Origin of the sequence: Azospirillum aestuarii, from assembly GCF_016632405.1 — a bacterium.
GTDB classification, from domain to species: domain Bacteria; phylum Pseudomonadota; class Alphaproteobacteria; order Azospirillales; family Azospirillaceae; genus Azospirillum; species Azospirillum aestuarii.
In genome coordinates, this window is record NZ_JAEPIV010000002.1 from 55,651 (window position 1) to 111,860 (window position 56,210).

Annotated in this window: 53 protein-coding genes and 1 tRNA gene (2 of these 54 only partly in view); 38 read left to right on the forward strand and 16 right to left on the reverse strand. The window is 67.9% G+C overall.

Going from position 1 to position 56,210, the window contains the following annotated elements:
• The 5 genes from JJL56_RS04920 to JJL56_RS04940 all read left to right on the forward strand — a co-directional run.
• A protein-coding gene (locus JJL56_RS04920) for a cysteine desulfurase family protein (RefSeq protein ID WP_200484376.1) crosses the window boundary here: on the forward strand, positions 1-372 show its end. It extends 780 nt beyond the left edge of the window; the window shows 372 of its 1,152 coding nt (coding positions 781-1,152); the start codon falls outside the window, past its left edge; its stop codon occupies positions 370-372.
• Between the two features lie 38 nt (positions 373-410).
• On the forward strand, positions 411-620 hold the full coding sequence (gene nifT, locus JJL56_RS04925) for a putative nitrogen fixation protein NifT (protein WP_035672252.1): 210 nt from the start codon (positions 411-413) through the stop codon (positions 618-620).
• Positions 621-625: 5 nt separating this feature from the next.
• Positions 626-910 (forward strand): hypothetical protein, encoded by a 285-nt coding sequence (locus JJL56_RS04930; protein WP_145622397.1) that lies wholly within the window; start codon positions 626-628, stop codon positions 908-910.
• 14 nt (positions 911-924) lie between these two features.
• Positions 925-2,112 (forward strand): DegT/DnrJ/EryC1/StrS family aminotransferase, encoded by a 1,188-nt coding sequence (locus JJL56_RS04935; protein ID WP_200484378.1) that lies wholly within the window; start codon positions 925-927, stop codon positions 2,110-2,112.
• Between the two features lie 88 nt (positions 2,113-2,200).
• Positions 2,201-3,076: an SIR2 family protein gene (locus JJL56_RS04940; protein ID WP_145622401.1), complete on the forward strand. Its 876-nt coding sequence runs from the start codon at positions 2,201-2,203 to the stop codon at positions 3,074-3,076.
• A gap of 147 nt (positions 3,077-3,223) precedes the next feature.
• Here JJL56_RS04940 and JJL56_RS04945 read toward each other — a convergent pair whose 3' ends face one another.
• From JJL56_RS04945 to JJL56_RS04965, 5 genes are all read right to left on the reverse strand, one after another.
• A complete protein-coding gene (locus JJL56_RS04945) occupies positions 3,224-3,850 on the reverse strand; it encodes an FMN-dependent NADH-azoreductase (protein WP_174444725.1) in 627 nt (208 codons plus the stop codon).
• 149 nt (positions 3,851-3,999) lie between these two features.
• Positions 4,000-4,767 carry a class II glutamine amidotransferase gene (locus tag JJL56_RS04950; RefSeq protein ID WP_119507481.1) on the reverse strand — a complete coding sequence of 256 codons (768 nt, stop codon included), beginning with the start codon at positions 4,765-4,767 and terminating at the stop codon, positions 4,000-4,002.
• A 75-nt stretch (positions 4,768-4,842) separates the two neighbouring features.
• Positions 4,843-5,271: an ArsC/Spx/MgsR family protein gene (locus tag JJL56_RS04955; protein WP_200484379.1), complete on the reverse strand. Its 429-nt coding sequence runs from the start codon at positions 5,269-5,271 to the stop codon at positions 4,843-4,845.
• Between the two features lie 8 nt (positions 5,272-5,279).
• Entirely contained in the window at positions 5,280-6,173 is an 894-nt protein-coding gene (gene draG / locus JJL56_RS04960; RefSeq protein ID WP_145622407.1) for an ADP-ribosyl-[dinitrogen reductase] hydrolase, read from the reverse strand.
• Between the two features lie 27 nt (positions 6,174-6,200).
• Positions 6,201-7,088, reverse strand: coding sequence for an NAD(+)--dinitrogen-reductase ADP-D-ribosyltransferase (locus tag JJL56_RS04965; protein ID WP_200484381.1), 888 nt, complete (start codon positions 7,086-7,088; stop codon positions 6,201-6,203).
• Between the two features lie 256 nt (positions 7,089-7,344).
• Between JJL56_RS04965 and JJL56_RS04970 the strand changes: the two genes are divergently transcribed.
• From JJL56_RS04970 to JJL56_RS04995, 6 genes are all read left to right on the forward strand, one after another.
• Complete coding sequence (locus JJL56_RS04970) at positions 7,345-8,670, forward strand: hypothetical protein (RefSeq protein ID WP_247889201.1); 1,326 nt, start codon at positions 7,345-7,347, stop codon at positions 8,668-8,670.
• A gap of 272 nt (positions 8,671-8,942) precedes the next feature.
• Positions 8,943-9,824 carry a nitrogenase iron protein gene (nifH, locus tag JJL56_RS04975; RefSeq protein WP_109068582.1) on the forward strand — a complete coding sequence of 294 codons (882 nt, stop codon included), beginning with the start codon at positions 8,943-8,945 and terminating at the stop codon, positions 9,822-9,824.
• A gap of 141 nt (positions 9,825-9,965) precedes the next feature.
• Positions 9,966-11,405: a nitrogenase molybdenum-iron protein alpha chain gene (gene nifD, locus JJL56_RS04980; protein WP_014239785.1), complete on the forward strand. Its 1,440-nt coding sequence runs from the start codon at positions 9,966-9,968 to the stop codon at positions 11,403-11,405.
• Positions 11,406-11,435: 30 nt separating this feature from the next.
• Positions 11,436-12,995: a nitrogenase molybdenum-iron protein subunit beta gene (gene nifK / locus JJL56_RS04985; RefSeq protein ID WP_145622414.1), complete on the forward strand. Its 1,560-nt coding sequence runs from the start codon at positions 11,436-11,438 to the stop codon at positions 12,993-12,995.
• Between the two features lie 214 nt (positions 12,996-13,209).
• Complete coding sequence (locus JJL56_RS04990; protein ID WP_145622416.1) at positions 13,210-13,740, forward strand: RrF2 family transcriptional regulator; 531 nt, start codon at positions 13,210-13,212, stop codon at positions 13,738-13,740.
• A gap of 130 nt (positions 13,741-13,870) precedes the next feature.
• Positions 13,871-15,079: an NAD(P)/FAD-dependent oxidoreductase gene (locus JJL56_RS04995; protein ID WP_200484383.1), complete on the forward strand. Its 1,209-nt coding sequence runs from the start codon at positions 13,871-13,873 to the stop codon at positions 15,077-15,079.
• A 118-nt stretch (positions 15,080-15,197) separates the two neighbouring features.
• Here the strand turns inward: JJL56_RS04995 and JJL56_RS05000 are convergent, their stop codons facing one another.
• A complete protein-coding gene (locus tag JJL56_RS05000) occupies positions 15,198-15,368 on the reverse strand; it encodes a hypothetical protein (protein WP_200484385.1) in 171 nt (56 codons plus the stop codon).
• A 149-nt stretch (positions 15,369-15,517) separates the two neighbouring features.
• On the opposite strand from JJL56_RS05000, the gene JJL56_RS05005 reads away from it, so the two are divergent.
• From JJL56_RS05005 to JJL56_RS05040, 8 genes are all read left to right on the forward strand, one after another.
• The gene (locus tag JJL56_RS05005) at positions 15,518-17,005 is read left to right on the forward strand and encodes a methyl-accepting chemotaxis protein (protein ID WP_200484387.1); all 1,488 of its coding nucleotides are present in this window, start codon (positions 15,518-15,520) and stop codon (positions 17,003-17,005) included.
• Positions 17,006-17,209: 204 nt separating this feature from the next.
• Positions 17,210-18,601, forward strand: coding sequence for a nitrogenase iron-molybdenum cofactor biosynthesis protein NifE (nifE, locus tag JJL56_RS05010; RefSeq protein WP_200484389.1), 1,392 nt, complete (start codon positions 17,210-17,212; stop codon positions 18,599-18,601).
• Positions 18,602-18,606: 5 nt separating this feature from the next.
• The gene (gene nifN, locus JJL56_RS05015) at positions 18,607-20,013 is read left to right on the forward strand and encodes a nitrogenase iron-molybdenum cofactor biosynthesis protein NifN (RefSeq protein WP_200484391.1); all 1,407 of its coding nucleotides are present in this window, start codon (positions 18,607-18,609) and stop codon (positions 20,011-20,013) included.
• Positions 20,014-20,060: 47 nt separating this feature from the next.
• The gene (gene nifX / locus JJL56_RS05020) at positions 20,061-20,462 is read left to right on the forward strand and encodes a nitrogen fixation protein NifX (RefSeq protein WP_200484393.1); all 402 of its coding nucleotides are present in this window, start codon (positions 20,061-20,063) and stop codon (positions 20,460-20,462) included.
• Positions 20,463-20,466: 4 nt separating this feature from the next.
• On the forward strand, positions 20,467-20,931 hold the full coding sequence (locus JJL56_RS05025) for a NifX-associated nitrogen fixation protein (protein ID WP_137102565.1): 465 nt from the start codon (positions 20,467-20,469) through the stop codon (positions 20,929-20,931).
• Positions 20,932-20,941: 10 nt separating this feature from the next.
• Complete coding sequence (locus tag JJL56_RS05030) at positions 20,942-21,148, forward strand: CCE_0567 family metalloprotein (protein WP_119507475.1); 207 nt, start codon at positions 20,942-20,944, stop codon at positions 21,146-21,148.
• 238 nt (positions 21,149-21,386) lie between these two features.
• Positions 21,387-21,680 (forward strand): ferredoxin III, nif-specific, encoded by a 294-nt coding sequence (gene fdxB / locus JJL56_RS05035; RefSeq protein ID WP_200484395.1) that lies wholly within the window; start codon positions 21,387-21,389, stop codon positions 21,678-21,680.
• Positions 21,681-21,769: 89 nt separating this feature from the next.
• The gene (locus JJL56_RS05040; protein WP_145622426.1) at positions 21,770-22,360 is read left to right on the forward strand and encodes a nitrogen fixation protein NifQ; all 591 of its coding nucleotides are present in this window, start codon (positions 21,770-21,772) and stop codon (positions 22,358-22,360) included.
• Between the two features lie 42 nt (positions 22,361-22,402).
• On the opposite strand, the gene JJL56_RS05045 is transcribed toward JJL56_RS05040, so the two are convergent.
• Positions 22,403-22,900 carry a hypothetical protein gene (locus JJL56_RS05045; protein ID WP_145622428.1) on the reverse strand — a complete coding sequence of 166 codons (498 nt, stop codon included), beginning with the start codon at positions 22,898-22,900 and terminating at the stop codon, positions 22,403-22,405.
• Positions 22,901-23,180: 280 nt separating this feature from the next.
• Here JJL56_RS05045 and JJL56_RS05050 point away from each other — a divergent pair, with 280 nt between their 5' ends.
• From JJL56_RS05050 to JJL56_RS05105, 12 genes are all read left to right on the forward strand, one after another.
• Entirely contained in the window at positions 23,181-23,561 is a 381-nt protein-coding gene (locus JJL56_RS05050) for a HesB/IscA family protein (protein WP_137102562.1), read from the forward strand.
• Between the two features lie 49 nt (positions 23,562-23,610).
• The gene (nifU, locus tag JJL56_RS05055) at positions 23,611-24,534 is read left to right on the forward strand and encodes a Fe-S cluster assembly protein NifU (protein ID WP_200484397.1); all 924 of its coding nucleotides are present in this window, start codon (positions 23,611-23,613) and stop codon (positions 24,532-24,534) included.
• Positions 24,535-24,537: 3 nt separating this feature from the next.
• The gene (gene nifS, locus JJL56_RS05060; RefSeq protein WP_200484399.1) at positions 24,538-25,743 is read left to right on the forward strand and encodes a cysteine desulfurase NifS; all 1,206 of its coding nucleotides are present in this window, start codon (positions 24,538-24,540) and stop codon (positions 25,741-25,743) included.
• A 252-nt stretch (positions 25,744-25,995) separates the two neighbouring features.
• A complete protein-coding gene (gene nifV, locus JJL56_RS05065; protein ID WP_145622435.1) occupies positions 25,996-27,141 on the forward strand; it encodes a homocitrate synthase in 1,146 nt (381 codons plus the stop codon).
• Positions 27,142-27,154: 13 nt separating this feature from the next.
• Positions 27,155-28,048, forward strand: coding sequence for a serine O-acetyltransferase (cysE, locus tag JJL56_RS05070; RefSeq protein ID WP_200484400.1), 894 nt, complete (start codon positions 27,155-27,157; stop codon positions 28,046-28,048).
• Positions 28,049-28,065: 17 nt separating this feature from the next.
• Positions 28,066-28,389, forward strand: coding sequence for a nitrogenase-stabilizing/protective protein NifW (gene nifW / locus JJL56_RS05075; RefSeq protein ID WP_109068597.1), 324 nt, complete (start codon positions 28,066-28,068; stop codon positions 28,387-28,389).
• Between the two features lie 347 nt (positions 28,390-28,736).
• Positions 28,737-29,588: an electron transfer flavoprotein subunit beta/FixA family protein gene (locus JJL56_RS05080; protein WP_200484402.1), complete on the forward strand. Its 852-nt coding sequence runs from the start codon at positions 28,737-28,739 to the stop codon at positions 29,586-29,588.
• A gap of 39 nt (positions 29,589-29,627) precedes the next feature.
• Complete coding sequence (locus JJL56_RS05085; protein WP_200484404.1) at positions 29,628-30,707, forward strand: electron transfer flavoprotein subunit alpha/FixB family protein; 1,080 nt, start codon at positions 29,628-29,630, stop codon at positions 30,705-30,707.
• Between the two features lie 30 nt (positions 30,708-30,737).
• Positions 30,738-32,039 carry an FAD-dependent oxidoreductase gene (locus JJL56_RS05090; RefSeq protein WP_200484406.1) on the forward strand — a complete coding sequence of 434 codons (1,302 nt, stop codon included), beginning with the start codon at positions 30,738-30,740 and terminating at the stop codon, positions 32,037-32,039.
• Positions 32,036-32,329, forward strand: coding sequence for a ferredoxin family protein (locus tag JJL56_RS05095; RefSeq protein ID WP_014239763.1), 294 nt, complete (start codon positions 32,036-32,038; stop codon positions 32,327-32,329). The genes JJL56_RS05090 and JJL56_RS05095 overlap by 4 nt, the downstream gene beginning before the upstream one ends.
• A 209-nt stretch (positions 32,330-32,538) precedes the next feature.
• Positions 32,539-32,838, forward strand: coding sequence for a hypothetical protein (locus JJL56_RS05100; protein ID WP_145622447.1), 300 nt, complete (start codon positions 32,539-32,541; stop codon positions 32,836-32,838).
• A gap of 231 nt (positions 32,839-33,069) precedes the next feature.
• A complete protein-coding gene (locus JJL56_RS05105; protein WP_200484408.1) occupies positions 33,070-35,061 on the forward strand; it encodes a methyl-accepting chemotaxis protein in 1,992 nt (663 codons plus the stop codon).
• Positions 35,062-35,099: 38 nt separating this feature from the next.
• Here JJL56_RS05105 and JJL56_RS05110 read toward each other — a convergent pair whose 3' ends face one another.
• The 4 genes from JJL56_RS05110 to recD2 all read right to left on the reverse strand — a co-directional run bounded on the left by JJL56_RS05110 (position 35,100) and on the right by recD2 (position 42,410).
• The gene (locus JJL56_RS05110; protein ID WP_200484410.1) at positions 35,100-38,081 is read right to left on the reverse strand and encodes a DUF3369 domain-containing protein; all 2,982 of its coding nucleotides are present in this window, start codon (positions 38,079-38,081) and stop codon (positions 35,100-35,102) included.
• Positions 38,082-38,226: 145 nt separating this feature from the next.
• On the reverse strand, positions 38,227-38,949 hold the full coding sequence (locus JJL56_RS05115; protein ID WP_145622453.1) for a Crp/Fnr family transcriptional regulator: 723 nt from the start codon (positions 38,947-38,949) through the stop codon (positions 38,227-38,229).
• A gap of 299 nt (positions 38,950-39,248) precedes the next feature.
• The gene (locus JJL56_RS05120; RefSeq protein WP_145622454.1) at positions 39,249-39,863 is read right to left on the reverse strand and encodes a cold-shock protein; all 615 of its coding nucleotides are present in this window, start codon (positions 39,861-39,863) and stop codon (positions 39,249-39,251) included.
• 351 nt (positions 39,864-40,214) lie between these two features.
• On the reverse strand, positions 40,215-42,410 hold the full coding sequence (recD2, locus tag JJL56_RS05125; protein ID WP_211111780.1) for an SF1B family DNA helicase RecD2: 2,196 nt from the start codon (positions 42,408-42,410) through the stop codon (positions 40,215-40,217).
• A gap of 240 nt (positions 42,411-42,650) precedes the next feature.
• On the opposite strand from recD2, the gene JJL56_RS05130 reads away from it, so the two are divergent.
• Positions 42,651-44,822: a malate synthase G gene (locus JJL56_RS05130; RefSeq protein ID WP_186452791.1), complete on the forward strand. Its 2,172-nt coding sequence runs from the start codon at positions 42,651-42,653 to the stop codon at positions 44,820-44,822.
• A 476-nt stretch (positions 44,823-45,298) separates the two neighbouring features.
• Positions 45,299-47,266 (forward strand): methyl-accepting chemotaxis protein, encoded by a 1,968-nt coding sequence (locus JJL56_RS05135; protein ID WP_345772546.1) that lies wholly within the window; start codon positions 45,299-45,301, stop codon positions 47,264-47,266.
• Positions 47,267-47,380: 114 nt separating this feature from the next.
• Here JJL56_RS05135 and JJL56_RS05140 read toward each other — a convergent pair.
• A tRNA-Val gene (locus tag JJL56_RS05140) sits at positions 47,381-47,455 on the reverse strand.
• 234 nt (positions 47,456-47,689) lie between these two features.
• On the opposite strand from JJL56_RS05140, the gene JJL56_RS05145 reads away from it, so the two are divergent.
• The 3 genes from JJL56_RS05145 to glk all read left to right on the forward strand — a co-directional run bounded on the left by JJL56_RS05145 (position 47,690) and on the right by glk (position 51,414).
• On the forward strand, positions 47,690-48,568 hold the full coding sequence (locus JJL56_RS05145; protein ID WP_145622458.1) for an N-formylglutamate amidohydrolase: 879 nt from the start codon (positions 47,690-47,692) through the stop codon (positions 48,566-48,568).
• Between the two features lie 463 nt (positions 48,569-49,031).
• Positions 49,032-50,429, forward strand: a complete 1,398-nt coding sequence (gene otsA / locus JJL56_RS05150; protein ID WP_200484412.1) for an alpha,alpha-trehalose-phosphate synthase (UDP-forming) — start codon at positions 49,032-49,034, stop codon at positions 50,427-50,429.
• Between the two features lie 10 nt (positions 50,430-50,439).
• Positions 50,440-51,414, forward strand: coding sequence for a glucokinase (gene glk / locus JJL56_RS05155; RefSeq protein ID WP_200484414.1), 975 nt, complete (start codon positions 50,440-50,442; stop codon positions 51,412-51,414).
• Positions 51,415-51,420: 6 nt separating this feature from the next.
• On the opposite strand, the gene JJL56_RS05160 is transcribed toward glk, so the two are convergent.
• Positions 51,421-52,014, reverse strand: coding sequence for a uracil-DNA glycosylase (locus JJL56_RS05160; protein WP_247890489.1), 594 nt, complete (start codon positions 52,012-52,014; stop codon positions 51,421-51,423).
• A gap of 101 nt (positions 52,015-52,115) precedes the next feature.
• On the opposite strand from JJL56_RS05160, the gene JJL56_RS05165 reads away from it, so the two are divergent.
• The gene (locus tag JJL56_RS05165; protein ID WP_200484418.1) at positions 52,116-52,517 is read left to right on the forward strand and encodes a 4a-hydroxytetrahydrobiopterin dehydratase; all 402 of its coding nucleotides are present in this window, start codon (positions 52,116-52,118) and stop codon (positions 52,515-52,517) included.
• Positions 52,518-52,685: 168 nt separating this feature from the next.
• Positions 52,686-53,870 carry a glycosyltransferase family 4 protein gene (locus JJL56_RS05170; RefSeq protein ID WP_200484420.1) on the forward strand — a complete coding sequence of 395 codons (1,185 nt, stop codon included), beginning with the start codon at positions 52,686-52,688 and terminating at the stop codon, positions 53,868-53,870.
• A gap of 3 nt (positions 53,871-53,873) precedes the next feature.
• Here the strand turns inward: JJL56_RS05170 and JJL56_RS05175 are convergent, their stop codons facing one another.
• The 3 genes in view from JJL56_RS05175 to dgcA are tightly spaced (each overlapping or abutting the next) and all read right to left on the reverse strand, a layout consistent with a single transcriptional unit that may run on beyond the window.
• Positions 53,874-55,076 (reverse strand): aminotransferase class V-fold PLP-dependent enzyme, encoded by a 1,203-nt coding sequence (locus JJL56_RS05175; RefSeq protein WP_200484421.1) that lies wholly within the window; start codon positions 55,074-55,076, stop codon positions 53,874-53,876.
• Entirely contained in the window at positions 55,073-55,471 is a 399-nt protein-coding gene (locus JJL56_RS05180) for a cupin domain-containing protein (protein WP_145622474.1), read from the reverse strand. Before JJL56_RS05180 ends, JJL56_RS05175 begins: the two co-directional genes overlap by 4 nt.
• A protein-coding gene (dgcA, locus tag JJL56_RS05185) for an N-acetyl-D-Glu racemase DgcA (protein WP_145622476.1) crosses the window boundary here: on the reverse strand, positions 55,468-56,210 show its 3' portion. Its footprint extends 256 nt past the window's final position; the window shows 743 of its 999 coding nt (coding positions 257-999); the start codon falls outside the window, past its right edge; the stop codon is at positions 55,468-55,470. The genes JJL56_RS05180 and dgcA overlap by 4 nt, the downstream gene beginning before the upstream one ends.

Here is a 56,210-nt window from a genome sequence, read left to right on the forward strand (position 1 = left end):
GGGGACATGGCGATCCTGCGCGACCGGCTGGAGCGCGGCGTGCTCGCCGGCTGGCCGGGCAGCCGGGTCAACGGCGAGGGGGCGGACCGCCTGTCCAACACCAGCAACATCCGCTTCGCCGACCCGCAGGGCCGCCCGCTGGACGCGGAGGAATTGCTGATGCGGCTCGACCGCGCCGGCATCGCCGTCTCCATGGGGGCGGCCTGTGCTTCCGGCGGCAACGAACCGAGCCACGTCCTGACCGCCATGGGCCTGACCCCGGCGGAGGCGGCGGCCAGCCTGCGCTTCTCCCTCAGCCGCTACAACACGGCGGAGGAGGTGGAATCGGTCCTCAACGAGTTTCCCGCGCTCTACGCGCGGATCGCGGCCTGACCAAACGACAGCCAAACACACGACGACTGGAGAGTGACATGAAGGTGATGGTGCGCAAGGCCGGTGAGCAATACACGATCTACGTCGCCAAGAAGGACCTGGAGGAGCCCATCACCGAGATGGAAAAGCCGGGCCTGTGGGGCGGCTGGGTCAAGGTCGCCAACGGCTGGACGCTGGACCTGCCGGAGATGCCGGCGGACACCCGCCTGCCCATCACCGTCGAGGCCAAGAAGCGCGGCGCGGAGTGACGGCCATGGCCCTGACCCCGGAACGGATCGACGCCATCGCCGCCCTGGCCGGCAGACTCTTCGCGGACGGGACCCGGCTCGACGCCGTGGTCCGCGCCGTGCGCGAGGCGAACCCGGACCTGTCCAACGTCACCGGGGCACACGCCGCGGTGATGGCGGAGGACGCCTTCCGGGAGGAGCCCGGCTTCAACCTCTACCTCGTGGACGGCACCAACCATTGCTGGCTCATCACCAACAAGCCGGAGACGGCGACCGGCGTGGTGATCGCGCAACGGGACGAGGACGACTGAATGAGGATCGCGGAATGACGACGCCCCCGGACGATTCAGCCGAAGACGGCGAACTCGGCGACTACATCCCGCTGATCGACCCGGATATTTCGGAAGCGGAGGTGGCGGTCATCAGCCGCATCCTCACCTCCGGCAGCCTCAGCGACGGACGGATGACGGAGGGGTTCGAGAACGCCTTCGCCGCCTGGCTCGGCCGCGCCCACGCGGTGGCGGTGTCCAGCGGCACCATCGCCACGCTGATGGTCCTGAAGGCCTACGGCATCGGGCCGGGAGACGAGGTTCTGTGCTCCCCCTTCGGCTGGCATCAGGTGCAGCACGCCATCGCGCTGGCCGGCGCGGAGCCGGTCTTCGTCGACATCGACTACTGGCAGCACACCATCAACCCGGCCAAGGCCGAGGCCAGGATCACGCCACGGACCAAGGCCATCCTGGCCGGCAACGTCAACGGCCACCCCGCCCACTGGGACGAGCTGCGCGCGCTCGCCACCGACAAGGGGCTGATCCTGATCGAGGATTCGACCGAAGCCATCGGCTCCTCCTACAAGGGGAAGCTGGTCGGCAGCTTCGGCAACTGCGCGGTCTTCGACTTCTCCGAACCCGGCGTGCTGGTGACGGGTGAAGGCGGGATGATCGTCACCGACGACCGCAACCTCGCTCACCAGCTCCGCTACCTGCGCCGCCGCGAGATGGAGCACCGCAACACGGTGGTCATCACCCGCACCATCCCCTTCCAGGCGGGCATGAGCAACCTGACCGCCGCGCTGGGACTCGTCCAGTTGAAGCGCCTGCCGGAGATCCTGGCGAAGCGCCGGGAGGTGGTCGGCTTCTACGAGGCGGCCATGGCCTCCTTCGAGGGCATCAAACCACCCTACAAGGGGCCGGGCGCCGACGACGTTCATCCGATGGTCTACGCCGTCCATCTCGGCACCCGCTTCACCGCGTCGGGGCGCAAGGCGGTGCTGGAGGACTTGGCGACGCACGACGTCGAGGCGTCGGACTACGGGCAGGCGCTCTACACCCAGCAATATTACCAGGAACGCGGCGCCAGCCGGGCCGACTGCCCGGTCTGCCAGAAAACGGTCGACCGCGTTCTGGCCCTGCCGCTGCACCACAAGGTCACCGCCGACGAGGTGCAGTTCATCGTGGAGACGCTGAAGGACGCCACCGTCAACACGGGGGCGGGCGCGGCGATCTATTTGTGAAACGCGACCCCTTCCCAGCGCATTTCCCCTCCCCCGCCCCGCGGGGGAGGGTCAGGGAGGGGGCAAACGCCAGCCGAACGGGGTTAGCATGACCGACACCGCCGTCATCGACAGCATGGACACCGACACCATCGTGGCGGAGATCGCCGCGGCGCTGAAGGCGCGGGGCGTGGTGCCCTATCTCGGGCCGGGCGCCTTCGCGCTGCTGCCGGAGGCCGACTGCCCGATCCCGCGCACCTCGCTGGAACTGGCGCAGCGGCTGAACGCCAAGGTCGCCGCACCGGGCCGCATCCGCAGCCAGTTGACCGCCGTCGCCCAGTTCATCGAATCGCGGCGCCACCGCAAGACGCTGGACGGCATCCTGAACGAGATCTTCAAGCGCGATGTCCCGGCGACGCCGGTGCACCAGTGGCTGGCCACCCTGCCCGCCCCGCCGATGATCGTCGATGTCTGGTACGACAACACGCTGGAAAGCCTGCTGACCGCCGCTCCGGACCGGAGCTGGGGCCAGATCCAGGGCCTGTCCCATCCGCAGGGCGTCGGCGAATGGGTGAAATACTACGCCCCCGGCGGGGCGGAGGTCGAGGCCGGGGCGGCGTCGGGCTGGGAAACGCTGCTCTACAAGCCATCGGGCAGCGCGGCCCCGGCGGGAAACTACCTGATCTCCGACAGCGACTTCGTCGAGATCCTGACGGAGATCGACATCCAGACGCCGATCCCCGCCGTCGTTCAGGAGCGCCGGGCGGGCCGGAGCTTTCTCTATCTCGGCTGCCGCTTCGACCAGGAAATCCAGCGCACCTTCGCCCGCCAGATCGCCAAGCGCTCGTCCGACCGGCATTGGGCGGTGATCGAAGGCGAGCTGTCGAAGAACGAGGCGCGCTTCCTGGAGCTGCAGAACATCACCCGCCTCGACCTGCCTCTGGACGAGGCCGTCCGGCGGATTGGCGACGCGATGGGGACGTAAAACACTCCTCTCCCCTCTGGGGAGAGGGTGGCCCGAAGGGCCGGGTGAGGGGGTTGCGCTTGTGCCGGACGGTCCGCCACGCGCACCCCCCTCACCCTAACCCTCTCCCCAGAGGGGAGAGGGGACATTCTTGTGTCGCTTGTTCCTTTACGCCGCGACCGGGGTCGCCAGGGCGTCGATTTCCTGCTGAGCGGCGGCCAGCGCCTTGGCGCGGGCGTCCGGACCCATGCCGACGCCCTCGGCGCGGATCACCGTCACGTCGGTGACGCCCAGGAAGCCCAGAACCGTGCGCAGGAAGGCCTCCTGATGATCCAGCGCGCTCATCGCGGCGTTGGTCGAGTAGACGCCGCCGCGCGTCGAGGCGATGTAGACCTTCTTGCCGCCGGCCAGACCGACCGGGCCAGTCTCGGTGTAGCGGAAGGTGCGGCCCGCCTGGGCGATGCGGTCGATCCAGGCCTTGAGCTGGGTCGGGACCGTGAAGTTGTACATCGGGGCGCCGATCACCACGACGTCGGCGGCCAGGAACTCGTCGACCAGCGCGTCGGTCAGGGCCAGCTCTTCCTGCTGGCGGGCGGTCAGGCCCTCCAGGTTGCGGAACTTCACGACCTGCATCAGCTCGCCCGTCAGGTGGTCCGGCGGGGCGACGGTCAGGTCGCGGTGGGAAACCTCGGCGCCCGGAGTCGCCTGACGCAGCGCCCCGACGATGGAGGCGGTGAGCTGGCGCGAAACGGAGGCGTCGCCCAGCGGGCTGGAGTCGATGTGAAGGATCTTCATGGTCACGTCTTCCTGTCCGGGAAGCGGGGCGCCGGTCCGGCACCGTCACCGCTTCTGTGTGTTTCGGGAGTGACCATAAGCCCGCTTACGCCAATCGATTGAGCCCCGATTTCGCCAATCTTCGTTGCACAGATCAGAACAATCCCCGGTCAGCGAACCCGATTGCCGCCCTTGAACACGACCATCTCGCCGCCCTTCATGACGGTCCAGTTCTCGTCGCGGGTCAGGGGCCGGGTGGCAACGACCGTCACCACGTCGTCGGGCGTCGTCTCCTTGGCAAAATCGACGCTCATGTCCTCGTCGATCAGGGTCGCCGGGCCGAAGGGGGCCTTGCGGGTCAGCCAGGCGAGGTTGGTCGCGCAGTGGCACCACAGGTACCGCCCGTCGCTGAGCAGCATGTTGAAGACGCCCAGCGTGCCGAGGTCGGTGGCGAGGTCGCGGATCAGCCGCATCAGGGCGCCGCTGCTCTTGGGCGGTTCCGGATACTGCATGCGGATCTGGTCGAGCAGCCAGCAGAAGGCATGCTCGCTGTCCGTCGTCCCGACCGGCTCGTAGAAGGTCAGCGTCCGTTCCTTGATGCCCTTGAGCTGGCCGTTGTGGGCGAAGGTCCAGACGCGGCCCCACAGCTCCCGCGTGAAGGGGTGGGTGTTCTCCAGCGACACCCGGCCGCGGTTGGCGCGGCGGATGTGGGAGATCACCACGCAGGATTTGATGGAATAGCTGCTGACCAGCCGCGCGATCTCCGACTCGCAGCTCGGCGCCGGGTCGTGGAAGGCGCGGCAGCCCTTCCCCTCGTAGAAGGCGATTCCCCAGCCGTCGCGATGCGGACCGGTCTGCCCGCCGCGGCGCATCAGGCCGCGAAAGCTGAAGCAGATGTCCGTGGGCACGTTGGCGCTCATGCCCAGGAGTTCGCACATGGATCGGCCCCCATCGCTGGATTGTCGGGTGTCAGACAGGATGGGGGCAAACCTACGACAGACCGGGTTGTCCCGTCACCCCTTTGCGGGTGGTGGGCAGGGCGGCATCCCGGCGCGGGCGCAGCCTTCCAGCTTGCCCTCCGGGGCTCCGGCGGCCAGCCCGATCCAGGCGTCCACCCGCTCCGCCTCGAAGCCGCAGTCGCGACGGTCGCCCACCTGTATCAGCGGGCGGCGGATCAGCAGCGGCGTCTTCAGCATCAGCGTCAGGGCCGCGGCCTCGTCCAGCGCCTCCGGATCGACCTCCCCGTTCTTCACCGCCGGGGCGGCGCGGTTGAACCAGTCCGACACCGGGCGGTCTCCGAAGAAGGGGCGAAGGCTGTCCGCCGTCCAGGGCTCGGACAGAAGGTCGCGGGCGTGGACGGTGTGCCCGGCCTCCGCCAGCAGCGCCTTCTGGCGGTTGTTGCCGGCGCAGCCGGGCTTTTCGAAGAAGATCACGTCGGCCATGGTCGAAGTCACCCCTGCTTGAGCGCCGGGGCGCGGGCAAGCAGCCCGTCCACCTGGGCGCAGATTTCGTCATAGACGGCGCGGTCGAGCTTGCGCAGCCAGCGCGGCGGGATGGTCTCCACCCCGTAGGTGGCGCCGGCCAGCATGCCGGCGATGGCGCCGGTGGTGTCGGCGTCGCCGCCCTGGTTGACGGTCTCGACGACACAGGACTCCACGGAGTCGGTCTGGAAATAATAGTGCATGACCGTCTGCATCGTATCGACGATGTAGGCGGTGGCCAGGCCCCGGTAGGGCTGGAATTTGAACTGCCGGTGCTTCTCGATGAGCTTGTTCGATTCGTCACGCACGTCGCGCACGCTGCCGCCCAGCACCAGACGGCGGACCATGTGGCCGAGCGTCAGGGTCGCCGCGTCGGACATGGCGTTGCAATGGGTGATGTGCGCCTGCTCGACCGTCCATTGCTCGAAGGCTGCGTCGTCGCCCAGCGTCGCCAGGGCGACCGGCAGGTTGCGCATCGCCGCTCCGTTGCCGGCGTGATACTCGCTCTCCGGCTCCGACAGGGTGCCGTGCATGATGAAGCGGCGGATGCCGCGCCGTGTCGTGTCCCCGACATCGACGGGAACGCCCTTCAGCCAGATGGCGAACTCCGCCGCCGCGCGGCGGGCGTCCCATTCCGGGGCGGCCAGGATGGCGCGGCCGAGATGAATCGACATCTCGGTGTCGTCGGTCACCTGCCCGGCGGGCAGCTTCAGCCAGCCGCCGCCCTTGATGTGCTTGTGCACGCCGTATTGGTGGGCGATCTCGCCCTTTGTCAGAAACTCGACGGTGGCGCCCAGCGCGTCGCCGCAGGCCAGTCCGAGATAGGCGCCCAGCGCGCGTGAGCGGATGGAATGGTCAGTCATGGGCCGGATCTGTTCCGTGATCGGTTGTCAGAGAAGCGACACCCCCACCCTGTAGTCTCCGCCGACCACCAGATACTCGCCCTCCCCCTTGAAGGGGTAGCGGGGCAGGATGTCGCGGAAGAAGACCACCTTGGTGAGCGGCACCCAGGTTTCGAGGATGTAGTCCCCGAACTGGCCGGCGATGTCGCGCTCGATGGAAAAGGAGCTGAGGTTGTTGAGGCGCAGGACCGCCGTGCGCCTGTCGGGGCGCGCGACGATGTGGTGCTCCTCGAAATCGTTGACGCCGCGGTAGAGCCGGATGTGGCTGGCGCGGGACGGCATCGGCGCGTCCGGCCAGCCGCGGCGCATCCACCACTGGCAATATTCGTACAGCAGGTCGAGTTGCAGGTTGATGTTGTTGTTGTGGAAGCGGGTGGCGACCTTCTCCTCGCCATAGGTCCGCCACGCGTCCGAGGCGAAACGGAGGATCGGTTCCTTGTGATAGGTGGGCAGCAGGCCGAAGCGGCTCTCCACCCAGCCCTTCAGCACCGCCCCCTCGGCGTTGTTGCTGTCGAACAGCCACCCCTTCAGCAGGCGCAGGTAGCTGGCGCGGTAGCGCCGCCGCCCGTCCGTGCCCTCGGCGCCGGAGAAGTCCGGGTTCAGCCCGAAGGTGAAGGCCATGTAGTGCTGGAAGATGTCGGCGGCGATCAGACTGTTCGGGCTCTCGTCGAGCGCTTCGAACAGCACGGCGTGGTCGCTGCGCGTGCCGCCGATGCGCAGGCGCCGCGGCTCGCCGTTGAAGGATTCCGCGCACAGCGCTTCCGCCGTCACGTTCAGCAGGTTGGTGCGATGCGCCTTCAGCGCCAGCGGCGAATCCGGATCGATCAGCCGCCCCCGCGCATCCCGCAACCCACCGCTCGCCGAACCGTCCGCCATGACATTCCCAAATCCACAATTCTTTCATGGATACCGCGAACCGGCTCCTCCGCCAAGGGTCCGCGTCACCGCAGGGCGATACCGCCCATTGCGCAATACATTTCGAATTCAAAAACAATTCGATTAAACGGCCGAAACAACTTTTGGCTTACTCCAAATATCTTAAAAATATCCGTTTGAACGGATGACGCGACGACACCATAGTTCTTCGAACAGGAATCAGTGCACCGCAAGACGAGGCAAGGCCATGTGGCCGATGAAGCGTAAGGAACAGGAGACGCGCAACCGGGCGGTACAGCCGCCGCGCGTTCTTCTTCCTTCCGCCGTCTCGGAAAAGATGCCGATGCGCTCGGGACGGGCGCCGGTTCCGCTGCGCGGCGCCAAGGAGGCCCGCGACGCCGTGACGCTCGCCCGGCTGCTGCGCGGCACCATCACCCCGCTGCGCGGCGACGAGGTGCTGGCCCTGCTGGAGCCCCACCGCCCGCGTCTGGTGCCCAAGCCGGTCAACCCGCTGGCCGCCATGCTCGGCCAGCCGCAGGGCCGCCTGCTGGAGGCGCTGCTGCGCCCCACCGCGCCGATCATCCTGGACGTTCTGCTGCCCCGCCTGCGCGATCATCTGATCGACCGCGTCGTCCACAACAAGGGCACCGCCGAGGATGGACTGCCCGGCGCGCTGGAGGTGGCCACCGCCCTGCGCGCTCTGGTCGCCCTGCTGCGCGGCGCCGGACGCGGTGCCGTGCTGTCGGTTGTGTCGGCCATCGAGGCGGACGCCCGCGCCGACGCAGACCGGCTGGTCCGCGGCGAGGCGTCGGCTGCGGGCACCGAGGACGACCCGGCCGGCGCCACCGCCGGCGCCATGGACAGCCTCGCCCACGCCCTGCTGCGCTTCGAGGCGCGGCGGCTAATGCTGGAGACGCTGGGCGCCACCGTCGCGCTGCGCGACGTCGTTTACCAGTCGCGCCGCCTCACCCGCCATGCGCTGCGCCGGGCGGCGGAGGCCATGGACGGCTTCGGCGCCGACCGCGGCATCAAGGCCCTGCACGCCAGCCTCGCCACACTGGCCTCGGTGGACGGGCTGCTCGTCGTCGCCCTGCGGAACCTGGACGACCAGGAGGAGCACCGCGAGGAGGCCAACGCCTTCGTCGAGCCCGCCGACCGCAAGGCGATGAACGACTGCCTGTCGGCCGCGTGGCGGCTTTCCGACACACTGTTCGATCTTGTCGGAAAGGCCGCCAACGGCGGCGACCTCGACGAGCTGCTGTTCGAGGCTCTGCTGCGCCAGCTCCGCTCCCTGCACCAGTTCTGCACGGATCTCGACCATGCCGGACGTCCGGCGGTGCTCGACACGCTGGAGCGCCGTCTGGCCGAACGCAGCCGCGCGCTGGCCGGCATGGCCGGGGAGCGTCTCGTCGGCATCCTGCTGGCCCGCCCCGCCGACCCGGCCAAGGCGCGCCGCCTGCTCGCCCGCGGCCAATCGCTGGCCCAGCTTCTCTATGACATGGGCCAGGACGGCGACGAGCTGGAGGCGCTGGCGCTGCGCCTCGTCGTCGCCCGCGACGCGCTGAACCACGCCGCCGCCTGACGCCGTCTTCTGACGCTGGCGGACGACATTCGTCCCTCCCTTCCTTTTCATTGCGAGAGACCCGACAAAATGTCGGGCTTTGTCGGGTATGTCACAGGCCCGACAAAGCGGACCGCGCTCGTCCGCAATCTAATTTCTCGTTCATTTTCAATGATTTAAAAATTTTCAGCGAACTGGCACGGGGGATGCAGAGAGAGGGTCGAAGCGGCCGCTGGGCAGGCCGCCCCGGAATTGAAGACACCCTGTAGACCCAAGCAAAGGAGTAACCTCCCATGTCTTTGCGCCAGATTGCGTTCTACGGTAAGGGCGGTATCGGCAAGTCCACCACCTCCCAGAACACCCTGGCCGCGCTGGTCGAGCTGGATCAGAAGATCCTGATCGTCGGCTGCGATCCGAAGGCCGACTCGACCCGCCTGATCCTACACGCCAAGGCGCAGGACACCGTGCTGCACCTCGCCGCCGAAGCCGGCTCGGTCGAGGATCTGGAGCTCGAGGACGTTCTCAAGATCGGCTACAAGGGCATCAAGTGCGTCGAGTCCGGCGGTCCGGAGCCGGGGGTTGGCTGCGCCGGCCGCGGCGTGATCACCTCGATCAACTTCCTGGAAGAGAACGGCGCGTACGACGACGTGGACTACGTGTCCTACGACGTGCTGGGCGACGTGGTGTGCGGCGGTTTCGCCATGCCCATCCGCGAGAACAAGGCCCAGGAAATCTACATCGTCATGTCCGGTGAGATGATGGCGCTTTACGCCGCCAACAACATCGCCAAGGGCATTCTGAAGTACGCCCACAGCGGCGGCGTGCGCCTCGGCGGCCTGATCTGCAACGAGCGTCAGACCGACAAGGAAATCGACCTGGCGGAGGCTCTGGCCGGCCGCCTCGGCACCCAGCTCATCCACTTCGTGCCGCGCGCCAACATCGTGCAGCACGCCGAGCTGCGCCGCATGACCGTCATCGAGTACGCCCCGGACAGCCAGCAGGCCCAGGAGTACCGTCAGCTCGCCGCCAAGGTCCACGCGAACAAGGGCAAGGGCACCATCCCGACCCCGATCACGATGGAAGAGCTGGAAGAGATGCTGATGGACTTCGGCATCATGAAGTCGGAGGAGCAGCAGCTCGCCGAGCTCCAGGCCAAGGAAGCCGCCAAGGCCTGATACCTGGGTCCCTGACGGGGCAAAGGTCTGAACTGGCCCCCTCCCCAGCCCACCCCGCCCTTGTGCGCGGGGTGGGAGAGAGGGGGCTCGGTCCCGCGCTGCAGTAGCGCGGACAATGAGAGCATGCAGGAGACTGGCACCATGAGCCTGTCCGTGAACGAAGGCGTCGACGTCAAGGGTCTCGTCGACAAGGTTCTCGAAGCGTATCCCGAGAAGTCCCGCAAGCGCCGCGCCAAGCACCTGAACGTGCTGGAGGCCGAGGCGAAGGACTGCGGCGTCAAGTCGAACATCAAGTCGATCCCCGGTGTGATGACCATCCGTGGTTGCGCCTACGCCGGTTCCAAGGGCGTGGTGTGGGGTCCGATCAAGGACATGATCCACATCTCCCACGGCCCGGTCGGCTGCGGCTACTACTCCTGGTCCGGCCGCCGCAACTACTATGTCGGCGACACCGGCGTGGACAGCTGGGGCACGATGCACTTCACCTCCGACTTCCAGGAGAAGGACATCGTCTTCGGCGGCGACAAGAAGCTGCACAAGGTGATCGAGGAGATCAACGAGCTGTTCCCGCTCGTCAACGGCATCTCCATCCAGTCCGAGTGCCCGATCGGCCTGATCGGCGACGACATCGAGGCGGTCGCCCGCGCCAAGTCGGAAGAGCTGGGCAAGCCGGTCGTTCCGGTCCGTTGCGAAGGCTTCCGCGGCGTCTCCCAGTCGCTGGGCCACCACATTGCCAATGACGTCATCCGCGACTGGATCTTCGAGAAGACCGAGCCGAAGGAAGGCTTCGTCTCCACCCCGTACGACGTCACCATCATCGGTGACTACAACATCGGTGGCGACGCCTGGGCCAGCCGCATCCTGCTGGAAGAGATCGGCCTGCGCGTGATCGCCCAGTGGTCGGGCGACGGCACGCTCGCCGAGCTGGAGAACACGCCGAAGGCGAAGGTGAACCTCATCCACTGCTACCGCTCGATGAACTACATCGCGCGCCACATGGAAGAGAAGTTCGGTATTCCGTGGATGGAGTACAACTTCTTCGGCCCGTCGCAGATCGCCGAGTCCCTGCGCAAGATCGCCGCTCTCTTCGATGACACCATCAAGGAGAACGCGGAGAAGGTCATCGCCAAGTACCAGCCGATGGTCGACGCCGTCATCGCCAAGTTCAAGCCGCGGCTCGAAGGCAAGAAGGTGATGATCTACGTCGGCGGCCTGCGTCCGCGCCACGTGGTCGACGCCTACCATGACCTGGGCATGGAGATCGTCGGCACGGGTTACGAGTTCGCCCACAACGACGACTATCAGCGCACCCAGCACTACGTGAAGGAAGGCACGCTGATCTATGACGACGTCACCGCCTTCGAACTGGAGAAGTTCGTCGAGGTGATGCGTCCGGACCTCGTCGCCTCGGGCATCAAGGAAAAGTACGTCTTCCAGAAGATGGGCCTGCCCTTCCGCCAGATGCACTCCTGGGATTACTCGGGTCCGTATCACGGCTACGACGGCTTCGCGATCTTCGCCCGCGACATGGATCTGGCCATCAACAACCCCGTCTGGGGCATCATGAAGGCTCCGTTCTAAAGCGGCCTCTGGAAGATAGGAGTAATGAGCATGTCCCACCCCGTTTCCCAGAGCGCCGACAAGGTCATCGACCACTTCACGCTCTTCCGTCAGCCCGAATACAAGGAGCTGTTCGAGCGCAAGAAGACGGAGTTCGAGTACGGCCACTCCGACGAAGAGGTCGCCCGGGTTTCCGCGTGGACCAAGACGGAAGAGTACAAGGAAAAGAACTTCGCCCGTGAGGCGGTCGTCATCAACCCGACGAAGGCCTGCCAGCCGATCGGCGCGATGTTCGCGGCCCAGGGCTTCGAGGGCACCCTGCCCTTCGTCCATGGTTCGCAGGGCTGCGTCGCCTACTACCGCACGCACCTCACCCGCCACTTCAAGGAGCCGAACTCCGCGGTCTCCTCGTCGATGACGGAAGACGCGGCGGTGTTCGGCGGCCTGAACAACATGATCGACGGCCTGGCCAACGCCTACGCGCTGTACAAGCCGAAGATGATCGCCGTGATGACCACCTGCATGGCGGAAGTCATCGGCGACGACCTGTCCGGCTTCATCAGCAACGCGAAGAACAAGGAAAGCGTCCCGGCGGATTTCCCGGTTCCCTTCGCCCACACCCCGGCCTTCGTCGGCAGCCACATCGTCGGCTACGACAACATGATCAAGGGCGTCCTGACCCACTTCTGGGGCACGTCGGAGAACTTCGACACCCCGAAGAACGAGACGATCAACCTGATCCCGGGCTTCGACGGCTTCGCGGTCGGCAACAACCGCGAGCTGAAGCGCATCGCCGGCCTGTTCGGCATCCAGCTGACCATCCTGTCGGACGTGTCGGACAACTTCGACACCCCGGCCGACGGCGAATACCGCATGTATGACGGCGGCACCCCGCTGGAGGCCACGAAGGAGGCCGTCCACGCCAAGGCCACCATCTCCATGCAGGAATACTGCACCCCGCAGTCCCTGCAGTTCATCAAGGAGAAGGGCCAGCAGGTCGCCAAGTACAACTACCCGATGGGCGTCACCGGCACCGACGAGCTTCTGATGAAGCTGGCCGAGTTGTCCGGCAAGCCGGTCCCGGCGGAGCTGAAGCTGGAGCGTGGCCGTCTCGTCGACGCCATCGCCGACAGCCACACCCACCTGCACGGCAAGCGCTTCGCCGTGTACGGCGACCCGGACTTCTGCCTGGGCATGTCGAAGTTCCTGATGGAGCTGGGCGCCGAGCCGGTGCACATCCTGTCCACCTCCGGCTCGAAGAAGTGGGAGAAGCAGGTTCAGAAGGTGCTCGACGGCTCGCCGTTCGGCAAGTCCGGCAAGGCCTACGGCGGCAAGGACCTCTGGCACCTGCGCTCGCTGCTGTTCACCGACAAGGTCGACTACATCATCGGCAACAGCTACGGCAAGTATCTGGAGCGCGATACCAAGATCCCGCTCATCCGCCTGACCTACCCGATCTTCGACCGCCACCACCATCACCGTTACCCGACCTGGGGCTACCAGGGCGCTCTGAACGTGCTGGTGCGCATCCTGGATCGCATCTTCGAGGATATGGACGCCAACACGAACATTGTCGGCGAGACCGACTACTCGTTCGATCTGGTGCGCTGACCTCCCCCGGCCGGCGCGGGGCCTCCATCCCCCCGCCCGGCCGGCTTCCCCGGAGAGCCGGAGTCCACCGCGAGGTGGGCTCCGGCTTTCTCCGTTTCCGGCCCGCGTCCACCGCCCCTAAACGCTGACAAACTTTATCCGCGTTTTCCGGCTTGCGTTCGTGAACGCGGACTGATACGGTCTGTGTTGTCGAGACCGTTGGACGGGCCACGCCATGGCACATCTCACCGCAAGCGTCGAATACGGCATCCACTGTCTTCTCTGGCTCGTTGCCGCCGGCGACACGCCGCTGAGCAGCCGGGATCTGGCGGAGTTGCAGGGAATCTCCCCCTCCTTCCTCGCCAAGATTTTCCCGAAGCTGGAGAAGGCGGGCATCGTCACGGCCAGCGAAGGGGTGCGCGGCGGCTACCGCCTCGCCAAGGCGCCGTCGGAGATCAGCTTCCTCGCCATCGTCGACGCCATCGAGGGCGAGAAACCGCTGTTCGACTGCCAGGAAATCCGCGGCCGCTGCGCGGTCTTCGACGACAGACCGCCGGATTGGGCGACCTCCGGCGTCTGCGCCATCCACGCCGTGATGCTGCGGGCCGAGAAGGCGATGCGCGACACGCTGGCCAAGGAAACGCTGGCCAGCGTTGGCGAGACCTTCGGACGCAAGGCCCCGCCGGAGTTCCAAGGCGACGTCCAGACCTGGATCGATGCGCGCCTCGGCGCCCGCGCCGCGTCACGGACACGGCAGACACCATAATCGGCCCGACCACGTCTCACCCGATGTCCTGAGCTTTTCCCGGACCTCCGCCGGACGGACGGGATGGCTGCCGCGCACCCGCGCGCCAGAACGCTCCCCCCTGTCCGGCTTTCAATAAGGACACACAGTCATGACCCAGCAGATCGTCATCGCCGGATCCGGTTTCGCCGGATTGTGGGCCGCCCTGTCCGCCGCCCGTGCGGTGGCGCTGGCCGGCCGGGACGGCGACGTCGCGGTCACCGTCGTCTCACCGGCACCGCAGCTCCACATCCGCCCCCGCCTCTACGAAGCGGTGCTGGAGGGCATGGCGCCGGACCTCGCGGCGCTGTTCGAGGCCGTGGGCGTCCGCCACGTCCCCGGCGTCGTGGAGGCGATCCACGCCGACCGCCGAGCGGTGGAGATCACCGGCAACGACGGCGCCCGCGTCACCCTGCCCTATGACCGCTTCGTCCTGGCCGCCGGCAGCCGCCTGTTCACCCCGGCGATCCCCGGCCTCGCCGAGCACGCCTTCAACGTCGATCAGCTCGACAGCGCCCGCGCCCTCGACGCCCATCTGAAAGCCCTGGCCGCCCAGCCGGAAACGGCGGCGCGCAACACCGTCGTGGTCGCCGGCGGGGGCTTCACCGGCATCGAGACGGCGGCGGAGATGCCGGACCGGCTGCGCGCCATCCTGGGTCCGGACGCCAAGGTCCGCGTCGTCGTGGTCGAGCAGGCCCCCGCCATCGGCCCCGACCTCGGCCCCGTGCCGCGCCCCGTCATCGAACAGGCGCTGGCCGAATGCGGCGTGGAGATCGTCGCCGGCACGGCCGTCGCCGCCATCGACGCCGACGGCGTGACCACCACCACCGGCGAGCGCATCGCCGCCGCCACCGTCGTCTGGACGGCGGGCGCCCGCGCAAACCCTCTCGCCGCGCAGATCAGCGGCGAGCACGACCGGTTCGGGCGCGTCCCGGCCGATCCGTTCCTGCGGGCGGTCGGCAGCGAGGGAATCTTCGTCACCGGGGACGTGGCGCGGGCCGCCACCGACGATCTCGGCAACGTCGCCGCGATGTCCTGCCAGCACGCACTCAGCCTGGGCCGCGTCGCCGGCCACAACGCCGCGGCGGAACTGGTCGGTCTGCCCATTCACCCCTACAGCCAGCCCAAATACGTGACCTGCCTCGATCTCGGTCCGTGGGGGGCGCTGTTCACCGAAGGCTGGGACCGGCAGGTCCGGCTGACCCGCGAGGAGGGCAAGGCGGTGAAGCGCGAGATCAACACCAAGTGGATCTACCCGCCCCAGCCGGACCGCGACGCCGTCTTCGCCATCGCCAATCCCGACTATGTGATCGTTCCCTGACGGTGGCCCGGCAGAGCCGCGCTCCTTGCCACCGCAGGGACGCGGCTCCGCACGCGCATTACTTCCGGTGGTACCGATGGACGGGCGAAGCCGGCCATTTCCGTAGCCACCCACCCCATCACAGCCCGCCATGGAAGAACATCAACAGGAACAAGCCATCCTTACCTTCATGCAATGCCACGATATGCCTTTGGTTGAATGGCGCAAGAGTTAAGACCTTCAAGCCAAGAGCGCTTACCACCGGAAAAATACCCACAACATCAACAAAAAATTGCGATTGATCGCCCATTGGGGAAAGGCACATATTAACGAATACAGTCACCGTCGAAGCGATACGGCACTCCAGGGGACCACATAAACATCAATTAATTGTTTTTTATGCAAATTGCCGATAACCTCAAATGATCATTCCCTATTCGCGCCATAAGGACAATCGACATGCCCTTTAAAACCTTTCTAAGGCCGGCAGACACGGAAGCGACGGAAATAACCAACGCATTAGACAAATCTAATGGCATAATTACCTTTGACACATCTGGCAACATATTGTCGGCAAACGACCAATTTCTCCGATGTATGGGATACAGCCTCGAGGAGATCAAAGGGAAGCATCACCGGATATTCGTCGACCCGAATCTCCACGACAGCCTGGATTACAAGGATTTCTGGGAGCGTCTGCGCCGGGGAGAGTTCCAGTCCTCCCTGTTCAAGCGCATCGGCAAGGGCGGGCGCGAGGTCTGGATCGAGGCCTCCTACAACCCGATCAAGAACCGCCAGGGTGTCACTCACAAGGTGGTGAAAGTCTGCACGGACGTCACCGAGCGCCACCTGGAGCACATCGATCTGCGGGGCAAGGCGGAGGCCATTTCGAAGTCCCAGGCGGTGATCGAATTCACCCCCGACGGCACGGTCATCACCGCCAACGAGAATTTCCTGTCCCTGCTCGGCTACACGCTGCGCGAAATCGAAGGGCGCCACCACAGCACCTTCGTCGATCCGGCGGAGCACGGCGGCGCGGACTACCAGGCCTTCTGGGAAAGCCTGCGGCAGGGCCGCTTCCAGGCCGCCCAGTACAAGCGGATCGGCAAGGGCGGCCGCGTGGTGTGGATTCAGGCCTCCTACAACCCGGTCTTCGACAGCAGCAACCGGCTGAGCAAGATCGTCAAGTTCGCCACCGACATCACCCGCCAAGTGGAACTTCTGGACCAGCTGAAGGCGCTGATCGACAACAACTTCACCGAGATCGACACGGCGCTCTCCGCCGCCGGCCGGCAGGCCGAGGACGCCGCCCAGCGCTCGGGTGCGACCCAGGGCACGGTTCAGACCGTCGCCGCCAGCGCGGAGGAACTCGCCGCGTCGGCCCGGGAGATCGCCGACAGCATGATCCGCTCCCGTCAGGCGGCAAGCACGGCGATGGACGAGACGGGGAACGCCGACCGGGCGGCGGCACGCCTGACGGAGGTCGCCAAGGCGATGGGCGGCATCGTCGACCTGATCAGCTCCATCGCCAGCCAGATCAACCTGCTGGCGCTGAACGCCACCATCGAGGCGGCGCGGGCGGGCGAGGCCGGGCGCGGATTCGCGGTCGTCGCCAATGAGGTCAAGAATCTCGCCAACCAGTCGGCCAACGCGACCGCCCAGATCTCCAAGGAGATCGAAGGCATGCAGGCCGTCTCGTCCGACGTCGTCTCCTCGCTGGGCAACATCCGTCAGGCCACCAGCAACCTGATGGAGTTCGTCACCGTCTCCGCCGGGGCGGTGGAGGAGCAGAGCGCGGTGACCGGCGACATGTCCACCAACATGCAGAACGCGTCGGCCTCGGTCAGCGCCGTCGACCACAACATCGGCGCCATCAACTCCGCGATCACCCAGATCGCGGCGGCGGTATCGGAAACCAAGGAAGCCGCCAAGGTGCTGGCCCGTTGACGGGCGCGCGGCACGCTGCCCAGCCATCACCCCACGCTGTGCGATACCCGACAAAGTCCGCCATTGTCGGGTATCGCACACGGGACCGCTCGACCCAACTTATTGAATGTAAACAATTCATTGTCTGGCACACCTCCTGCATATGACCGACCTACAGGCGACTGACCCACAGGCGCCGATGTCGGCCAATGGCGGGAGAAGGGCATGCTCCAGGAAAAGCTCCAGGACGTCTTCAACGAGCCGGGTTGCTCCACCAACCAAGCCAAGTCGGAGAAGGAGCGGAAGAAGGGGTGCTCCAAGGCGCTGAAGCCGGGGGCTGCCGCCGGGGGCTGTGCCTATGACGGCGCGATGATCGCGCTCCAGCCGATCGCCGACGCCGCCCACCTCGTGCACGGGCCGATCGCCTGCCTCGGCAACTCCTGGGACAACCGCGGCACCAAATCGTCGGGATCGCAGCTCTACCGCACCGGCTTCACCACGGACATGTCGGAACTCGACATCATCCACGGCGGCGAGAAGAAGCTCTACCGGGCGATCAAGGAGATCGTGCAGCAGTACGATCCGCCGGCGGTCTTCGTCTACCAGACCTGCGTCCCCGCCATGATTGGCGACGACATCGAGGCGGTCTGCAAGTTCGCCGCGAAAAAGCTGGGCAAGCCGGTGATCCCAGTGATGGCGCCGGGCTTCGTCGGGTCGAAGAACCTGGGCAACAAGCTGGCCGGCGAGACTCTGCTCGACCACGTCATCGGCACGGTGGAGCCGGAGGTCACGACCCCGACCGACATCTGCATCATCGGCGAATACAATCTGGCCGGCGAGCTGTGGCTGGTGAAGCCGCTGCTCGACGAGATCGGCATCCGCATCCTGTCCTGCATCTCCGGCGACGGGCGCTACAACGAGGTGGCGCAGGCCCACCGGGCGCGGCTGACCATGGTGGTCTGCTCGCAGGCGCTGGTGAATGTCGGGCGCAAGATGCAGGAGCGCTGGGGCATCCCCTATTTCGAAGGCTCCTTCTACGGCGTGTCGGACATGTCGGACACGCTGCGCACCATGGCCCGCATGCTGGTGGAGCGCGGCGCCGACAAGGCGATCATCGACCGCACCGAGGGCGTCATCGCCCGCGAGGAAAGCCGCGTCTGGCGGCGTCTGGAGCCTTACCGGCCGCGCTTCGACGGCAAGCGCGTCCTGCTGTTCACCGGCGGCGTGAAGAGCTGGTCGATGGTGACCGCGCTGGAGGGCGCCGGGCTGACCATCGTCGGCACTTCCACGAAGAAGTCCACCAAGGAGGACAAGGAGCGCATCAAGAAGATGAAGGGGGAGGAGTTCCACCAGTGGGACGACCTGAAGCCCCGCGACATCTACAAGATGCTGCGCGACAGCGAGGCCGACATCATGATGTCCGGCGGCCGGTCGCAGTTCATCGCGCTGAAGGCCAAGGTGCCGTGGCTCGATTTGAACCAGGAGCGCCACACCCCCTACGCGGGCTATGACGGCATCGTCAACCTGTGTGAGGAAATCGACAAGACCCTGTCCAACCCGATCTGGCGGCAGGTGCGTCTGGCCGCCCCCTGGGACGCCAAGCCGGTGGAGGCCTGACCGCCATGGGCACCATCCAGCGCTTTCCCCACTCCGCCAAGGCGGCCTCCACCAACCCGCTGAAGATGAGCCAGCCGCTGGGCGCGGCGCTCGCCTTCCTCGGCGTGGACCGCTGCATGCCGCTGTTCCACGGCAGCCAGGGCTGCACGGCCTTCGGGCTGGTCCTGCTGGTCCGCCATTTCCGCGAGGCCATCCCGCTCCAGACCACGGCGATGGATCAGGTCTCGACCATCCTCGGCGGCTACGAGAATCTCGAACAGGCCGTCCGCACCATCCACGAGCGCAACGCGCCCGCCCTGATCGGCGTCGCCACCACCGGCGTGACCGAGACCAAGGGCGAGGACATGGCCGGGCAATATTCCCTGTTCCGCCAGCGCAACCCCGCCCTCTCCGGCCTGAAACTGGTCTTCGCCAACACCCCGGACTTCTCCGGCGGCTTCGAGGACGGCTTCTCCGCCGCGGTGACCGGCATCGTCGAGGAGGTGGTCCAGCCGTCGGAAACGACCGTGAAGGGCCAGATCAACGTGCTGGCCGGCTGCCACCTGTCGCCCGGCGACGTGGAGGAGCTGCGCGACATCATCGAGAGCTTCGGCCTGTCGCCGATCTTTCTGCCCGACCTGTCGCTGTCCATGTCGGGCCGCCAGCCGGACGACTTCACGGCGACCTCGCTGGGCGGCGTGACGGTGGAACAGATCGCGTCCATGGGCGCGTCGGAGGCCACGCTGGTGGTGGGCGAGCACATGCGCGTCGCCGCCGCCGCTCTGGAACTGAAGACCGACGTGCGCAGCATTTTCTTCGACCGGCTGACCGGGCTGGAGGCGTCGGACCGCCTCGTCCGCACCCTGTCGGAGTTGTCGGGCCGCCCGGTACCGACGAAGCTGCGGCGCCAGCGCGAGACGCTGGTCGACGGCATGCTGGACGGGCATTTCTTCTACAGCCGCAAGCGGATCGCCGTGGCGCTGGAGCCGGACCTGCTCTACGCCGTGACCAGCTTCCTGGCGGACATGGGGGCGGAGGTGATTGCCGCCGTCTCCCCCACCCAGACCGCCGTCCTGGAGAAGCTGAAGGCCGCGACCGTCATGGTCGGCGACCATTCCGACGTGGAGACGCTGGCCCGCGACGCCGACCTGATCGTGTCGAACTCGCACGGACGGCAGGGGGCGGCGCGCATCGGTGTGCCGCTGCACCGCATGGGACTCCCCATGTTCGACCGGCTGGGCGCCGGGCTGAAGGTCCATGTCGGCTACCGCGGCACGCGCGAGCTTCTGTTCGAGATCGGCAACCTGTTCCTGTCCCGCGAGATGGACCACGACGGGCACGGCCACGGCCATGCGCACGGTCATCCTCATGGGGACGGGCATGAACACGGCCAGCACTGCGGGAGCGGATCATGCGGATGCAGCGCCGGCTGAGTGTGGTGGGCCAGGCCGAGGAGGGCCGGCCCCGCAAAGGAGGTTCCATGAAGGTCGCTTTCTGCACCCAGGACATGCAGCACGTCGATGCGCATTTCGGGTGGGCCAAGAACATCGTGGTCTATGAGGTGGACAGGGCCGGCTACACGATGGTCGAGACCTGCCAGTTCGGCGGCTCGATGTTCGAGGACGGCAACGAGGACAAGCTGATCCCGAAGCTCGACGCGCTGGCCGACTGCGCCATCGTCTACCTGTCGGCCATCGGCGCCTCCGCCGCCGCCCGCGTGGTGGCGAAGAAGATCCACCCCGTGAAGGTGGAGGCCACGGACACCATCACCGCCCTGCTCGACCGTCTGGTCGAAACCATCAACGGCAACCCGCCGCCCTGGCTGCGCAAGGCGTTGAACGCCGGCCAGCCGCAGGAGCTGGCCTTCGACGAAGAGGATTGAGAGCATGACCGACACCACCGTGGCCGCCGGGAGCGATCTCGCCGAGGCATTCCTGAAGACTCTGGTCATGCTGTTCCGCGCCGAAGACAGCTACGGCGCCTGGGAAGGCAAGAGCGACGAGACGATCCTCGCCCCCTTCATCCTCGACAAGGAGGCCCGTGCCGCCATCCCGATCATGGGCGACCCGGACCCCGACACGCTGTGGCGGCTGGAGCTGTTCTACAAGGCCGTCGGCATCACGGTCGAGAAGCAGACCGGGCACATCGCCTCCCCCATCATGAAGATGAGCCACGAGGGTTTCGGCCGCATGGTGCTGACCACGGGCCGGCTGGTCGTCGTGTCGAAGCACCTGCGCGACGTCCACCGCTTCGGCTTCCCGTCGCTGGAGAAGCTGGCCGCCGACGGCGCGAAGGTCGTGGAAGAGGCGGTGACGCTGATCCGCAAATATCCCGACGTCGCCGATCTGTGAGGGTTTCGCCATGTCCGACATCGACGCCCTGAAGGACGAGGTCAAGAAGCTCAACGCTCGCGCGACCCAGAAGAAGATGGACCTGCACGACCTGTCGGAGGAACTGCCGCAGAACTGGCAGTCGATTCTCCAGGTCGCCCAGGAGACCTACGACGCCTACAAGACCCTGACCGAGAAGCGCGCCGAGTTGAAGGCGCTGGAGACGGCGTCCGCCTGAGCGCCAGTTCGGAAACCGTGCCCCCACCCTAACCCTCCCCCGCTCTCGGCGGACCGAAGGTCCGCCTGCCGCGTCAGCGCAAACCTATGGTTTGCGCGAGAGCTTCGCAGGGGAGGGGACTGCCGCCGCTTCGCAGAAGGCACCCTCCCCCGCCCAGCGGGGGAGGGTCGGGGTGGGGGCAAGACCTGCGCCCACACCTCCACCAAACAACACACCAAGCCCGATTGAGGAGCAGACGATGGCTGAGTTCGTGACCGGCACCACCCGCGGCGGCGCCGCCTGGACGCCGAAGTTCGTGGAAAAGATCGACCAGAAGATGTGCATCGGCTGCGGCCGCTGCTTCAAGGTCTGCGGCCGCGACGTGCTGGAGCTGATCGGCATCACCGAGGACGGCGACATCGTCGACGCCTTCGACGACGAGGCCGAGAAGAAGGTCATGAGCGTCAAGAACGCCGGCAACTGCATCGGCTGCGAGAGCTGCGGCAAGGTCTGTTCCAAGAACTGCATCACCCACTTGCCCCAGGCGGCCTGACGGCCGCCCACCTTCCTTGAGACGGCCTGACGGCCGCCCACATTGCCTGCGGCGGCCTGACGGCCGCCAGACCCCGGAGGACGGACGCCATGGGCATCCTCGACACCGCCCCGCCGGGAGCGGGCGACACCACACACCTGTACCGCTGGCTGACCGACCGTCAGGGACGCTGCAACGTCTTCGACGCGCATTTGTTCGCCTGCATCCTGGCCCGCCGCTGGCCGACGGGTCCAGGCGCGCTGGGTCTCGACGACAGGGCGCTCGGCCAGCTTCTCGACCGCTACTTTCCCGATGCCTTCGCGGCCGGCCTTCCGGTTCCCGACAGCTCGCCCACCCCCCTGCCCCCGCTGCTTCGCGGCGAGGTGGACGACATCAGCGCACTCCTGCTCGCCCACCGCTCGCTGGGCATTGAGGAGGAGGAATGGCTCGCCGCGATCGTCGCGCGGGCGATGCTGGACGAGGGCGAGTTGTGGCGCGACCTGGGGCTGGCCGGCCCGAGCCATCTCGCGGCGCTGATGGAGCGCCATTTCGAATCCCTGGCGCTTCTGAACGCCACCGGCACACGGTGGAAGGTCTTCCTCTACCGCTTCCTCTGCGCGCGGGACGGGCTGATCCCCTGCGGAGCCCCGGTCTGCCGCGATTGCGGCGCGGAGGCCGTCTGCTTCGGGTCGGGTGACTGACCGGATCGATCCGTCAGTCACCCGACCCGCCCTTCTCCGCCGTCACTCGTCTCCCACACCCTTCGCCAGCGCGGCGATGACGCCGTAGCCGACCCGGTCCTGCGGGTCGATCTCCGCCAGCTTGGCGAGGATCGCCGTCGCCTCCGCCACCCGCCCGCTGCGCAGGGTGATGAAGGCCAGCGCCTTCAGGGTGAACAGGGTGAAGCGCGGCGCGCCCTCCCTCGCCCAATCCGTGCTGTCCGCGCGCAGGCTCCGCCAGTCGCCGGCATAGCCGCCCTCGCGCGCCGCCGCGTCCAGCCCGATCGTCGCCACCCGCTCCGCATCCGCGAAGCGCTTGCGGTTGAAGTAGAATTTGTAGAGCGCGTAGAAGACCGGCAGAACGCGCGGCCCCATCCGGTGCGCCTCCCACAGCAGGGCTTCGCAGGCCGCGGCGTCGGGGCGGGCCTTGACCGCCTCCTGCAGCTTCTCGTCGATGTGCTCCGGCACCTCGCCGAAGGCCATGCGCCCGTTGGACATCCGCAGTTCGACCGGCCGCTCCATCACACATCCCCTTCCATTGCTCTTCGACACTGTGCGCCCAACCGACAATCCTGTATGGGCCGCAAGCGGGGTTCGCAAAAGCCCATAAACAAATTGTGCGTCCTTTCGTCGCAGGATGTCATAAACCCGACAGGGGTCCGACCTGACAATTGTCGGGAAGGCATCAGCCCGCCGGCCTGACAATCATTTTAAATCAATATCTTAGTAGTTGGCATGCCGCTTGCTATTCCATGACCAAGATCGGTCGGCATGCCCGACGGAGCATTTGGAGGCGGCAGACATGGTGACCCTGACGGATGCGGCGGTGAACACCCTGGAGCGCGTGCTGGCGAAGTCCGGCGGCGCCGCGGCCGGCCTGCGCATCGCGGTGGCCGACGGCGGCTGCGCCGGCATGAAGTACCAGATGGGGCTGGAGGCCACGGCGGGCGACGAAGACGCCGTGCTGACCTTCGGCCCGGTGACGATCTTCGTCGATCCGACCAGCCAGCCCTTCCTGACCGGCGTGGTGGTCGATTTCGTCGAAGGGGTCGAGGGCGCTGGCTTCAAGTTCGACAACCCGAACGCGACGGGCAGCTGCGGCTGCGGCAAGTCCTTCTCGGCGGGACCGGGGGGAAGCTGCTCCTCCGCGCCGTCGGCGGGCGGCTGCGGCACCGCTCACTAACCCCGAACACACTCCCCCCACCCGATAACGTCGGGAAAGGCAAGGCGCCATGTGGAACTACACCGACAAGGTCAAGGAACACTTCTTCAACCCGAAGAACGCCGGCGCGCTGGATGAGGCGAACGCCGTGGGCGAGGTCGGGTCGATCACCTGCGGCGACGCCCTGAAGCTGATGATGAAGGTCAACCCCGACAGCCAGGTCATCGAGGACGCGAAGTTCCAGACCTTCGGCTGCGGCTCGGCCATCGCGTCCTCGTCGGCGCTGACGGAGATGATCATCGGCAAGACGGTGGACGAGGCGCTGGCCGTCACCAACCGCGACATCGCCGAGTATCTGGGCGGCCTGCCGCCGGAGAAGATGCACTGTTCGGTCATGGGCGCCGAGGCGCTCCGCGCCGCCATCGCCAACTTCAAGGGTGAGGAGTGGGTGGACGACCACGAGGAAGGCGAACTGGTCTGCAAGTGCTTCGGCATCGACGCGGCGATGATCGAGCGCGCGGTGACCGTCAACAGCCTGACCACGCTGGAGGAGGTCACCCACTACACCAAGGCCGGCGGCTCCTGCCAGACTTGCCACGAGAAGATCGAGGAGGTGCTGGAGGCCGTGCTCGCCAAGACCGGCGCGCTGGCCCCGCCCAAGTCCCATGCCCCCGGCACGGTCGGGCTGGACGCCATCAAGCCGCTGGCCCCGAAGGCCGAGGCCCCGGCGGCTCCGGCGAAGCTCACGAACGTGCAGCGCATGCAGAAGATCATGGTCGCCATCGAGGAGCTGCGCCCGCAGATCCAGCGCGACGGCGGCGATGTGGAGCTGGTGGACATCGACGGCAAGGACATCTACGTCCGGCTGACCGGCGCCTGCTCCGGCTGTTCGCAGTCCGCCGGCACCATGATGGGCGTGCAGGCCAAGCTGGTCGAGGCGCTGGGCGAATTCGTCCGCGTCAAGCCCGCCTCCCTTCTGCCGGTGGGGGCCTGAGCCATGACCGCACAGGGAATCTACCTCGACAACAACGCCACCACCCGCGTCGATCCGGAAGTGCTGGCGGAGATGCTGCCGCTGTTCACCGAGCAGTTCGGCAACCCCTCCTCCATGCACGGCTTCGGCGCCGCGGTGGGCGGCAAGATCGAATGGGCACGCAAGCAGGTGCAGGCGCTCCTCGGCGCCGCCCATGACAGCGAGATCGTCTTCACCTCCGGCGGCACGGAGAGCGACAACACCGCCATCCTGTCGGTGCTGGAGGCCTATCCGAAGAAGAGGAGCATCGTCACCAGCGTGGTCGAGCATCCCGCCGTGCTGGCGCTGTGCGACTATCTGGAGAAGAAGCGCGGCTACACCGTCCACCGCATCGGCGTGGACAACCGGGGCAACCTGGACCTGGACGCCTACAAGGCGGCCCTGTCGCCGGACGTCGCCATCGTCTCGATCATGTGGGCGAACAACGAGACCGGGACGATCTTCCCGATCGAGGAGCTGGCCCAGCTCGCCAAGGCGGTCGGCGCGGTGTTCCACACCGACGCCGTGCAGGCGGTCGGCAAGATCCCGATGACGCTCGCCAACAGCGCGGTGGACATGCTGTCGCTGTCCGGCCACAAGCTGCACGCGCCCAAAGGCATCGGCGCGCTCTACGTCAAGCGCGGCCTGCGCTTCCGCCCGATGCTGCGCGGCGGCCACCAGGAGCGCTCGCGCCGCGCCGGCACCGAGAACGCGCCGGGCATCGTCGGGCTGGGGGCGGCGGCACAGCTGGCCCTGCTGCACATGACCGACGAGAACACGCGGGTGAAGGCACTGCGCGACAAGCTGGAGCAGGCCATCCTGGCCGCCGTCCCGAACTGCTTCGTCACCGGCAACCCGGCCAACCGCCTGCCCAACACCTGCAACGTCGCCTTCGAGTACATCGAGGGCGAGGCGATCCTCCTGCTTCTGAACGAGGCCGGCATCGCCGCCTCGTCGGGGTCGGCCTGCACCTCCGGGTCGCTGGAGCCGAGCCACGTGATGCGGGCCATGGGCGTGCCCTACACCGCCGCCCACGGCGCCACCCGCTTCTCCCTGTCGCGCGAGACGACCGAGGAGGAGATCGACCGGGTGATCGCGGTGGTCCCCGGCATCATCGCGAAGCTGCGCTCGCTGTCGCCCTACTGGTCGCAGGCGGGCGCCCCGAAGGAGTTCGCACCGGTTTATTCGTAACACCGAGATCGCAGGCCGGGCCGGGCCCGCGCTCCGGCAACCCGCCCGACGACACCCGCCGGGACGCGGTTCCCCGGCCCGGTCTGCGACACAACACCCTGTATCCGTTGCCCCCACCCTAACCCTCCCCCGCTTCGCAGGGGAGGGAATCGAGGTCCTCTCCCGCCCAGCGGGGGAGGGAGGGGACCCCGCAGTGGGGAGGGTGGGGGCAAGACCCACCGCTGATTAAGCTCAGATTGAGGATGTGACCGAATGCCGAAGGCCGGTTCCACCATCATCAACGACACGACGCTGCGCGACGGGGAGCAGACGGCGGGGGTCGCCTTCACGCTCGATGAGAAGATAGCCATCGCCCGCGCGCTCGACGAGGCCGGCGTGCCGGAGCTGGAGATCGGCATCCCCGCCATGGGTCCGGAGGAACGCGAGGGCATCCGCGCCGTGGCCGCGCTGGGACTGAAGGCCCGGCTGATGGTCTGGTGCCGCATGCACGACACCGACCTGAAGGCGGCGCTGGACTGCAAGGTCGGCTTCGTCAACCTGTCGATGCCCGTCTCCGACATCCACATCACCAAAAAGCTGAAGCGCAGCCGCGCCTGGGCCTTGTCGGAAATCGAACGCAAGGTCAAGACGGCCCGCGACCACGGGCTGGAGGTCAGCCTGGGCGGCGAGGACTCCTCGCGCGCCGACATGGATTTCCTGATCGCCGCCGCGACCGTGGCGCAGGAGGCCGGCGCCCGCCGCTTCCGCTTCGCCGACACGCTGGGCGTGCTCGACCCCTTCCAGACGCGCGCCTGCATCGAACGGCTGCGCCGGGCCACCGACCTGGAGATCGAGATCCATTCCCACGACGATCTCGGCCTCGCCAACGCCAACTCGCTGGCCGCCGTGCTGGGCGGGGCGACCCACGTCAACACCACCGTCAACGGCCTGGGCGAGCGCGCCGGCAACGCCCCGCTGGAGGAGGTGGTGGTGTCGCTGAAGGTGCTCTACGGGCAGGACTGCGGGGTGGACACCCGCGCGCTGGGGGCGATCTCCGACCTCGTGGAGCGCGCCTCCAACCGGCCGGTTGCGGTCAACAAGTCGATCGTCGGCGACGCGGTCTTCACGCACGAGGCCGGCATCCATGTCGACGGGCTGCTGCGCGACCGCGCCACCTACCAGAATTTCGACCCCGCCGAGGTGGGCCGCGAACACCGCATCGTGCTGGGCAAGCACTCCGGCACGGCGGGGGTGAAGATGGCCTACGGCCAGCTCGGCATCGCCTGCGACGACGCCACCGCCCAGGCGGTGCTGCCACGGGTCCGCGCCCTCGCCACCCGCGCCAAGCGCGCCCCGACGGCGGAGGAGCTGCGCGCCTTCCACGACGACGCCACGCGCTGGAGCGTCGTCACTTCGTGATCCGGAGGACCCCATGGCCGCGATCGACGCCCACCCGGACCTCGCCATGACGGAGACCAGCCTCTGGCGTCTGCTGCGCGAGGACGTCGCCTGCGTCTTCGACCGCGACCCGGCGGCGCGCAACGTCTTCGACGTGCTGACCTGCTACCCCGGCATCCACGCGCTGGTGGTCCACCGGCTGTCCAACGCCGCGTGGCGGCGGGGACTGCGCTGGCCGGCGCGCTTCCTGTCCTATCTGGCCCGCGCGCTGACCAACATCGACATCCACCCCGGCGCCACCATCGGCCGCCGCTTCTTCATCGACCACGGGGCCGGCGTCGTCATCGGCGAAACGGCGGAGGTCGGCGACGACGTGACGCTCTACCACGGCGTAACCCTGGGCGGCACCTCCTGGACCAAGGGCAAGCGCCACCCGACGCTCGGCGACGGCGTGCTGGTCGGGTCCGGGGCCAAGATCCTGGGGCCGATCACCGTCGGCGCCCACTGCCGCGTCGGCGCCAACTCCGTGGTGACCAAGGACGTGCCGGAGGGCATGACGGTGGTCGGCATCCCCGGCCGAATCGTCCGTCCCGACACCCAGCGCCGGCTGGCCGCCCACGGCATCGACCTCGACCATCACCTGATGCCCGACCCGGTCGGCAAGGCCATCGCCTGCCTGATCGACTACATCAACCGCATCGAGGCCCGGCTGGAGGCCCACGCGGCGGAGGAGGCCACGCGCCCCGCCCCGCTCCATCCCGCCCCACCGCTGAGCGCCATCCGGCTGGACGACCTGCCGCTCGACGGCATCGTCTGCCGGAGCTGCGGCAACCTGTGCGACCAGGACGCCTGCAGCGACCGCAACCACGATCAACACGACACCGGCCACCACGACACCGGCGCGCGCGCCGATCATTACGTCATCTGAAGGGAAAGGACCCCGCCATGAGCTTCAAGGACGATCTGGAGGATCTGGAGACCGCGGAGGACTTCCTGCGCTTCCTCGGCGTCACCTACGAACAGCGCGTGGTCAACGTGAACCGCCTGCACATCCTGCAGCGCTTCCATGACTATCTGTCCGCCGACACCGGCATGGAGGGGCTGGACGACGAGGGCATGGCCGCCCGCTACGGCGCCCATCTGGAGCGCGCCTACCAGGACTTCGTGGTGTCCAACGCGATCGCCGAGAAGACCTTCAAGGTCCACCAGGATGAGGCCAAGCGGATGGCCGACCGCTTCGTCCCGCTGGACTCCCTGCTGCCGACCTGACCCGTTCCATCCGTCGATCCCAGGACGGCCCGCGGACCCGCCCCCGGCGAGCGTCCGCGGGCCGTTGCGCTTTCCGGCCGTCCTCCGCGCCCTGTGCCGGCGGTTGTCGGGTTTGTCCGGTAGGCGACAGAGGCCGGACCGGGTCGGGGAGTCGGTCGGGGCGCGACGGAAGCCCCCTGTTGAGAAGCCGACACGTCCGTTCTTTGTCGTTTTTGCGACAATCTCTCAACTGCCACAAAATCAATACATTCCAACAACTTACCGCACCGCGCAAATCTGGCACGCCGCTTGCTGATAGGGGCACAGCCACGCCGCGCGACAGGCGGCGGAATGTCAAGGAGACCGGGATGCACATCGTTGTCTGTATCAAACAGGTGCCCGACAGCGCCCAGATCCGCATCCACCCCGTGACGAACACGATCATGCGTCAGGGCGTCCCGGCCATCATCAACCCCTTCGACCTCTTCTCGCTGGAGGAGGCGCTGCGGATCAAGGACAAGGTCGGCGCCCGCGTCACCGTCCTGACCATGGGGCCGCCGATGGCCGAAACCTCGCTGCGCAAGGCGCTGTCGCTGGGCGCCGACGACGCGGTGCTGCTGACCGACCGCAAGTTCGCGGGGTCGGACACGCTGGCGACCTCCTACGCCCTGACCTCCGCCATCAAGAAGCTGTCGGAGGAGCAGACGGTCGATCTCGTCTTCTGCGGCAAGCAGACGGTGGACGGCGACACCGCGCAGGTCGGTCCGGGCATCGCCACGCGGCTGGGCTTCCAGCAGCTCACCTACATCACGAAGATCGAATCGATCGACCAGGGCGCCAGGGAGATCGTCGTGCACCGCCGCTCCGAAGGCGGCGTGCAGGTGCTGAAGACCGCCCTGCCCTGCATGATCACGATGCTGGAAGGCACGAACACCATCCGCTTCGGCAAGATGGACGACATGTTCCGCGCCGCCCGCTACGGCCTGAAGACCTGGAACAAGGACACCACCGGCGCCGAAGAGACGAAGGTCGGGCTGAAGGGCTCGCCCACCGTCGTGTCGAAGGTCTTCGTGCCGAAGCCGCGCGCCCAGAAGGCCACGATGGTCGAGGCCGAGGCCCCCAGCGCGGAAGCCCAGGCCGCCGCCGCCGTGGAAGCCATCTTCGGCGCCCAGCCGAAACTCGCCGACGAGCTGCTCGCCCGTGCCGCCGCCGGGCTGTGACGCGCCGTTCCTGACGAATCCTCCGCCGGAGACATCCCGATGAGCGAACCAAGCAAGCCGCAGGGACGCAAGTTCCAACTTCCCGAGCACCTGAAGGAATACAAGGGCATCTGGGTGATCGTGGAGCAGGAGCGCGGCTCCGTCCACTCCGTGTCGTGGGAGCTGGTGGGCGAGGCCCGCAAGCTCGCCGACAAGCTGGGGGTCAAGGTGGGGGCCGTGGTGCTGGGCGCCGACAGCCCGGAGCTGAACGCCATCTGCGGCGACGCCTTCACCTACGGCGCCGACGTCGTCTACAAGGTGACCGACCCGGTCCTGGCCGACTACCGCACCGATCCCTACACGCGGGTGATGACCGACGTGGTCAACACCTACAAGCCGGAGATCGTGCTGCTGGGCGCCACCACGCTGGGCCGCGACCTGGCCGGCGCCATCGCCACCACGCTCGCCACCGGCCTGACCGCCGACTGCACCGAGTTGGACATCTACATGGACAACCGGTCGCTGGCGGCCACCCGCCCGACCTTCGGCGGCACGCTGCTCTGCACCATCCAGACGCTGGCCTACCGCCCGCAGATGGCCACGGTGCGGCCGCGCGTGATGTCGATGCCGGACCGCGACGACAGCCGCACCGGCCGCGTGGTCGAGGTGTTCCCCACGCTCCGCGAGGACGACGTCATCACCAAGGTGCTGAGCTTCATCGCCGACCGCGAGCAGAACGAGGCGCAGCTCGCCTTCGCCGACATCATCGTGGCAGGGGGCAAGGGGCTGGGCAAGCCGGAGAACCTGAAGCTGGTCTTCGACCTCGCCAAGGTGCTGGGCGGCGAGGTCGGGGTGACCCGCCCGCTGGTCCAGGCCGGCTGGACCGGCTTCGACCGTCAGGTCGGGCAGACCGGCAAGACCGTGCGCCCGAAGCTGTACATCGCCGCCGGCATCTCCGGCGCCATCCAGCACCGGGTCGGCATGGAGAAGTCCGACCTGATCCTGGCCATCAACACCGACGCCAACGCGCCGATCTTCGACTTCGCCCATCTCGGGCTGGTCGGCGACGCGCTGACCATTCTGCCGGCCTTGACCGACGCCTTCGGCAAGCGCCTCTCGGTCAACCGGCTGGCCGGCTGATTCACCGGACGAACAGGAGCCACAAGGACCATGGTCGAAAAGTTCGACGCCATCGTCATCGGTGCCGGCCCGTCCGGCAACGCGGCGGCCTACACGCTGGCCAAGCAGGGCCTCAGCGTCCTTCAGCTTGAGCGCGGGGAGTATCCCGGCGCCAAGAACGTCCAGGGCGGCATCATGTACGCCGCCGAGTTGGAGAAGATCATCCCGGACTTCCGGGAGGATTGCCCGACCGAGCGCCACATCATCGAACAGCGCATCTGGCTGCTGGGCGACGACAACTACATCGGCACCAACTACCGGTCGGACGCCTTCAACAGCGAGACGCCGAACCGCTACACGATCATCCGCGCCAACATCGACAAGTGGTTCTCCGAGAAGATCCGCGAGGCCGGCGGTCTCCAGATCTGCGAGACCACGGTGACGGAGCTGATCCGCGACGCCTCCGGCAAGGTGATCGGCGTGCGCACCGACCGCGAGGGCGGCGAGATCCACGCCGACGTGGTCATCATGGCCGACGGCGTGAACGCCCTGCTGGCCCGCCGCACCGGCTTCCAGCAGGAGCTGGCGCCGCAGAACGTCGCGCTGGCGGTCAAGGAGATCCTGTTCATCGATCCCGAGCTGATCCAGCAGCGCTTCGGCCTGAAGGACGAAGAGGGCGTGGTCATCGAGATCATGGGCAAGGTGACCAAGGGCATGGTCGGCACCGCGTTCCTCTACACCAACAAGGAATCGCTGACGATCGGCATCGGCTGCCTGATCTCCGACTTCAAGCAGGGCGCCATCCCGCCCTACAAGATGCTGGAGGACCTGAAGAACCACCCCGTCATCAAGCCGCTGATCGAAGGGGCGGAGATGAAGGAATACGCCGCCCACATGATCCCCGAGGGCGGCTACAAGGCGGTTCCGCAGCTCTTTGGGGACGGCTGGATGGTGGTCGGCGACGCCGCCCACTTCAACAACGCCGCCCACCGCGAGGGCTCCAATCTCGCCATGGCGTCGGGCCGCATGGCGGCGGAGACGGTGATCGAGCTGAAGCAGGCCGGCAAGCCCTTCAACGCCGCCAACCTCGCCGCCTACAAGAAGAAGCTGGACGACAGCTTCATCATGAAGGACCTGAAGAAGTACCGGAACCTGCCGGGCATCATGCACGAGAACAAGCAGTTCTTCGGCGCCTATCCCGACACGCTGACCGCCGCCGCCCACAGCTGGTTCACCGTGGACAGCGTGGACAAGAAGACGAAGGAGAAGGAGATCATGAAGTCCTTCGTCAAGAAGCGCTCGATCATGGGTCTGGTCGGCGACGCAATCAAGCTGGTGAGGGCCGTGCGATGAGCATCGTGGTCAAGATCGAAGAGAAGCTGTACCAGAACCGCTACATCGTCGACGAGAGCCGGCCGCACATCCAGATCCGCAACGACGCGGTCTGCAAGTCCTGCGAGTCCCAGGCCTGCACCGTCTGCTGCCCGGCGGCCTGCTACAGCAAGAACGAGACGGGCAGCGTGACGCTGGCCACCGACGGCTGCCTGGAATGCGGCACCTGCCGCGTGGTCTGCCAGGACAAGGAAAATATTCAGTGGGACTACCCGCGGGGCGGTTACGGCATCAGTTATAAGTTTGGTTGAGGAACGCACCGGCAGTCCTACGGCCTTCGCCGCTGGTCCGCCGGTCGTCTCCCTCTCCTATCCGCCATGACTGGAACCCCTTCCCGCTCCGCGGGGAGGGGTTTTCTTCGTTGCTCCCACCCGAATTTTCAACAATCCGGCGGATGCGGAAGGGATGGAGGCTGCACATATCCGTTGTATCGAGACCCGAGAAACGAGGGAGACGGAACATGCAGCTTCGTGTCTGCTTCGAGAACATGAAGTCGGTCAACGTCAACGACGCATCCATGATGCGGCATTATGCCGAAAGCTATCTCGCTGATTTCCGGCCAGAATGGGCGGGCTTCATCATGCTGCCACACGACGAGACCCAGCGCGCCACGATGGAGCCGGCATGGCAGATGCTGATCCGCAACGCCACGCCGGACATGGAACGCCGTCTGCTGGAGTATGTCCGGGGCAATCCAATGGCCGCCTACCATGTGCACATCTACCGCCGTGACCATGGGAACGAGGTCAAGGTCCACTGACGCCCGAGGGGTTGGACACGGGGCACCGCCCGCAAACACCCACCGGCTGTTCGGACAATGGCCCGGATCGCGCGGCCGGTTGTGCGGAGAAAAAGCAAGGAATCGCCGTCCGCGCCATCCCGCGGACGGCGATTTCTTCGTTCCGTCCACGCCTGACACCTCCGAAGCCCGCACTGTCGCACGACGATGGAAAAAGAGCGGGTGCCTGTCGAAATCCGCGGGAAGCTTGCAATGCGCCTCTCCATCAAAGTCCTTCTTCTTGTGGTTCTGAATCTTCTCGGCGTTCTGCTCGCCGTCAGCGATGTCGCCGGGCTGCGCGCGCTCAACATGGCGAACGCCGACCTGCGATCGGTCCATGACGACCGGGTGCTGCCGCTGCGCAACCTGAAAATCATTTCGGACGCCTACGCCGTCTTCATCGTCGACGCCTCGCACAAGGCCCGCAACGGCAACTTCACCTGGGACGAAAGCCTGGCGTCGACCCGCAAGGCGAAGGAGGACATCCGGTCGCACTGGTCCGCCTATCTGGCCAACAGGCTCAACGCCGAGGAACAGTCTCTCGTCGATCAGATCAAGCCGGACATGGCCAAGGCCGACATCCTGATCGAGCGGCTGATCGGCATCCTGTCGGACAAGGACGGCCGCGCGCTGGACGGCTTCGTCCGGAAGGAGCTGTACCAGACCATCGACCCCGTCACCGACCGCATCGGCCTGCTGATCGACCTTCAGGTGCGCGTCGCCGGCGAAAGCTACGAGGCGGCCCAGAGGACCCACGGCACGGCCAGCGTGACCGCCTGGACGCTGCTGGCCGTCGGCATCGCCATGGTGGTGCTGGGGATGACGGTGGTGGTCCGCCGGGTCGTCGGCCCGGTGGGGCGCCTGACCGCCGCGATGCGGCGGATCGCCGACGGCGACTATGCCGAACCCGTGCCGGGAAGCGGCGGGCACGACGAGATCGGCGCGATGGCCCGCGCGGTGGAGGTGTTCAAGGCCAACGGGCTGGAGAACCAGCGCATGCGCCAGGAGCAGGAACGCCAGCGCGAGCAGGCCGAGATCGCCAAGCGCGACGCGCTGGAGAACATGGCCCAGACGGTGGAGCGCGAAACCCGCAACGCCGTGGACCGGGTGGCCGAGCGCACCGGGCAGATGGAAGGCAACGCCGCGGCCATGGCCCGGTCGGCGGACGCCGTCGGAACGAACAGCCAGTCCGTGGCCGCCGCCGCGGAACAGGCCCTGCGCAACGCCCAGACCGTCGCCGCCGCCTCGGAGGAGCTGGCCGCCTCGATCCGCGAGATCGGCACCCAGGTGGCGCAGGCCAGCAGCATCACCCGCATCGCCGTGGAAAGGGGCGATCAGGCGCGCGGCACCATCCAGTCGCTCTCCGACGCCGTGCAGAAGATCGGCGACGTCGCCCAGCTCATCCAGAACATCGCCAGCCAGACCAACCTTCTGGCGCTGAACGCCACCATCGAGGCGGCACGGGCCGGGGAAGCCGGCAAGGGCTTCGCCGTGGTGGCAAGCGAGGTGAAGAACCTCGCCAACCAGACCGCGCAGGCGACCGAGGACATTGCCACCCAGATCGGCGAGATCCAGGCCGCGACCGGCGGCGCCGTGGCCGCCGTCTCCACCATCACCGACAGCATCACCGAGGTGGATCAGGTGGCCGCCGCCATCGCCGCGGCGATGGAGGAACAAGCCGCCGCGACCCAGGAAATCAGCCGCAACGTCAACCAGACCGCCGACGCCGCGCGCGAGGTTTCCCACCGGATCGCCGAGGTTTCCAGCGAGGCGAAGGCCACCGGCGACCGCGCCGCCGACGTGCGCGCCATCGCCGACGACGTCTCGGGAAGCATCGACGAGCTGCGCGGCATCCTAGTCCGCGTCGTCCGCACCTCGATGAGCGAGGTGGACCGCCGCCGTGGGGCCCGCTACGCGGTGGATCTCCCCGCCCGCGCCGACACCCCCGCCGGCAGCCGGATCTGCCGCCTGCACAACCTGTCCTCCAGCGGCGCCGCGCTGCAGGTGTGGGACGGCGCCACGAACGGTGCGCGCGGAACGCTGCACATCGACGGCTTCGGCATGCCCCTGCCCTTCACCGTCGTGACGGTCGAGGCCCAGAGCTGCCACGTCCGTTTCGAGTTGCCGGACGATGCGAAGGCCGGATTCGAACAGCGGTTCAACGCGCTGGTCCGTGACCGCGCCCTGCGGCCGATGGCCGCCTGATGAGCCGCCTGATGGAGAGGTAAGGCCGGCGCCGGCGGTTAAGCCGGCGCCATCCCATGAATGTACGCGGCGGCACGGCCAAGCTCATGGTCGGCGCGGGCGACCAGCGCGCCGATGCCGTCCAGCCGCCGCTCCACGCAGGCCAGCTCGATGGCGTCGCTCGCCGCCGCGAGATCGCGCGCGCCCACCGTGCGGGAGGACCCCGCCAGCTTGTGGGCGGCCTGACGCACGCTGTCCCAATCCTCCGCCGCGTGGGCGGCGACCAGACGGTCGCGGCTGGCGCTGTTGGAGACGATGAACTCCTGAAGCAGTTGCCCGACGAACTCCATGTCCCCGTCGAACAGCGTCGCCAGCACGCCCACGTCGATGGGTGGCGCGTCGGAGCCGGCCCCCGGCGCCGCGACGGGTGCGGAGGGAGCCGGCGCCGGTTCGGACAGCGGCCTGGACGGCAGGTGACGGTCCAGCAGGCGGCGCAGCTGGCCGATCTCCACCGGTTTCGACACGGCGTCGTCCATCCCGGCGGACAGGCAGCGCTGCGCCTCGCCGGCCATGGCGTTGGCGGTAACCGCGATGATGGGCAGGCGCGGGCGCCCCTTCGCCGCCTCCTCGGCACGGATCAGGCGGGTCAGCTCGAAACCGTCCATCTCCGGCATCTGGCAGTCGGTCAGCAGCAGCGCGTAATCCCCGTCGCGCCACAGGGCCAGCGCCTGGACGCCGTCCTCCGCCAAATCCGCCGTCTGGCCGAGCAGGGCGAGCTGCCGCTGGATGACCTGCCGGTTGGTCGGATGGTCCTCGGCCACCAGGATGCGGGGTGCGGGCGCCGCTCCTTCCGCGGCCAGGGAGGCTGCGGCCGATCCGGGACGCCCCGCCTCGGCCTCGACCGCCGGCCCGCGGCCCGCGGCGGCCAGCACGGCGCGCACCAGATGGCCGCGGCGCACCGGGCGGGCCAGCCCGACCGCGTCGATCAAGGCGCCACGCCCTCCCAGCAGCACCCGGCCGCGCGCCAGCCCCGGCGCCACGGCGTCCAGCGTCTGCAAATCCGCGTCCGCAGTGGTGAGCACGACGTCGCAGGGCGTGCCGGGCGGCAGGGCCAGCATCCCCGCCGCCGCGTCCGGCGCGTCCAGCAGCACCGCACCGTCGGTGTTCAGGTAACGGGCGAGGAACCGCCGCTCCTCCGCGTCGGCGGCCAGGAGCAGCACCGACAACCCGGCCAGCGGCTGAGCCCCGACGCCCGCGGCGTCGCGGTCCGGGGCGAGATCGGCGGTGAAGGTGAACCAGAAGGTGGAGCCGCGGCCCAGTTCGCTCGTGACCCCGACCTCGCCGCCCATCAGCTCGGCCAGTCGACGGCAGATCGACAGCCCCAGACCGGTCCCGCCAAAGCGACGGGTGGTCGAGGCCTCCGCCTGGGTGAAGGGGTGGAAGAGCTGGGCCTGGGCTTCCGTGGCGATGCCGATTCCGGTGTCGGTCACGGTGATCCGGATCGTCGCCCGCCCGTCCTCGAACCGCGCCAGCTCGGCCCGGATGCGCACCGAGCCGGAGGGGGTGAACTTCACGGCGTTGCCGGCGATGTTGAACAGCACCTGCCGGATGCGCACCGAATCGCCCATGACCAGCGCCGGCAGGTCGGGATCGACGTAGGTGACCAGCGCCAGATCCTTCTGCCGCGCCGCCGGGGCGAGCGTCTCGGCCACGCCCTCCACCACCGTGGACAGCGACACCGGGGCGCGCTCCAGGTCCAGCCGCCCGGCCTCGATCTTCGAGAAATCCAGGATGTCGTTGATGATGGTCAGCAGCGCCCCCGCCGAATCGCGCACGACGGCGACCAGCTCCTGCTGCTCGGGGGTCAGCGGCGTGTAGTCGAGCAGCTCCAGCATGCCCTGGACGCCGTTCATCGGGGTGCGGATCTCGTGGCTCATGGTCGCCAGGAACAGCGACTTGGCCTGGTTGGCCGCCTCCGCCTCCGACCGCGCGGACTCCGCCGCCTCGGTCGCGGCGACCAGTTCGCGGGTGCGGTCGGCCACCTGGCTTTCCAGGTTGCGGTTCAGCGCGGTCAGTTCCTCGTACAGATGCACGTTGTCGAAGCCGACCGCGACCTTGGAACAGAAGACCTCCAGCAGCCGCCGCTCGTCCTCCGTCAGGGGGCGCCCGTGGCTGATGTGGAACACCGTGTCGTGGTGCCGCGAGGTGGAGCGGAAGACCAGCAGGCTGCGCTCCCGTTCATAGCGGTTCCGCCCGTCGGCCAGCGCCTGGGTCACCGCCTCCGCCGCCTCCGCCGGCAGGGCGGCGCGCACCGGCTTGCCTTCCGCCGCCGCGTGGATGCCGCCGGCCCCGAGCACCAGCGGGTCGCGCGCGGCACCGCCGGTTTCCTCCTCGGTCCAGCGGCTGCACAGGGCGATGCCGTCGCAGGGCGGGCAGATCTCGGCGATCTTCGACACCGCGCCGCGGACGAACTCCGCCATGGTCCGCTTGTCGAGCAGGGCGGAGGAGGCGTCCAGGATGCGCTCCAGCCCCCGGCGGTGGTCCTCGATGGCGGTGATGTCCTGATAGCCGCGCAGGGCGGCGACGACCGAGGTGAACAGCTTCTGCGCCGTCAGCTCCGTCTTCGATTTGTAGTCGTTGATGTCGTAGTTCAGGATGACGTCGCGTTCCGGCGCCTGCCCCGGCTGGCCGGTGCGCAGGATGATCCGCACGCGCCGGTTGTTCAGCTCGCTGCGGATCATGCGCACCAGCCGCAGGCCGGCGTCGTCCGATTCCATCACCACGTCCAGAAGCACCACGGCGATGGCCGGGTTCTGCTCCAGCAGGCTGCGCGCCTCCGCCGCGGTTCCGGCGGACAGGAACTGCGCCGGACGGCCTTCGAAGGTGAAGCCGCGCAGCACCATCTTGGTGGTGGCGTGAATGGCCGGATCGTCGTCGACGATCAGGATGATCCAAGGTTCGGCGGGCTCCGACGCCGCTTCCCTCGCCGTCTCGGCCTCGATACCCGGCTCGTCGTCGGCGAAAAGAAACTCGTCGCTCATCGAACTCCCTCCGCACCGCCGGCAGTGTCCGGTCGCGGGAGGATATCACAGGGCCGCCGCGCGTGAACATGCTCCTGCGGCCCGCCACAACCCTTCATCGGCAAGGCACCGAGACCGATGACAACCCCAAACTGCGCCCCGCCCGTCAGCCGCCGTGGTCGCCGCCCCCGGAGTCGGCGTTGCAGAAGCGGCGCAGCGCGTCCAGGTCGGCGACGGACACCGTCCCGCCCTGCGTCTCCACCCCCACCCCGCGCAGCTTCGCCAGCGCGCGGGAGAAGGTTTCCGGCTGCATGCCGAGGCGCCGCGCGATCAGCGCCTTGTCGAAGGGCAGCGCGAAGCTGGTGGCGCCGCCGCCCTCCGGACAGAAGCGCAGCAGGAAGCTGCCGACCCGCTGCGCCGTCGGCTGCACCTGCAACTGCTCGATCTGCTGAACGAGATGGCGCAGCCGCACCGACAGCGACCCCAGCATGGCGAAGGCGATCTGGTCGTCCTCGCGCAGGCAGCGGGCGAAGCCCTCCGCGGTCAGGGTCATGACGCGCGAGTCGGCCACCGCCTCCGCGCAGACCGGGAACTTGCCGCTGGCGAACATGGCGGCTTCGGCGAAGGTTTCGCCGGGGGCGACGATGGTCACCACCGCCTCCGCCCCGTCGCGGGTCAGGCGGTAAAGCTTCACCCAGCCGTCGAGCAGCGCGAAGAAGCGGTCGGCGCCCTCGTCCTGAACGAACAGGGTGGTGCCGCGCGGCACCGTGCGCACCTGCGCGGTGCTGACGAGAAGTTCCAGAGAGCGGTCGGGCAGGCGCCCGAACAGCGCGTTGGACCGCAGCGTTGCGGCGTCCTGGGGCCGGAAGCCCGGCGGATCGTTCCTCATGCCTTCCCTCACCTCTTCACCCTCCCCCACAGTCTCGGCCGGGATGGCCAGCGGACGGGCCATTCCGTCGCACCGGCGATGAACGTTCCGCGCCGTCGGCAAGCCCCCGACACCGCCGTGTCCCGGGACCCGCGGGTTCATGCCGCCCAGGCAATGTCGCAGCATGCACAAGGTTTGGGCAAGATGGGGATTCACCACAACGACGCCGGAGCCTTGGGCAATGGCATCGGCGGCCCGGAAACGAACCGGGGCGCCTCCTTGCGGAGACGCCCCGGCCGTTCTTCAGAGGCTGAAGAGGCTTAGCGGTACTCGACCTTGCCGGCCTCAGGACCCTTCTGGCCCTGGCGGACGGTCACGCGCACCTGATCGCCTTCCTGGAGCGACTGCATGCCGGAGCGACGCAGAACGTTCACATGGACGAAGACGTCCTTGCCACCGGTGCTCGGCGTGATGAAGCCGAAGCCCTTGTCGGCGTTGAACCACTTGACGGTGCCGTCGACCTCTTCGCCGCCGCCGGCGTCGTTGCCCCAGCCGCCGCGGTCGTAACCGCCGCCGCCGCCGCCGCCGTAGCCGCCACGGTCATAGCCGCCGCCGCCAAAGCCGCCGCCGGCGCCCGTGCGGGCCGGACGGGCCGGAGCGCGGGACGCGGTGGACGTGTCCACGGATTGAATGGAAGCAACCTGCGGACCCTTGGGGCCGCGGGCGAGGTCGCAAACGATGGTAGCGCCTTCGTCGAGCGCGTCATAGCCGGCGGCCTGAACCGCGGAGACGTGCAGGAAGGCGTCGGGCGAACCGTCCTCGGGGGACACGAAGCCGAACCCCTTGGTGGGGTTGAACCACTTCACAGTGGCGGTAACGTTGGCCTTGGTGATCTCGGGAGCGCGGTAGCCCTGGCGGGGCGGGCGGTCGAACATGTGTCTTCAAGCTCATAAAGGATGCCGAATTATCTTTGTCACAGGGTACGAGCCGTCCGTCAAGCACGCCAAAGGCCAGACGCCCTTTCCTGCGACATTCGGCCAGGGGGAAATGCGCCCGTTCGGAAGGGGTGCCGGTCCCGATGGCGCCCGGTGACGCCCTCGTCGGCCTCCGCGCACCCACCCCCGCCCCAACGTCGGGAAGAGAAGAATTTCTTTTGCCAATTGAACAGCTTAGAACATTCCCCACAGCGCGCGGGAAAGCACGCGCCGCGCTCCGGGGCGGGCACCGCAAACGCCGCGCGCATACGTCTGTGACAAAATCCCGACATGGTTGTCCTCCGCCAAGGGTCATAGAGGCGACAGCCACTCCCCCAGCTTTGTCCAGCGCCGCCGCCCCTGCGTCCCACGCACCGCCATGGCGAGCGCGCGGCGCTGGCCGAGCATGATCACCAGCCGCTTGCCTCGCGTCACGCCGGTATAGATCAGGTTGCGGTGGAGCATCGTATAATGCTGGGTCACCACCGGTATGACGACAACCGGGTATTCGGACCCCTGGCTCTTGTGAATCGTCGTCGCGTAGGCGAGCACGATCTCGTCCAATTCTCCGAATTCATAGGTGACCGGGCGCCCATCGAAGGTTGCGGTCAGCACCCCTTCTTCCGGATCGACCGCGGATACGATGCCGAGGTCGCCGTTGTAGACCTCCTTGTCATAGTTGTTCTCGACCTGCATGACCTTGTCACCGGGGCCGAAGGTCCAGCCGAATCGCTCGACTCGGGATTCGCCCGGAGGGTTCAGCACCCTCTGCAGTTCGATGTTCAGCGAACGCGCGCCGAGGCCGCCGCGATTCATCGGGCAAAGGATCTGCACGTCGCGCACCGGGTCGGCGCCGAATCGGCGGGGAATGCGGTCGCGCACCATCTCGATCAACTTCGCCACCCCGGCCTCCGGAGTCGCCGCCTCGACGAAGTAGAAGTCGCTGTCCTCCCCGGCCTTCGGCGTCTCCGGCATCTGGCCGGCGTTGATGCGGTGGGCGTTGACGATGATGCGGCTGGTCGCCGCCTGCCGGAAGATCTCCGTCAGCCGCACCACCGGCACCGCGCCGGAGCCGATCACGTCGCCCAGCACCTGCCCCGGCCCGACCGAGGGCAACTGATCCACGTCGCCGACCAGCAGGAGGGCGGCCCGCCCCGGCACGGCGCGCAGCAGGGCGTTCATCAGCGGCACGTCGACCATGCTGGTCTCGTCGACCACCAGCAGGTCGCAGTCCAATGGGTTGGTCTCGTCACGCTTGAAGCCGCCGGCCTGCGGGTCGGTCTCCAGCAGGCGGTGGATGGTCCGCGCCTCCATGCCGGTGCTCTCGCTCAGCCGCTTGGCGGCGCGGCCGGTGGGGGCGGCCAGCGCGATGGACACGCCCTTGGCCTTCAGCATGGTCAGGATGCTGTTCACCAGCGTGGTCTTGCCCACCCCCGGCCCGCCGGTGATCACCAGCAGCTTCGACGTGGCCGCCTGGCGCAACGCCTCCCGCTGCCCCTCGGCGAGGGTAATCCCGGCCTTCGCCTCCACCCAGGGGATGGCCTTTTCCGCGTCGATCTCCGGCCAGGGCACGGGGCCGCCGGCCAGCCGGCGCAGCCGCTCGGCGATGGCCCGTTCCGCCCGGTGGAGCCCGGCCAGGAACAGACAGGGCTCCCCGCCCAGGCTGTCGGCGATCACCGCGCCGTCCTGCCGCTCCAGCTCCGCCGCGGTCTCCAGGATCGAGGCGTCGATCTCCAGCAACTTCACGGCCAGCGGGATCAGCTCCGCCACCGGCACGCCGCAATGGCCCTGGTCGGTCGCCTCGGCCAGGGCGTAGGCGATGCCGGCCCGCGCCCGGATCATCGCGGTTTTCTCGATGCCCAGCCTTGCGGCCACCGCGTCCGCCGTCTTGAAGCCGATGCCGCGGATGTCGCGGGCCAGCCGGTACGGGTTCTCGGTGATCAGCCGGATGGCGTCCGGCCCGTAAGTCTTGAAGATTCGCACGGCGCGCGAGGTGCCGACCCCGTGGCTGTGCAGGAACACCATGATCTCGCGGATCACCTTCTGGTCGGCCCAGCCGGCGATGATGCGCTGCGCCCGCTTCGGCCCGATGCCGGTGACCTGCCGCAGCTTGTCCGGCTCCTGCTCGATCACGTCGAACACCGCCTCGCCGAACGCCTTGACCATCTTCTTCGCGTAGACCGGCCCGATGCCGCGGATCAGGCCGGAGCCGAGATACTTCTCGATGCCCTCCACCGTGGTCGGCGGGGTGGCGCGCAGGAAGTCGGCCTTGAACTGGAGCCCGTGGTTGCGGTCGTTCACCCAGGCCCCGCTGGCCTGGACGAACTCCCCCGCGCCGATCGTGGCGGCATGACCGACCAGCGTGACGAGGTCGCGCTGCCCGCGCACCTTCAGCCGCAGCACGCAGAATCCCGTTTCCGGGCTGTGGAAGGTCACCCGCTCCACCAGACCCGACAGCGGTTCGCGCGGGGGTCCCGCCGCGGTGGGGGCATCGCCGGATATGCTCATACCACCCAACATAGGCGCTGCCGGGCCTTTGGGGGAGTTCCCCGAGCAACCGCTCCATCGCGTCAATTCGGAGGAAGACCGGGGCGCCGCGAATGTGTACTTTGTCGCCCGAAGCCCGCGTCACGGACCGCACCGAAGGGACGGCGCCGCTCGTGGGCTTGCGGTGAAAAAACGTCAGCCAAAGAACGACAAACCGAAAAACCGCGGTGTCTACGACTTCGGAAGGAAAGAGCAGCAATGGTGACGGAACGCATTCAGGTTGGCGGCTTGCAAGTTGCCACGGAGCTTCACCGCTTCATCGAGAACGAAGCCCTGCCGGGCACCGGCGTGACGCCGGAGCAATTCTGGTCGGGCCTTGACGCGATCCTCCACGATCTGGCCCCGCGCAACCGCGCGCTGCTGGCCAAGCGGGACCAACTCCAGGCCCAGATCGACGAGTGGTACCGCAGCCGCCGCGGCCAGCCGCTGGACCGCGCGGCCCACACCGAATTCCTCAAGGAGATCGGCTATCTCCTGCCGGAAGGCCCGGACTTCGCCGTGACGACCGAGAACGTCGATCCGGAGATCTCCACGACCGCCGGTCCGCAGCTCGTCGTGCCGGTGATGAACGCCCGCTACGCGCTGAACGCCGCCAACGCCCGCTGGGGCAGCCTGTACGACGCGCTCTACGGCACCGACGCCATCCCCGACACGGACGGGGCGGAGCGCACCGCCGGCTACAACCCGAAGCGCGGCGAGAAGGTCATCGCCTTCGCCCGCGACGTGCTGGACCGCGCCGCACCGCTGTCCGACGGGTCGCACGCCGACGCCGCCGGCTACACGGTGGACAACGGGCGCCTCGTCGTCGCGCTGAAGGACGGCCGCAGCACGGGTCTGGCCGAGCCGGAACGGCTGGTCGGCTACACCGGCGAGCCTTCCGCCCCGACCGCCATCCTGCTGGCCGACAACGGCCTGCACATGGAAATCCGCATCGACCGCAGCCACCCGATCGGCAAGACCGACGCGGCGGGCGTCGCCGACCTCGTGCTCGAATCCGCCCTGACCACCATCCAGGACTGCGAGGATTCCGTCGCCGCCGTGGATGCCGAGGACAAGGTGCTGGCCTACCGCAACTGGCTGGGCCTGATGACCGGCAGCCTGACCGCCAGCTTCCCCAAGGGCAGCGGCACGGTGGAGCGCCGGCTGAACCCCGACCGCAGCTACATTAGCCGCAACGGCGAGACGATCACCCTGCCGGGCCGCAGCCTGATGCTGATCCGCAACGTCGGTCATCTGATGACCAACAGCGCGGTCCTGCTGAAGGACGGCAGCGAGGCGCCGGAGGGCATCCTCGACGGTATGATCACCTCGCTGATCGCGCTGCACGACGTCAAGGGCGCCCGCCTCAACAGCCGCGCCGGCTCGGTCTACATCGTGAAGCCGAAGATGCACGGGCCGGAGGAGGTCGCCTTCGCGGACGAGCTGTTCGCCCGCGTCGAGGACGCGCTGGGCATCGCGCGCAACACGCTGAAGATGGGCATCATGGACGAGGAGCGCCGCACCACGGTGAACCTCAAGGAATGCATCCGGGCCGCGGCGGCGCGCGTGGTGTTCATCAACACCGGCTTCCTCGACCGCACCGGCGACGAGATGCACACCGCCATGGAGGCCGGCCCGATGATCCGCAAGAACGACATGAAGTCGTCCGCCTGGATCAAGGCCTACGAGGACTGGAACGTGGACACCGGCCTGCTCTGCGGGCTCAAGGGCCACGCCCAGATCGGCAAGGGCATGTGGGCGATGCCCGACCGCATGGCCGACATGCTGGCCGCCAAGGTCGCCCACCCGCAGGCCGGCGCCAACACCGCCTGGGTGCCCTCGCCCACCGCCGCCACGCTGCACGCCCTGCACTACCATCAGGTCAACGTCGCCGCCCGCCAGGAGGAGTTGGCCCGCCGCGAGCGCGCCAGCCTGGACGCCATCCTGACCATTCCGCTGGCCGACCGCCCCAATTGGTCGGAAGAGGAGATCCAGCAGGAGTTGGACAACAACGCCCAGGGCATCCTCGGCTACGTCGTGCGCTGGATCGACCAGGGCGTCGGCTGCTCCAAGGTGCCGGACATCAACAACGTCGGGCTGATGGAGGACCGCGCCACCCTGCGCATCTCCAGCCAGCACATCGCCAACTGGCTGCTCCACGGCATCACCACCGAGGCGCAGGTCATGGAGACGATGAAGCGCATGGCCGCTGTGGTGGACAAGCAGAACACCGGCGATCCGCTCTATCGCCCGATGGCCGCCGACTTCGACGGCAGCGTCGCCTTCCAGGCCGCCTGCGACCTCGTCTTCAAGGGCCGCGAGCAGCCGAACGGCTACACCGAGCCGGTGCTGCACCGCCGCCGCATCGAGGCCAAGGCGAAAGCCGCCGGCTGAGCCAACGCACCACCCGGCACGCATCAAAGGCCCTTCCCCGTTCGCGGGGGAGGGCCTTTTTCTTTGCGCGCTCGCAACGGAACGGCCGATTTCAGAAAATAAAACAGATCCGAGCCGATATAAATATCCGAACATTAGACCACAAATGAACTCTCTGGTTAAAACAATGCTTTTCTGAAAAGCCCCGCTATTGTTAAATTTTCAGCCATTGCGCGTGGGAACGTCACACAGTTGTAATCATCGTTCATATGACAGGCTGGCATCAGTGTTTCGTAATAGGAGCAACGGCAAGCTTGATTCTTTGCATGATTGAATGAATTGTCCGATTGAAACACCCGATTCCTGTAGGTCGGCGTCGGCAATATATGAAATGGAGCATTGTTATGAATTTCTTGCACGCCATGACCATAAAGCGAAAGGCAACGCTGATCTCAGTGTTTGTTTTTATCGTCATGGCGATCGCAACATTCTCCGTCGTGAAAGAAACGTCGCTGCAGGAACGCCACCTCGCCCACGTCCGCCAGACCGCCGACGAGGTGAGCCGCAAGGTCGTGCCGCTGAGCGAGCTGATCGCCAACATCCGTTACGACGTGGCGCAGGTGCAGCAATGGTTGACCGACGTGTCCGCGACCCGCGGGCTGGACGGCCTGGACGACGGGCCGGCAAAGGCGGACGAGTTCGCGAAGGCCTTCGCCCGGCATGCCGAGAACGCCCACGCCATCGCGCGCGAACTGGGGTTGACGGACATGGTGCGGAGCATCGCCGCCGCCCGCGCCGCCTTCCCCCCCTTCTACGAGTTGGGCCAGCGCATGTCCCGCGCCTATGTCGACGGCGGCCCGTCGGCGGGGAACGCCATGATGGAACAATTTGACGCGGTGGCCGAGAGCATGGACCAGGAGATGGAACGGCTCCTCTCCACCATGGAGCAGGTCCGCAGGGAGCGCCTGAGCGGGCTCGACGCAGCGGTGAGCGACATCGAGTCCTCCGCCGCCACGCTGAACTCCCTGCTGATCGCCGCGGCGGCGGTGACGCTGTTTCTCATCGCCGCCTCCATCGTCTTCCTGCGGCGGGCGGTGATCGGGCCGATCGACCGGATGCGGTCGACCATGACCGGCATGGCCGCCGGCGACCTGCGTGTGGAGGTCGGTTTCGAAGGGCGCGGCGACGAAATCGGCCAGATGGCCAATGCCGTGCGCGTCTTCCGCGAAGCCGGTCTGGAGAACGAACGCCTGCGCACCGATCAGGAACGCTCCCGCGAGGCCGGCGAGGCGGAGCGGCGCCAGGCCCTGGCCGCCATGGCCGACACGGTGGAGCGCGAAACCCGCGCCGCCGTGGAGCGGGTGGCCCGGCATGCCGGACAGATGGCGAGCAACGCCGAAGCGATGGCCGCCTCCGCCGGATTGGTCAGCGACAACTCCCAGACCGTGGCCGCCGCGGCGAGCCAGGCTCTGGCCAACGCCCAGACCGTCGCCGCCGCGGCCAACGAACTGTCCGCCTCCATCCGGGAGATCGGTCGGCAGGTGACGGCGTCGGTATCGGTGACGGGACAGGCCGTCGAGAAGGCCGGTTCCGCCAGCGCGATCATCGGGCATCTGTCGGAGGCGGTGGAGCGCATCGGCGCCGTCGCCCGCCTGATCGGCGACATCGCCAGCCAGACCAACCTGCTGGCGTTGAACGCGACCATCGAAGCGGCCCGCGCCGGCGAGGCCGGCAAGGGCTTCGCCGTGGTCGCGCAGGAGGTCAAGAACCTCGCCCACCAGACCGCCCGCTCCACCGAGGAGATCGCCACGCTCATCACCGACGTGCAGTCGGTCACCAGGCAGGCCGTGGACCGGGTGGGCGAGGTCGCCGCGACCATCGACCAGGTCTCCGACATTTCCTCGTCCATCGCCGCCGCGGTCGAGGAGCAGGACGCCGCCACCCAGGAGATCGCCCGCACGGTCAACGAGACCAGCCACGCCGCGCAGGAGGTGTCCAGCCGCATCGCCCTGGTGTCCGACGAGGCCAACCAGACCGGCGAGCGGGCCGACGGCATGCGCGCCGCCGCCGGGGACGTGGCGCAGAGCATCGATGATCTGCAGAGCGTCCTGGTGCGCGTCGTCCGCACGGCGACCAGCGACGTCGACCGCCGCCGCAAGGCACGCTTCCAGATCGACCTGCCCTGCACCATCGACGGCGCCGGTGCCGGTACGGGCAGCAAGGCGCGGATCGCCAACCTGTCGTCCGGCGGCGCGATGATCGTGGACGCGCCGATGATGACGGCGGGCACCCCCGGCACCTTGCGCGCCCCCGGCCTGTCCCGCCCCGTGCCCTTCACGGTGAACGCCTGCGAACCGGGGCAGTTGCACGTGAAGTTCTGCGTGCCGGAGGCCGACCAGCCGACGTTGGACCGCGATCTGGCGATCCTGACGCGCGGCATGGCGCCGGACCGCAGCGCGGCGTGATGCGCAAGGCCGCAAGGCCCTTGCCCACCAGGGCGAGGGCCGGTCGTCCGGCAGAGTTGCATGGTCCAGATATGGCGAAGGCCGGAAACCCGTCTGGGTTCCGGCCTTCGAGGATGGTGGGCGCGACAGGGATTGAACCTGTGACCCCTACGATGTCAACGTAGTGCTCTCCCGCTGAGCTACGCGCCCATCCGTGTCGCCGGTCGGTTCGGGGTTCGGCATCCGTCTTGCGTCCCGTCCGGCGTGGGCGTGGGGTGTACCATCATCCCCGAGGTCTGGCAAGCCTGGATTTCACTTTTTTGCCGTCCGTCGGCGGACACCGTCATTTTTTCCGCCGAAGGGACAAGCCGCGCCTCACATCTGTTGGGGCGTGAGCGGGACGGTGCGTGACAGAGCCGCCCGGGTCCACTACATCACATTGCCATGGATGCTTCCGTCGACGCCGCCACACCGGAGCCGGCCTTCGAACTTCTGGCCCCGGACGAACAGACAAAGCCGCTGGTGCTGGCCTCGCCGCACAGCGGCAACCGCTATCCGGCCGAGTTCCTGGCGGCGGCACGGCTTGACCCGCGCGCGCTGCGCAAATCGGAAGACTGCTTCGTCGACGAGATCTTCGCGGGCGCCCCGGCGCTGGGCATACCGCTGATCCGCGCGCTGTTCCCCCGCGCCTTCCTGGACGTCAACCGCGAAGCCTACGAGCTGGACCCGGAGATGTTCGCGGACCCCCTGCCGCCCTACGTCAACACGCGCTCGCCACGCGTGGCCGCCGGGCTGGGCACCATCGCGCGCGTGGTCGCCAACGGAGAGGACATCTACCGCGGCAAGCTGCGCTTTTCCGAAGCGGTGCGGCGGGTGGAGCAGTGCTACACCCCCTACCACACCGCGCTGCGCCGTCTGATCGAGGACACCCGCGCCCGGTTCGGCCACGCGGTGCTGATCGACTGCCATTCCATGCCATCCCCCGGTCTGGGCGACCGCGACAACCGGCGCAGCGACATCGTGCTGGGGGATTGCTTCGGCAATTCCTGCGCCCCCTCGGTCACCGAGACGGCGGAGCGCTTTTTGCGCGGCCTGGGCTACACGGTCAGCCGCAACGCGCCCTATGCCGGCGGCTACACCACCCGCCATTACGGGCGCCCGCGCCAGGGCATCCACGTGCTCCAGATCGAGATCAGCCGCGACCTCTACATGGACGAGGCCACGCTGTCGCGTCTGCCCTTCCTGACCGTCCTGACCCGGCACATGCACGAGATGGTGGACAACATCGCCCACCTGCCGCCCAACCCCCTTGCCCCGCGCTGAACAGCCCTCCGCGCACCGGGCCGCGCACAAAAAAAGGCCGGGGCAAAGGCCCCGGCCCGAGTCTAGGGAGGAAACGCCCAAGAAGTGCGTTACGGCATCGCCCGCGTCGCAGACACGACCGATACCGCACTGCACAATATGACGAAGCCCCGCTCAGGGATCAAGAGGGAAAATGTTTTTTCATGTCATTCAATGGTTTAACCAAGGATAAGACAAAGCTACGGCGCAGCGCAAACAGCCGATTATGCTGCATTGCACACAGAATCCCGGCTCTGCTCCCGCACAATCTGGGGCTGGCGGCGCGTCCGCCAACCCACCCCGGTCCTTCGGCATAACCCATTCGACCGATAGGGAACCAACCCCCGACACGGTCGTTTCGTCCCTGCGCGTCCCGGGGTGCGCCCCGCCACGCGCCATTCGGCCGCTTTATCAAGCGGCCGTCCGGCACCGGAGAACCACCCACGTGAGCAGACTGGTCGTCGTATCCAACCGCGTCGCCCCCATCGACGAAGGCAAGCAGGCCGCCGGGGGCCTCGCCGTGGCCGTGCTGGCCGCGCTGAAGAAAACCGGAGGCATCTGGTTCGGCTGGAGCGGCACGGTGGTCGAGGAGGAATCGCAGAGCGAGCCCCGGCGCACCGACGTCGGGCGCCTGACCTACGCGACGCTGGACCTCAGCCGCCGCGACTTCGAGGAATATTACAACGGCTTCGCCAACCAGACGCTGTGGCCGCTGTTCCACTACCGCGTCGGCCTGATCGAGGTCAGCCGCCGCACGCGCGAAGGCTACAAGCGGGTCAACGGCTATTTCGCGGAGAAGCTGGTCCCGCTGCTGCGCCCCGACGACATGGTGTGGGTCCACGACTACCACCTGATCCCGTTCGGGGAGGAGTTGCGCCAGCGCGGCTGCAACCAGCGCATGGGCTTCTTCCTGCACACCCCCTTCCCCGCGCCGGAGATCCTGGTGGCCCTGCCGAACCACCGGGAGCTGATCCGGGAGTTGTGCGCCTACGACCTCGTCGGTTTCCACACCCAGGTGGACCTGCGCAGCTTCGCCGACTACATCCGGCAGGAGTTGGACGGCGAGGTGGAGGACCGCGGCCCCGAAGGCGGCATGCTGATCCACGCCTTCGGCCGCACGCTGCTGGCCCGCGCCTTCCCCATCAGCATCGACACCGAAAATTTGGTGGGCATCGCCGAGATCGCCGCCCGCTCCCGCCACACCCAGCGGCTGAAGGAAAGCCTCGTCGGGCGGCGGCTGATCATCGGGGTGGACCGGCTGGACTATTCCAAGGGCCTGCCGCAGCGCTTCCAGGCTTTCGAGCAGTTGCTGCTGACCTATCCGGAGCATTGCAACCGCGTCTCCTTCCTCCAGGTGGCGCCGCCGAGCCGGGAGGACGTGCCCGAATACATCGCCATCAAACGCGAACTGTCGGAGCTGTCGGGCCGCATCAACGGACGCTTCGCCGAGTTCGACTGGATGCCGATCCGCTACCTGAACAAGAGCTTCGGGCGGCGCGTGCTGGCCGGCTTCTACCGCACCGCCCATGTCGGGCTGGTCACCCCGCTGCGCGATGGCATGAATCTCGTCGCCAAGGAGTATGTCGCCTGCCAGGACGCCGACGACCCCGGCGTGCTGGTGCTGTCCACCTTCGCCGGAGCGGCGCGGGAACTCGATTCGGCGCTGATCGTCAATCCCTTCGACATCGAGGCGGTGGCCGACGCCCTGCAGCGCGCCCTGACCATGTCGCTGCCCGAGCGCAAGGAGCGCCACGCCGCCATGATGCGCATCCTGCGCAGCCACGACATCGGCTGGTGGCGGGAAAGCTACGTCGATGCCTTGACGCGCGCGCCGTACGGGTGAAACTGATTTCATGACCACAGACAGCAATGCCGCTTCCGGCCCCGTCACCCTGGTCGCCGACATCGGCGCCACCAACGCCCGCTTCGGCCTGATCGACGGCACGGGCATCCACGGTTCGCGCGTGCTGCGCTGCGCCGACTTCCTGTCGCTGGAGGCGGCGGCGCTCGCCTATCTGGGCGGCATGCCCCCGGACGCCCGGCCCAGCCGCGGCGCCTTCGCCATCGCCGGTCCGGTGACCGGCGACGAGGTGCTGATGACCAATCGCGGCTGGTCCTTCTCCACGGCCAAGGTGCGCGGCACGCTGGGGCTGGAGCGGCTGGCCGTCATCAACGACTTCACCGCCGTCGCCCTGTCGGTGCCCCGCCTCACCGCCGCCGACGTCCGTCAGGTGGGCGAGGGAGCGCCGGTGCCGGGCCGCGTCGTCGGGGTGATCGGGCCGGGCAGTGGGCTGGGCGTGTCAGGGCTGGTGCCCGGCCCGGAGGGCTGGACCGCGCTCGCCGCGGAGGGCGGGCACGTCACCATGGCCCCGGTCAGCGACCGCGAGAGCACCGTGCTGGCCCAGCTCCGCAAGAGCTTCGACCATGTGTCGGCGGAGCGGGTGCTGTCCGGGCCGGGTCTGGTCAACCTCTATCAGGCGCTGTGCGTCCTCGACCACCAGGAGCCGGAACCCTTCACCCCGGCCCAGGTGTCGGACGCGGCGACCGCCAACACCAACCCGCATTGCGTGGAGGCGGTGGAGATGTTCTGCGCGATGCTCGGTACCGTGGCGGGCAACCTCGCGCTGACGCTGGGCGCGCGCGGCGGCATCTACATCGCGGGCGGCATCGTGCCGAAGCTGGGCACCCTGTTCACCCACTCCCGCTTCCGCAAGCGCTTCATGGAGAAGGGGCGGATGCGCGACTTCCTGGCTCCCATCCCGACCTACGTCATCATCCACGAACTTCCCGCCTTCCTCGGTCTGGCGGAAGCCGCGGAGCGGGCGTAACGGCGCTCAGGCCGTAAGCCGCGACGCGGCCAGTTTCAGGTCGGCCAGGAAGGTCGGCTGTTCGGCGAGCTGGCCGCGCAAAATGTAGCTGGGATGGAAGGTCGCGACCACCTCCGCCCCCGGCACGAGGCGGCAGGGCTGGACCGTGCCGCGCAGCTGCATGATCCCGTTCAGCCCGGTCAGCGCCCACAGCGGCGTGCGGCCCAGTGCGACGATGACGCGGGGGGAAAAGTCCTCCAGCGTCCGTTGCAAATGCTCGATCTCGCCGGAGAATTCCGCCAGCACCCAGTCGGAGGTGCCGAACGCCCCCCAGCGCTCGTCCAGCGCCCGCCCCTCCTTCTTCGCACGGGTGCGGGAGGCGAAGAAATGCCCCACCTTGTTGCCCGGCGGCTGGTGGCGGAAGACGTTGGCGACCAGGCATTCCGCCCGCTCTACCCCCGCCGCCTTCAGCGTCTCGTCGAGCAGTTGGCCGCTGCGCCCGACGAAGGGCACGCCCCGCCGGGCCTCCTCCGCCCCCGGCGCCTCCCCCACGATGGCGAGGCGCGGCCCGGCGGCGCTCTTCGTGGGCTGCTGGTAGTCGGCGAAGGGCAGGTCCGTCATGCGCGCGTCCATGGTTGGTCGTGAGGCTTGCCGCCGCGAGGCTTCGGCCCCAGCATTGTTCAAAACGAGGAGTCCGAACCAACAACACCGGAGGGCACGAGATGGCGACACAGCAAGAACTGACCGGAAAGAGCTGCGAACCCTGCCGCGGCGGCATCCCCCCGATGGACCGCGCCATGGCCGAAAATTATCTGGTGCATGTGCCCGGCTGGTCGATCAAGCCGAACCCCGACCGGCTGGAGCGCGACTACCGCTTCTCCAACTTCCGCGAGGCGCAGCATTTCGCGATGCGCGTCGGCGACCTGTGCGAGGCGGAAGGCCACCACGCCGAGATCCTCTATGGTTGGGGCCACTGCACGGTCACCTTCTGGACGCACAAGATCAAGGGCCTGCACGAGAACGACTTCATCATGGCCGCCAAGGTCGAGGGGTTGATGGACGAACCCTACGCCCCGGTGTCGGAGTCCATGGGTGACGTCTCTCCCACCGCGCGGCATGGTTGATTTTTCCAGTCTTCCCTCTGTTTTTTCCCCTCTCCCCTCTGGGGAGAGGGTTAGGGTGAGGGGGTTGCGCTTTCGCCGGACTTCCCGCAAAGCGCACCCCCCTCACCCGGCCCTCCGGGCCACCCTCTCCCCGGAAGGGAGAGGAAAAATCAGCCCGAAGGACGAACCATGCCCACCGCCCAGCCCGCCGTCATCCAATGGGGCCTGTCCAGCTACAGCGGCTGGGGTGTCAACGGGCTGCAGCTGGCGCTGAGCTGGACGCGCAGCGGGCGGCTGCTGCCAGTCTGCTCGCTGCCGCTGCGGCTGGAGGACATCGCGCTGTCCCCGCTGGAATGGCGGCGCATGGCCGGCTTCGTCCGCGAGTCCGAGGCGCTCTGCCGGCAGATCGCGCCCCATGCGGGGCAGGAGGTCGGGGTGTCGGTGCCGGTGCTGCGCGGGCTCGGCAACAACCTCGTCGGCAGCCGGTCGGTGGAGGGCGTGACCCTGAAAGGCCAGCCCACTGTCGGCGTCTGCTATCTGGAGGACACCGCCATTGACGCGGAGGGCCGGGTGCGGGCGGAGTCCTGCGCGGCCATCGTTGCCGGGTCCAGCTTCGTCGAGCGGGTGCTGACCGGCGCCGGCGTCGGGCGGGTGCGGACGGTCCTGCAAGGCGTCGATCCCACCCATTTCCACCCGGCGCCCAAGGTCGGCTGGTTCAAGGACCGCTTCGTGGTCTTCTCCGGCGGCAAGCCGGAGTTCCGCAAGGGGCAGGACCTCGCCCTGCTCGGCTTCCGCGCCTTTGCCGAGCGCCATCCCGAGGCGCTGCTGCTCACGGCGTGGCACAACCCCTGGCCGGAGAGCGCCCGCTCGCTGGAGGCCAACCCCGCCGTGGCGCCGGTGCGCTTCCATGAGAACGGGCAGTTCGACGGGGCCGGCTGGGCCATCGCCAATGGGCTGCGCGCCGATCAGGTGATGGACCTCGGCCCGGTGCCCAACGCCGACATGGCCCGCATCCTGCGCGAGGTCGACGTCGGCCTGTTCCCCAACCGCGGCGAGGGCGGGACCAACCTCGTCGCCATGGAGTGCATGGCCTGCGGCGTGCCCGCCATCCTGTCGGCCAACACCGGGCATCTCGACCTGATCGGGGCGGACCGCTGCATCCCGCTGACCCGGCAGGGCACCGTCCAGGCCTCCTTCGGCACCGAGGGCTGGGGCGAGAGCGACGTGGAGGAGATCGTCGGGGCGCTGGAAGGGCTGTGGGCCGACCGCGACCGCGCCGCGGCCATCGGGCGGACGGGCGCCGCCTTCCTGGCCGGGCTGACCTGGGACCGCTACGCGGACGGGGTGGCGGAGGTCGTGGAGTCGGTGCTGTAGCGCCTACAGCGCCGTCACCGCCGCCAGAAGCCGCTCCACCTCCGCCTCGTCGTTGTAATAATGGGGAGAGGCGCGGACGACCTCGGTCAGGCCGCGGGCGTCCATGTCGAAGGGGGTCGAGGGCGCGGAGGACACCGACAGGTTGATTCCCTGGCCGCGCAGGGCGGCCTTGATGGCGCGCGGTTCACGGCCGTCCACCGTGAAGGTGACGATGGCGCAGCGCTCCGCCCCGAGATCGCGCACCGTCACGCCGGGAAGCGCCCCCAGACCGTGCCGCAGCCTGTCCGCCAACGCGAAAGCGCGGTCGCGGATCGCCTCCAGCCCCCAGGACAGCGCGTAGTCCACCGCCACCCCCAGACCGAGCCGGGCCGCAATGTTGCTCTCCCATAACTCGAAGCGGCGGGCGTCGGGGCGCATGGTGTAGCGGTCCGGCCCGGCCAGCGCGCCGCCGCTGTGGTCCAGCGTGTACGGCTCGATGCGGTCGAGCCACTCCTTGCGGACATAGAGGAAGCCGGTGCCCCGCGGCGCGCGCAGGAACTTGCGCCCGGTCGCCGACAGGAAGTCGCAGCCCAGGTCCTCGACGTCCACCGGCATCTGGCCGACCGTCTGGCAGGCGTCGAGCAGATAGGGGATGCCGTGCCGCCGAGCCACCCGCCCGATGGCGGCCGCCGGGTTGACCAGCCCGCCGTTGGTCGGGATGTGGGTGATGGCGATCAGCCGGACCGGTCCCTTCCCCGGCTCCGCGATCATCGCCTCCAGCGCCGCGACGGAGGTCTGGCCGGTCCCGTCACTGGGGATCACCTCGACCGCCACGCCGGTGCGCCGGGAGGCCTGCAGGAAGGGGATCAGGTTGGCGGCGTATTCGGCGCGCGCCGTCAGGATGCGGTCGCCGGGCCGGAAGCCTTCCCCCGGCAGGGCGGCCAGCGCGTTGAAGGCCATGCCCCAAGCCGCCGTCGCGCTTTCCGTCAGCGCCACCTCGTCGCGCGAGCAGGCGAGCAGGCGGGCCACGGAGTCGTAGACGCCCTCCAGCCGCTCGTTGGCGTGCTCGGCCGCCTCGTAGCCGCCGATGGTGGCCTCCAGCGCCAGATGCGCGGTCACGGCGTCCAGCACCGGCTGCGGCGGCAGGGCGGCCCCGGCGTTGTTGAGATGAACGACGTGCCGGGTTCCCGGCGTCTCCGCGCGGGCGCGCGCGATGTCGATGGTCATGCGGTTTCCCCCTGCCCCATTTTGTGCGGCGGTTTCGGTTCGCCGATGTGGACGGCCAGCCAGACGGTCGGGGCGTCGGGATCGGTCCAAGCCACGCGGTGGCGCCGCCGGGCGGGGATCATCACCCAATCGCCGGGGCCGAGCGCGCGCTCCGCCTCGCCTTCAAGCTGCAGCCGGGCCGCGCCCTGGACGACGAGCACGAACTCGTCCCAGTCCTGTTCGTACCAGAAGCCTTCCGGCGATGCCTGACCGGTGGACAGGATGCGTTCGATCCGCACCGTCCCGGACGCCGCCGCCGTGTCCGTCAATGTCGTGAAAAGTTCGCCCGGCAAAGCATCAGGCGGCAAGCTCCCGGACGGCAGGCCCGCCAGCAGGTTGCCGGCCGGGACGCTCATCCCCAGAGTTCGGGGGCCGGCGGGCACAGCGTGCCGCCGTCGTAATGCAGGGCCGGCGTGCGGTCCTCGGCCAGCAGCAGCGGCCCGTCGAGATCGACATAGCGCGCCCCTTGGGCCAGCAGGACAGCCGGCGCCATGGCCAGCGAGGTGGCGACCATGCAGCCGACCATGATGTCGAAACCGGCCTCCTGCGCCGCCTGCTTCAGCAGCAGCGCCTCGGTCAGGCCGCCGGTCTTGTCCAGCTTGATGTTCACCACCCGGTAGATGCCCTTCAGCCGGTCGAGCGAGTCCAGCCCGTGGCAGGACTCGTCGGCGCCCAGCGGCACCGGGCAGTCGATGCCGCGCAGCGCCTCGTCCTCGCCGGCGGGCAGCGGCTGCTCGATCAGTTCCACCCCCAGTTCGGCCAGCACCGGGGCGAAGCGGTGGAGCATCTCCAGCGTCCAGGCCTCGTTGGCGTCGACGATCAGGCGGGTGGCCGGGGCGGCCTCGCGCACCGCACGCACGCGGTCGAGATCGCCCTCCCCGGTCAGCTTCATCTTCAGCAGCGGATGGTCCGCCGCCCGCGTCTTGGCGGAGGCGGCCATGGCCGCGGGCTCGTCCACGCTCAGCGTGTAGCAGGTGGTCAGCTTCTTCGGTGCGTCGGGCAAGCCGGCGAGCCGCCAGGCCGGTTTGCCCGCCTGTTTGGCCTCCAGGTCCCACAGCGCGCAGTCCAGCGCGTTGCGCGCGGCCCCCGGCGGCA

Excerpts from the sequence above, each read along its gene's own strand:
- nifT (WP_035672252.1), top strand. The coding sequence starts at position 411 with ATGAAGGTGATGGTGCGCAAGGCCGGTGAGCAATACACGATCTACGTC.
- JJL56_RS04930 (WP_145622397.1), top strand. The coding sequence starts at position 626 with ATGGCCCTGACCCCGGAACGGATCGACGCCATCGCCGCCCTGGCCGGC.
- JJL56_RS04935 (WP_200484378.1), top strand. The coding sequence starts at position 925 with ATGACGACGCCCCCGGACGATTCAGCCGAAGACGGCGAACTCGGCGAC.
- JJL56_RS04940 (WP_145622401.1), top strand. The coding sequence starts at position 2,201 with ATGACCGACACCGCCGTCATCGACAGCATGGACACCGACACCATCGTG.
- JJL56_RS04945 (WP_174444725.1), bottom strand. The coding sequence starts at position 3,850 with ATGAAGATCCTTCACATCGACTCCAGCCCGCTGGGCGACGCCTCCGTT.
- JJL56_RS04950 (WP_119507481.1), bottom strand. The coding sequence starts at position 4,767 with ATGTGCGAACTCCTGGGCATGAGCGCCAACGTGCCCACGGACATCTGC.
- JJL56_RS04955 (WP_200484379.1), bottom strand. The coding sequence starts at position 5,271 with ATGGCCGACGTGATCTTCTTCGAAAAGCCCGGCTGCGCCGGCAACAAC.
- draG (WP_145622407.1), bottom strand. The coding sequence starts at position 6,173 with ATGACTGACCATTCCATCCGCTCACGCGCGCTGGGCGCCTATCTCGGA.
- JJL56_RS04965 (WP_200484381.1), bottom strand. The coding sequence starts at position 7,088 with ATGGCGGACGGTTCGGCGAGCGGTGGGTTGCGGGATGCGCGGGGGCGG.
- JJL56_RS04970 (WP_247889201.1), top strand. The coding sequence starts at position 7,345 with ATGAAGCGTAAGGAACAGGAGACGCGCAACCGGGCGGTACAGCCGCCG.
- nifH (WP_109068582.1), top strand. The coding sequence starts at position 8,943 with ATGTCTTTGCGCCAGATTGCGTTCTACGGTAAGGGCGGTATCGGCAAG.
- nifD (WP_014239785.1), top strand. The coding sequence starts at position 9,966 with ATGAGCCTGTCCGTGAACGAAGGCGTCGACGTCAAGGGTCTCGTCGAC.
- nifK (WP_145622414.1), top strand. The coding sequence starts at position 11,436 with ATGTCCCACCCCGTTTCCCAGAGCGCCGACAAGGTCATCGACCACTTC.
- JJL56_RS04990 (WP_145622416.1), top strand. The coding sequence starts at position 13,210 with ATGGCACATCTCACCGCAAGCGTCGAATACGGCATCCACTGTCTTCTC.
- JJL56_RS04995 (WP_200484383.1), top strand. The coding sequence starts at position 13,871 with ATGACCCAGCAGATCGTCATCGCCGGATCCGGTTTCGCCGGATTGTGG.
- JJL56_RS05000 (WP_200484385.1), bottom strand. The coding sequence starts at position 15,368 with ATGGGCGATCAATCGCAATTTTTTGTTGATGTTGTGGGTATTTTTCCG.
- JJL56_RS05005 (WP_200484387.1), top strand. The coding sequence starts at position 15,518 with ATGCCCTTTAAAACCTTTCTAAGGCCGGCAGACACGGAAGCGACGGAA.
- nifE (WP_200484389.1), top strand. The coding sequence starts at position 17,210 with ATGCTCCAGGAAAAGCTCCAGGACGTCTTCAACGAGCCGGGTTGCTCC.
- nifN (WP_200484391.1), top strand. The coding sequence starts at position 18,607 with ATGGGCACCATCCAGCGCTTTCCCCACTCCGCCAAGGCGGCCTCCACC.
- nifX (WP_200484393.1), top strand. The coding sequence starts at position 20,061 with ATGAAGGTCGCTTTCTGCACCCAGGACATGCAGCACGTCGATGCGCAT.
- JJL56_RS05025 (WP_137102565.1), top strand. The coding sequence starts at position 20,467 with ATGACCGACACCACCGTGGCCGCCGGGAGCGATCTCGCCGAGGCATTC.
- JJL56_RS05030 (WP_119507475.1), top strand. The coding sequence starts at position 20,942 with ATGTCCGACATCGACGCCCTGAAGGACGAGGTCAAGAAGCTCAACGCT.
- fdxB (WP_200484395.1), top strand. The coding sequence starts at position 21,387 with ATGGCTGAGTTCGTGACCGGCACCACCCGCGGCGGCGCCGCCTGGACG.
- JJL56_RS05040 (WP_145622426.1), top strand. The coding sequence starts at position 21,770 with ATGGGCATCCTCGACACCGCCCCGCCGGGAGCGGGCGACACCACACAC.
- JJL56_RS05045 (WP_145622428.1), bottom strand. The coding sequence starts at position 22,900 with ATGGAGCGGCCGGTCGAACTGCGGATGTCCAACGGGCGCATGGCCTTC.
- JJL56_RS05050 (WP_137102562.1), top strand. The coding sequence starts at position 23,181 with ATGGTGACCCTGACGGATGCGGCGGTGAACACCCTGGAGCGCGTGCTG.
- nifU (WP_200484397.1), top strand. The coding sequence starts at position 23,611 with ATGTGGAACTACACCGACAAGGTCAAGGAACACTTCTTCAACCCGAAG.
- nifS (WP_200484399.1), top strand. The coding sequence starts at position 24,538 with ATGACCGCACAGGGAATCTACCTCGACAACAACGCCACCACCCGCGTC.
- nifV (WP_145622435.1), top strand. The coding sequence starts at position 25,996 with ATGCCGAAGGCCGGTTCCACCATCATCAACGACACGACGCTGCGCGAC.
- cysE (WP_200484400.1), top strand. The coding sequence starts at position 27,155 with ATGGCCGCGATCGACGCCCACCCGGACCTCGCCATGACGGAGACCAGC.
- nifW (WP_109068597.1), top strand. The coding sequence starts at position 28,066 with ATGAGCTTCAAGGACGATCTGGAGGATCTGGAGACCGCGGAGGACTTC.
- JJL56_RS05080 (WP_200484402.1), top strand. The coding sequence starts at position 28,737 with ATGCACATCGTTGTCTGTATCAAACAGGTGCCCGACAGCGCCCAGATC.
- JJL56_RS05085 (WP_200484404.1), top strand. The coding sequence starts at position 29,628 with ATGAGCGAACCAAGCAAGCCGCAGGGACGCAAGTTCCAACTTCCCGAG.
- JJL56_RS05090 (WP_200484406.1), top strand. The coding sequence starts at position 30,738 with ATGGTCGAAAAGTTCGACGCCATCGTCATCGGTGCCGGCCCGTCCGGC.
- JJL56_RS05095 (WP_014239763.1), top strand. The coding sequence starts at position 32,036 with ATGAGCATCGTGGTCAAGATCGAAGAGAAGCTGTACCAGAACCGCTAC.
- JJL56_RS05100 (WP_145622447.1), top strand. The coding sequence starts at position 32,539 with ATGCAGCTTCGTGTCTGCTTCGAGAACATGAAGTCGGTCAACGTCAAC.
- JJL56_RS05105 (WP_200484408.1), top strand. The coding sequence starts at position 33,070 with ATGCGCCTCTCCATCAAAGTCCTTCTTCTTGTGGTTCTGAATCTTCTC.
- JJL56_RS05110 (WP_200484410.1), bottom strand. The coding sequence starts at position 38,081 with ATGAGCGACGAGTTTCTTTTCGCCGACGACGAGCCGGGTATCGAGGCC.
- JJL56_RS05115 (WP_145622453.1), bottom strand. The coding sequence starts at position 38,949 with ATGAGGAACGATCCGCCGGGCTTCCGGCCCCAGGACGCCGCAACGCTG.
- JJL56_RS05120 (WP_145622454.1), bottom strand. The coding sequence starts at position 39,863 with ATGTTCGACCGCCCGCCCCGCCAGGGCTACCGCGCTCCCGAGATCACC.
- recD2 (WP_211111780.1), bottom strand. The coding sequence starts at position 42,410 with ATGAGCATATCCGGCGATGCCCCCACCGCGGCGGGACCCCCGCGCGAA.
- JJL56_RS05145 (WP_145622458.1), top strand. The coding sequence starts at position 47,690 with ATGGATGCTTCCGTCGACGCCGCCACACCGGAGCCGGCCTTCGAACTT.
- glk (WP_200484414.1), top strand. The coding sequence starts at position 50,440 with ATGACCACAGACAGCAATGCCGCTTCCGGCCCCGTCACCCTGGTCGCC.
- JJL56_RS05160 (WP_247890489.1), bottom strand. The coding sequence starts at position 52,014 with ATGACGGACCTGCCCTTCGCCGACTACCAGCAGCCCACGAAGAGCGCC.
- JJL56_RS05165 (WP_200484418.1), top strand. The coding sequence starts at position 52,116 with ATGGCGACACAGCAAGAACTGACCGGAAAGAGCTGCGAACCCTGCCGC.
- JJL56_RS05170 (WP_200484420.1), top strand. The coding sequence starts at position 52,686 with ATGCCCACCGCCCAGCCCGCCGTCATCCAATGGGGCCTGTCCAGCTAC.
- JJL56_RS05175 (WP_200484421.1), bottom strand. The coding sequence starts at position 55,076 with ATGACCATCGACATCGCGCGCGCCCGCGCGGAGACGCCGGGAACCCGG.
- JJL56_RS05180 (WP_145622474.1), bottom strand. The coding sequence starts at position 55,471 with ATGAGCGTCCCGGCCGGCAACCTGCTGGCGGGCCTGCCGTCCGGGAGC.